Annotated in this window: 70 protein-coding genes, 1 tRNA gene and 1 pseudogene (1 of these 72 only partly in view); 34 read left to right on the top strand and 38 right to left on the bottom strand. The window is 44.8% G+C overall.

Going from position 1 to position 52,892, the window contains the following annotated elements:
- Window positions 1–211: 211 nt before the first annotated feature.
- Both P8X24_RS09740 and P8X24_RS09735 read right to left on the bottom strand, forming a co-directional pair.
- The gene (locus P8X24_RS09740; protein WP_372915746.1) at window positions 212–619 is read right to left on the bottom strand and encodes a GIY-YIG nuclease family protein; all 408 of its coding nucleotides are present in this window, start codon (window positions 617–619) and stop codon (window positions 212–214) included.
- Complete coding sequence (locus P8X24_RS09735) at window positions 616–1,371, bottom strand: geranylgeranylglyceryl/heptaprenylglyceryl phosphate synthase (protein ID WP_372915805.1); 756 nt, start codon at window positions 1,369–1,371, stop codon at window positions 616–618. Before P8X24_RS09735 ends, P8X24_RS09740 begins: the two co-directional genes overlap by 4 nt.
- A gap of 74 nt (window positions 1,372–1,445) precedes the next feature.
- Here P8X24_RS09735 and P8X24_RS09730 point away from each other — a divergent pair, with 74 nt between their 5' ends.
- Window positions 1,446–2,060, top strand: a complete 615-nt coding sequence (locus P8X24_RS09730; RefSeq protein WP_372915803.1) for a hypothetical protein — start codon at window positions 1,446–1,448, stop codon at window positions 2,058–2,060.
- On the opposite strand, the gene P8X24_RS09725 is transcribed toward P8X24_RS09730, so the two are convergent.
- The 4 genes from P8X24_RS09725 to P8X24_RS09710 all read right to left on the bottom strand — a co-directional run bounded on the left by P8X24_RS09725 (window position 2,049) and on the right by P8X24_RS09710 (window position 3,122).
- Window positions 2,049–2,270 carry a hypothetical protein gene (locus P8X24_RS09725; protein ID WP_372915744.1) on the bottom strand — a complete coding sequence of 74 codons (222 nt, stop codon included), beginning with the start codon at window positions 2,268–2,270 and terminating at the stop codon, window positions 2,049–2,051. The two genes, P8X24_RS09730 and P8X24_RS09725, sit on opposite strands and share 12 nt — an antisense overlap.
- A gap of 97 nt (window positions 2,271–2,367) precedes the next feature.
- Entirely contained in the window at window positions 2,368–2,730 is a 363-nt protein-coding gene (locus P8X24_RS09720) for an RNA polymerase Rpb4 family protein (protein WP_372915742.1), read from the bottom strand.
- Between the two features lie 6 nt (window positions 2,731–2,736).
- Window positions 2,737–3,030, bottom strand: coding sequence for a 50S ribosomal protein L21e (locus P8X24_RS09715; protein WP_010868223.1), 294 nt, complete (start codon window positions 3,028–3,030; stop codon window positions 2,737–2,739).
- The gene (locus P8X24_RS09710) at window positions 2,982–3,122 is read right to left on the bottom strand and encodes a hypothetical protein (protein WP_372915740.1); all 141 of its coding nucleotides are present in this window, start codon (window positions 3,120–3,122) and stop codon (window positions 2,982–2,984) included. Before P8X24_RS09710 ends, P8X24_RS09715 begins: the two co-directional genes overlap by 49 nt.
- 58 nt (window positions 3,123–3,180) lie before the next feature.
- On the opposite strand from P8X24_RS09710, the gene pyrE reads away from it, so the two are divergent.
- The 3 genes from pyrE (at window position 3,181) to P8X24_RS09695 (ending at window position 4,387) form a co-directional block, all read left to right on the top strand.
- On the top strand, window positions 3,181–3,729 hold the full coding sequence (gene pyrE, locus P8X24_RS09705; RefSeq protein ID WP_372915738.1) for an orotate phosphoribosyltransferase: 549 nt from the start codon (window positions 3,181–3,183) through the stop codon (window positions 3,727–3,729).
- A gap of 90 nt (window positions 3,730–3,819) precedes the next feature.
- A complete protein-coding gene (locus tag P8X24_RS09700; RefSeq protein ID WP_372915736.1) occupies window positions 3,820–4,026 on the top strand; it encodes a hypothetical protein in 207 nt (68 codons plus the stop codon).
- Between the two features lie 88 nt (window positions 4,027–4,114).
- On the top strand, window positions 4,115–4,387 hold the full coding sequence (locus P8X24_RS09695) for a hypothetical protein (RefSeq protein WP_372915735.1): 273 nt from the start codon (window positions 4,115–4,117) through the stop codon (window positions 4,385–4,387).
- Here the strand turns inward: P8X24_RS09695 and P8X24_RS09690 are convergent.
- Genes P8X24_RS09690 through P8X24_RS09680 form a run of 3 tightly spaced genes read right to left on the bottom strand, consistent with a single transcriptional unit; the run spans window position 4,362 to window position 6,613 of the window.
- A complete protein-coding gene (locus P8X24_RS09690) occupies window positions 4,362–5,015 on the bottom strand; it encodes a TraB domain-containing protein (protein ID WP_372915733.1) in 654 nt (217 codons plus the stop codon). The genes P8X24_RS09695 and P8X24_RS09690 overlap by 26 nt on opposite strands.
- Complete coding sequence (gene rnz / locus P8X24_RS09685; protein ID WP_372915732.1) at window positions 4,993–5,901, bottom strand: ribonuclease Z; 909 nt, start codon at window positions 5,899–5,901, stop codon at window positions 4,993–4,995. Before rnz ends, P8X24_RS09690 begins: the two co-directional genes overlap by 23 nt.
- A 1-nt stretch (window position 5,902) precedes the next feature.
- Complete coding sequence (locus tag P8X24_RS09680) at window positions 5,903–6,613, bottom strand: maleate cis-trans isomerase family protein (RefSeq protein ID WP_372915730.1); 711 nt, start codon at window positions 6,611–6,613, stop codon at window positions 5,903–5,905.
- A gap of 101 nt (window positions 6,614–6,714) precedes the next feature.
- Between P8X24_RS09680 and pepQ the strand changes: the two genes are divergently transcribed.
- Complete coding sequence (pepQ, locus tag P8X24_RS09675; RefSeq protein WP_372915728.1) at window positions 6,715–7,761, top strand: Xaa-Pro dipeptidase PepQ; 1,047 nt, start codon at window positions 6,715–6,717, stop codon at window positions 7,759–7,761.
- Here the strand turns inward: pepQ and P8X24_RS09670 are convergent.
- Window positions 7,754–8,293: a hypothetical protein gene (locus P8X24_RS09670; protein WP_372915726.1), complete on the bottom strand. Its 540-nt coding sequence runs from the start codon at window positions 8,291–8,293 to the stop codon at window positions 7,754–7,756. The genes pepQ and P8X24_RS09670 overlap by 8 nt on opposite strands.
- Window positions 8,294–8,448: 155 nt before the next feature.
- Here P8X24_RS09670 and gcvT point away from each other — a divergent pair, with 155 nt between their 5' ends.
- The 10 genes from gcvT (at window position 8,449) to P8X24_RS09620 (ending at window position 17,071) form a co-directional block, all read left to right on the top strand.
- Complete coding sequence (gcvT, locus tag P8X24_RS09665) at window positions 8,449–9,645, top strand: glycine cleavage system aminomethyltransferase GcvT (protein ID WP_372915725.1); 1,197 nt, start codon at window positions 8,449–8,451, stop codon at window positions 9,643–9,645.
- Between the two features lie 230 nt (window positions 9,646–9,875).
- A complete protein-coding gene (locus P8X24_RS09660; RefSeq protein ID WP_372915801.1) occupies window positions 9,876–10,526 on the top strand; it encodes a DUF257 family protein in 651 nt (216 codons plus the stop codon).
- Window positions 10,523–11,191, top strand: coding sequence for a DUF257 family protein (locus P8X24_RS09655; protein ID WP_372915723.1), 669 nt, complete (start codon window positions 10,523–10,525; stop codon window positions 11,189–11,191). The genes P8X24_RS09660 and P8X24_RS09655 overlap by 4 nt, the downstream gene beginning before the upstream one ends.
- 3 nt (window positions 11,192–11,194) lie before the next feature.
- Window positions 11,195–11,734: a YbhB/YbcL family Raf kinase inhibitor-like protein gene (locus P8X24_RS09650; protein WP_372915721.1), complete on the top strand. Its 540-nt coding sequence runs from the start codon at window positions 11,195–11,197 to the stop codon at window positions 11,732–11,734.
- Window positions 11,735–11,822: 88 nt separating this feature from the next.
- On the top strand, window positions 11,823–12,467 hold the full coding sequence (tenA, locus tag P8X24_RS09645) for a thiaminase II (RefSeq protein ID WP_372915799.1): 645 nt from the start codon (window positions 11,823–11,825) through the stop codon (window positions 12,465–12,467).
- Window positions 12,457–13,095, top strand: a complete 639-nt coding sequence (locus tag P8X24_RS09640; protein ID WP_372915720.1) for a TenA family protein — start codon at window positions 12,457–12,459, stop codon at window positions 13,093–13,095. Before tenA ends, P8X24_RS09640 begins: the two co-directional genes overlap by 11 nt.
- Complete coding sequence (cytX, locus tag P8X24_RS09635) at window positions 13,083–14,333, top strand: putative hydroxymethylpyrimidine transporter CytX (protein ID WP_372915718.1); 1,251 nt, start codon at window positions 13,083–13,085, stop codon at window positions 14,331–14,333. Before P8X24_RS09640 ends, cytX begins: the two co-directional genes overlap by 13 nt.
- Entirely contained in the window at window positions 14,330–15,121 is a 792-nt protein-coding gene (thiM, locus tag P8X24_RS09630) for a hydroxyethylthiazole kinase (protein WP_372915716.1), read from the top strand. Before cytX ends, thiM begins: the two co-directional genes overlap by 4 nt.
- Window positions 15,111–15,734, top strand: coding sequence for a thiamine phosphate synthase (thiE, locus tag P8X24_RS09625; protein ID WP_372915714.1), 624 nt, complete (start codon window positions 15,111–15,113; stop codon window positions 15,732–15,734). The genes thiM and thiE overlap by 11 nt, the downstream gene beginning before the upstream one ends.
- A complete protein-coding gene (locus P8X24_RS09620) occupies window positions 15,731–17,071 on the top strand; it encodes a bifunctional hydroxymethylpyrimidine kinase/phosphomethylpyrimidine kinase (protein WP_372915712.1) in 1,341 nt (446 codons plus the stop codon). Before thiE ends, P8X24_RS09620 begins: the two co-directional genes overlap by 4 nt.
- Before the next feature lie 627 nt (window positions 17,072–17,698).
- Here the strand turns inward: P8X24_RS09620 and P8X24_RS09615 are convergent.
- The 3 genes from P8X24_RS09615 to P8X24_RS09605 are packed head-to-tail and all read right to left on the bottom strand — an operon-like array spanning window position 17,699 to window position 20,221.
- Window positions 17,699–17,911 carry a hypothetical protein gene (locus P8X24_RS09615; RefSeq protein ID WP_372915710.1) on the bottom strand — a complete coding sequence of 71 codons (213 nt, stop codon included), beginning with the start codon at window positions 17,909–17,911 and terminating at the stop codon, window positions 17,699–17,701.
- Complete coding sequence (locus tag P8X24_RS09610) at window positions 17,877–19,130, bottom strand: hypothetical protein (RefSeq protein WP_372915708.1); 1,254 nt, start codon at window positions 19,128–19,130, stop codon at window positions 17,877–17,879. Before P8X24_RS09610 ends, P8X24_RS09615 begins: the two co-directional genes overlap by 35 nt.
- 38 nt (window positions 19,131–19,168) lie before the next feature.
- Window positions 19,169–20,221 carry a M20/M25/M40 family metallo-hydrolase gene (locus tag P8X24_RS09605; RefSeq protein WP_372915797.1) on the bottom strand — a complete coding sequence of 351 codons (1,053 nt, stop codon included), beginning with the start codon at window positions 20,219–20,221 and terminating at the stop codon, window positions 19,169–19,171.
- 157 nt (window positions 20,222–20,378) lie between these two features.
- On the opposite strand from P8X24_RS09605, the gene P8X24_RS09600 reads away from it, so the two are divergent.
- Complete coding sequence (locus P8X24_RS09600) at window positions 20,379–21,125, top strand: DUF72 domain-containing protein (protein WP_372915706.1); 747 nt, start codon at window positions 20,379–20,381, stop codon at window positions 21,123–21,125.
- A gap of 20 nt (window positions 21,126–21,145) precedes the next feature.
- On the opposite strand, the pseudogene P8X24_RS09595 reads toward P8X24_RS09600, so the two are convergent.
- Window positions 21,146–22,548, bottom strand: a pseudogene (locus tag P8X24_RS09595) (pyruvate carboxylase subunit B); the annotation flags it as partial.
- A gap of 155 nt (window positions 22,549–22,703) precedes the next feature.
- On the opposite strand from P8X24_RS09595, the gene P8X24_RS09590 reads away from it, so the two are divergent.
- From P8X24_RS09590 to P8X24_RS09570, 5 genes are all read left to right on the top strand, one after another.
- Window positions 22,704–23,450, top strand: a complete 747-nt coding sequence (locus P8X24_RS09590; protein ID WP_372915705.1) for a hypothetical protein — start codon at window positions 22,704–22,706, stop codon at window positions 23,448–23,450.
- Between the two features lie 17 nt (window positions 23,451–23,467).
- Window positions 23,468–23,842 carry a hypothetical protein gene (locus tag P8X24_RS09585; protein ID WP_372915703.1) on the top strand — a complete coding sequence of 125 codons (375 nt, stop codon included), beginning with the start codon at window positions 23,468–23,470 and terminating at the stop codon, window positions 23,840–23,842.
- Window positions 23,843–23,882: 40 nt separating this feature from the next.
- Window positions 23,883–24,512, top strand: coding sequence for a glutaredoxin (locus tag P8X24_RS09580; protein ID WP_372915701.1), 630 nt, complete (start codon window positions 23,883–23,885; stop codon window positions 24,510–24,512).
- A 61-nt stretch (window positions 24,513–24,573) separates the two neighbouring features.
- On the top strand, window positions 24,574–24,777 hold the full coding sequence (locus P8X24_RS09575) for an ArsR family transcriptional regulator (protein ID WP_372915699.1): 204 nt from the start codon (window positions 24,574–24,576) through the stop codon (window positions 24,775–24,777).
- Between the two features lie 76 nt (window positions 24,778–24,853).
- The gene (locus P8X24_RS09570) at window positions 24,854–25,807 is read left to right on the top strand and encodes an inorganic phosphate transporter (RefSeq protein WP_372915697.1); all 954 of its coding nucleotides are present in this window, start codon (window positions 24,854–24,856) and stop codon (window positions 25,805–25,807) included.
- Here the strand turns inward: P8X24_RS09570 and hflX are convergent.
- The 4 genes from hflX to P8X24_RS09550 are packed head-to-tail and all read right to left on the bottom strand — an operon-like array spanning window position 25,791 to window position 28,434.
- Window positions 25,791–27,062, bottom strand: coding sequence for a GTPase HflX (gene hflX, locus P8X24_RS09565; RefSeq protein ID WP_372915695.1), 1,272 nt, complete (start codon window positions 27,060–27,062; stop codon window positions 25,791–25,793). The two genes, P8X24_RS09570 and hflX, sit on opposite strands and share 17 nt — an antisense overlap.
- A gap of 36 nt (window positions 27,063–27,098) precedes the next feature.
- Entirely contained in the window at window positions 27,099–27,380 is a 282-nt protein-coding gene (locus P8X24_RS09560) for a DUF3216 domain-containing protein (protein ID WP_372915693.1), read from the bottom strand.
- Between the two features lies 1 nt (window position 27,381).
- Window positions 27,382–28,014, bottom strand: coding sequence for a class I SAM-dependent methyltransferase (locus P8X24_RS09555; RefSeq protein ID WP_372915691.1), 633 nt, complete (start codon window positions 28,012–28,014; stop codon window positions 27,382–27,384).
- A gap of 3 nt (window positions 28,015–28,017) precedes the next feature.
- On the bottom strand, window positions 28,018–28,434 hold the full coding sequence (locus P8X24_RS09550; RefSeq protein ID WP_372915689.1) for a DUF2240 family protein: 417 nt from the start codon (window positions 28,432–28,434) through the stop codon (window positions 28,018–28,020).
- A gap of 54 nt (window positions 28,435–28,488) precedes the next feature.
- On the opposite strand from P8X24_RS09550, the gene P8X24_RS09545 reads away from it, so the two are divergent.
- Window positions 28,489–28,875 carry a hotdog domain-containing protein gene (locus tag P8X24_RS09545; protein ID WP_372915795.1) on the top strand — a complete coding sequence of 129 codons (387 nt, stop codon included), beginning with the start codon at window positions 28,489–28,491 and terminating at the stop codon, window positions 28,873–28,875.
- On the opposite strand, the gene rlmD is transcribed toward P8X24_RS09545, so the two are convergent.
- From rlmD to P8X24_RS09505, 8 genes are all read right to left on the bottom strand, one after another.
- Window positions 28,864–30,090: a 23S rRNA (uracil(1939)-C(5))-methyltransferase RlmD gene (rlmD, locus tag P8X24_RS09540; RefSeq protein ID WP_372915687.1), complete on the bottom strand. Its 1,227-nt coding sequence runs from the start codon at window positions 30,088–30,090 to the stop codon at window positions 28,864–28,866. The two genes, P8X24_RS09545 and rlmD, sit on opposite strands and share 12 nt — an antisense overlap.
- Before the next feature lie 20 nt (window positions 30,091–30,110).
- Window positions 30,111–30,188: transfer RNA gene (locus P8X24_RS09535), tRNA-Gly, on the bottom strand.
- Window positions 30,189–30,385: 197 nt separating this feature from the next.
- Window positions 30,386–31,729, bottom strand: coding sequence for a DNA double-strand break repair nuclease NurA (gene nurA / locus P8X24_RS09530; protein WP_372915685.1), 1,344 nt, complete (start codon window positions 31,727–31,729; stop codon window positions 30,386–30,388).
- Between the two features lie 5 nt (window positions 31,730–31,734).
- Window positions 31,735–34,371 (bottom strand): DNA double-strand break repair ATPase Rad50, encoded by a 2,637-nt coding sequence (rad50, locus tag P8X24_RS09525; RefSeq protein WP_372915683.1) that lies wholly within the window; start codon window positions 34,369–34,371, stop codon window positions 31,735–31,737.
- Window positions 34,372–34,376: 5 nt separating this feature from the next.
- Entirely contained in the window at window positions 34,377–35,606 is a 1,230-nt protein-coding gene (mre11, locus tag P8X24_RS09520; RefSeq protein WP_372915681.1) for a DNA double-strand break repair protein Mre11, read from the bottom strand.
- Between the two features lie 10 nt (window positions 35,607–35,616).
- The gene (herA, locus tag P8X24_RS09515; protein WP_372915680.1) at window positions 35,617–37,266 is read right to left on the bottom strand and encodes a DNA double-strand break repair helicase HerA; all 1,650 of its coding nucleotides are present in this window, start codon (window positions 37,264–37,266) and stop codon (window positions 35,617–35,619) included.
- Window positions 37,267–37,300: 34 nt separating this feature from the next.
- Window positions 37,301–38,473 carry a cation:proton antiporter gene (locus P8X24_RS09510; protein WP_372915678.1) on the bottom strand — a complete coding sequence of 391 codons (1,173 nt, stop codon included), beginning with the start codon at window positions 38,471–38,473 and terminating at the stop codon, window positions 37,301–37,303.
- 1 nt (window position 38,474) lies between these two features.
- Window positions 38,475–38,723, bottom strand: coding sequence for a TIGR00304 family membrane protein (locus tag P8X24_RS09505; protein WP_372915676.1), 249 nt, complete (start codon window positions 38,721–38,723; stop codon window positions 38,475–38,477).
- A gap of 52 nt (window positions 38,724–38,775) precedes the next feature.
- Here P8X24_RS09505 and P8X24_RS09500 point away from each other — a divergent pair, with 52 nt between their 5' ends.
- The 7 genes from P8X24_RS09500 to P8X24_RS09470 are packed head-to-tail and all read left to right on the top strand — an operon-like array spanning window position 38,776 to window position 44,706.
- Window positions 38,776–39,462, top strand: coding sequence for an HAD family hydrolase (locus P8X24_RS09500; protein ID WP_372915674.1), 687 nt, complete (start codon window positions 38,776–38,778; stop codon window positions 39,460–39,462).
- The gene (locus P8X24_RS09495) at window positions 39,446–40,057 is read left to right on the top strand and encodes a diacylglycerol/polyprenol kinase family protein (RefSeq protein ID WP_372915672.1); all 612 of its coding nucleotides are present in this window, start codon (window positions 39,446–39,448) and stop codon (window positions 40,055–40,057) included. Before P8X24_RS09500 ends, P8X24_RS09495 begins: the two co-directional genes overlap by 17 nt.
- Complete coding sequence (mfnA, locus tag P8X24_RS09490) at window positions 40,054–41,202, top strand: tyrosine decarboxylase MfnA (protein WP_372915670.1); 1,149 nt, start codon at window positions 40,054–40,056, stop codon at window positions 41,200–41,202. The genes P8X24_RS09495 and mfnA overlap by 4 nt, the downstream gene beginning before the upstream one ends.
- Window positions 41,199–42,026: a radical SAM protein gene (locus tag P8X24_RS09485; protein WP_372915668.1), complete on the top strand. Its 828-nt coding sequence runs from the start codon at window positions 41,199–41,201 to the stop codon at window positions 42,024–42,026. The genes mfnA and P8X24_RS09485 overlap by 4 nt, the downstream gene beginning before the upstream one ends.
- Window positions 42,011–43,168 (top strand): magnesium transporter, encoded by a 1,158-nt coding sequence (locus P8X24_RS09480; protein ID WP_372915666.1) that lies wholly within the window; start codon window positions 42,011–42,013, stop codon window positions 43,166–43,168. Before P8X24_RS09485 ends, P8X24_RS09480 begins: the two co-directional genes overlap by 16 nt.
- A gap of 36 nt (window positions 43,169–43,204) precedes the next feature.
- On the top strand, window positions 43,205–44,467 hold the full coding sequence (gene rbcL, locus P8X24_RS09475; protein ID WP_372915664.1) for a type III ribulose-bisphosphate carboxylase: 1,263 nt from the start codon (window positions 43,205–43,207) through the stop codon (window positions 44,465–44,467).
- A 47-nt stretch (window positions 44,468–44,514) separates the two neighbouring features.
- Window positions 44,515–44,706, top strand: a complete 192-nt coding sequence (locus P8X24_RS09470; protein WP_372915662.1) for a PCNA-inhibitor — start codon at window positions 44,515–44,517, stop codon at window positions 44,704–44,706.
- Here P8X24_RS09470 and P8X24_RS09465 read toward each other — a convergent pair.
- The 8 genes from P8X24_RS09465 to cobB are packed head-to-tail and all read right to left on the bottom strand — an operon-like array spanning window position 44,648 to window position 49,112.
- Window positions 44,648–46,117: a proton-conducting transporter transmembrane domain-containing protein gene (locus P8X24_RS09465; protein WP_372915660.1), complete on the bottom strand. Its 1,470-nt coding sequence runs from the start codon at window positions 46,115–46,117 to the stop codon at window positions 44,648–44,650. The genes P8X24_RS09470 and P8X24_RS09465 overlap by 59 nt on opposite strands.
- A complete protein-coding gene (locus tag P8X24_RS09460) occupies window positions 46,114–46,383 on the bottom strand; it encodes a cation:proton antiporter subunit C (RefSeq protein ID WP_372915658.1) in 270 nt (89 codons plus the stop codon). The genes P8X24_RS09465 and P8X24_RS09460 overlap by 4 nt, the downstream gene beginning before the upstream one ends.
- A 1-nt stretch (window position 46,384) precedes the next feature.
- A complete protein-coding gene (locus P8X24_RS09455) occupies window positions 46,385–46,768 on the bottom strand; it encodes an MnhB domain-containing protein (RefSeq protein WP_372915656.1) in 384 nt (127 codons plus the stop codon).
- Window positions 46,765–47,223 (bottom strand): hydrogenase subunit MbhD domain-containing protein, encoded by a 459-nt coding sequence (locus P8X24_RS09450; protein WP_372915654.1) that lies wholly within the window; start codon window positions 47,221–47,223, stop codon window positions 46,765–46,767. Before P8X24_RS09450 ends, P8X24_RS09455 begins: the two co-directional genes overlap by 4 nt.
- Complete coding sequence (gene mnhG, locus P8X24_RS09445; RefSeq protein WP_372915652.1) at window positions 47,204–47,518, bottom strand: monovalent cation/H(+) antiporter subunit G; 315 nt, start codon at window positions 47,516–47,518, stop codon at window positions 47,204–47,206. The genes P8X24_RS09450 and mnhG overlap by 20 nt, the downstream gene beginning before the upstream one ends.
- The gene (locus P8X24_RS09440; protein ID WP_372915650.1) at window positions 47,511–47,783 is read right to left on the bottom strand and encodes a monovalent cation/H+ antiporter complex subunit F; all 273 of its coding nucleotides are present in this window, start codon (window positions 47,781–47,783) and stop codon (window positions 47,511–47,513) included. Before P8X24_RS09440 ends, mnhG begins: the two co-directional genes overlap by 8 nt.
- Window positions 47,759–48,364, bottom strand: a complete 606-nt coding sequence (locus P8X24_RS09435; protein ID WP_372915648.1) for a monovalent cation/H+ antiporter subunit E — start codon at window positions 48,362–48,364, stop codon at window positions 47,759–47,761. Before P8X24_RS09435 ends, P8X24_RS09440 begins: the two co-directional genes overlap by 25 nt.
- Window positions 48,357–49,112 carry an NAD-dependent protein deacetylase gene (gene cobB, locus P8X24_RS09430; protein ID WP_372915646.1) on the bottom strand — a complete coding sequence of 252 codons (756 nt, stop codon included), beginning with the start codon at window positions 49,110–49,112 and terminating at the stop codon, window positions 48,357–48,359. The genes P8X24_RS09435 and cobB overlap by 8 nt, the downstream gene beginning before the upstream one ends.
- A 150-nt stretch (window positions 49,113–49,262) precedes the next feature.
- Here cobB and P8X24_RS09425 point away from each other — a divergent pair, with 150 nt between their 5' ends.
- Both P8X24_RS09425 and P8X24_RS09420 read left to right on the top strand, forming a co-directional pair.
- Window positions 49,263–49,838 carry a hypothetical protein gene (locus P8X24_RS09425; protein ID WP_372915644.1) on the top strand — a complete coding sequence of 192 codons (576 nt, stop codon included), beginning with the start codon at window positions 49,263–49,265 and terminating at the stop codon, window positions 49,836–49,838.
- Window positions 49,839–49,848: 10 nt separating this feature from the next.
- Entirely contained in the window at window positions 49,849–50,010 is a 162-nt protein-coding gene (locus P8X24_RS09420) for a hypothetical protein (RefSeq protein ID WP_372915642.1), read from the top strand.
- A 104-nt stretch (window positions 50,011–50,114) separates the two neighbouring features.
- On the opposite strand, the gene P8X24_RS09415 is transcribed toward P8X24_RS09420, so the two are convergent.
- Genes P8X24_RS09415 through P8X24_RS09405 form a run of 3 tightly spaced genes read right to left on the bottom strand, consistent with a single transcriptional unit; the run spans window position 50,115 to window position 50,775 of the window.
- Complete coding sequence (locus P8X24_RS09415) at window positions 50,115–50,423, bottom strand: nucleotidyltransferase domain-containing protein (RefSeq protein WP_372915640.1); 309 nt, start codon at window positions 50,421–50,423, stop codon at window positions 50,115–50,117.
- Window positions 50,399–50,545, bottom strand: coding sequence for a hypothetical protein (locus P8X24_RS09410; protein WP_372915638.1), 147 nt, complete (start codon window positions 50,543–50,545; stop codon window positions 50,399–50,401). The genes P8X24_RS09415 and P8X24_RS09410 overlap by 25 nt, the downstream gene beginning before the upstream one ends.
- 50 nt (window positions 50,546–50,595) lie before the next feature.
- Entirely contained in the window at window positions 50,596–50,775 is a 180-nt protein-coding gene (locus P8X24_RS09405; RefSeq protein ID WP_372915636.1) for a HEPN domain-containing protein, read from the bottom strand.
- A gap of 51 nt (window positions 50,776–50,826) precedes the next feature.
- Here P8X24_RS09405 and P8X24_RS09400 point away from each other — a divergent pair, with 51 nt between their 5' ends.
- A complete protein-coding gene (locus tag P8X24_RS09400) occupies window positions 50,827–51,354 on the top strand; it encodes a hypothetical protein (protein ID WP_372915634.1) in 528 nt (175 codons plus the stop codon).
- A gap of 58 nt (window positions 51,355–51,412) precedes the next feature.
- Here the strand turns inward: P8X24_RS09400 and P8X24_RS09395 are convergent, their stop codons facing one another.
- Window positions 51,413–51,580 (bottom strand): hypothetical protein, encoded by a 168-nt coding sequence (locus P8X24_RS09395; protein ID WP_372915632.1) that lies wholly within the window; start codon window positions 51,578–51,580, stop codon window positions 51,413–51,415.
- Window positions 51,581–51,712: 132 nt separating this feature from the next.
- Between P8X24_RS09395 and P8X24_RS09390 the strand changes: the two genes are divergently transcribed.
- Both P8X24_RS09390 and P8X24_RS09385 read left to right on the top strand, forming a co-directional pair.
- Window positions 51,713–52,600, top strand: a complete 888-nt coding sequence (locus P8X24_RS09390; RefSeq protein ID WP_372915630.1) for an Mrp/NBP35 family ATP-binding protein — start codon at window positions 51,713–51,715, stop codon at window positions 52,598–52,600.
- Window positions 52,584–52,892 carry the 5' portion of a DMT family transporter gene (locus P8X24_RS09385; protein ID WP_372915628.1) on the top strand. Its footprint extends 495 nt past the window's final position, so only the first 309 of its 804 coding nucleotides appear in the window; it begins with the start codon at window positions 52,584–52,586; the stop codon falls past the right edge of the window. Before P8X24_RS09390 ends, P8X24_RS09385 begins: the two co-directional genes overlap by 17 nt.

Below are 52,892 nucleotides of genomic sequence, written 5' to 3'. Positions count from 1 at the left end.
GTTGGCTCGGATCCCCTCATGGCAGGGACTCAACTCCCATACACACAATAAAACTAACAAAAGTTCTGCCCCTTTTCTCGATCTATCCTGTTTGTTTTTAGTCCTTGAAAACACATTAAATCTAGGCAGAGAGGTGTTCCTTGGAATATTATAGAACCAACATCGCTTTGGTTCTCTTAGGGTGATCCTTCGTTCTTTCAATTCCGATCTTCTAGGGAAATATTAGGTAAGTTAATCTTAGGTTCTTAAGAAGCTCCTCAACCAAATGCCTTGGATCGTAGCTAAAATAGAAAAGGTTTCCTGGGACGTTCAGATCTGAAGCTCCAAATCCCCTAACTATCCCTCCTATCTTTGCCATCTTCCTGGACAGCTCTTCTTCAAGTCTAACGTTTGAGGGTATTAGGTATGCCATTATGGGTTCAGCTTTAAGAGTTAGGTAGTCTATGTGCCAGTGAAGCTTCTTCTCTTTCTTAAAGTGCCTCCTAACTCTCTTTTCAAGTGAATTCATTGCCGAACCAACGTAGGCGTAGTATCCCTTTTTCAGGGCAAAGGTTCTTGCTTTAGTCTTTATCTTCGTGTCCTGGGGTAGGTATAATAATAGGATGTAGGAACCTTTCAAACTTTAATCCCCTCTCTAAGGTGCTTTAGCCTAACTTGGACCTCTTCAAGGGACTTAGCACTTTCAATAGCAGTTCCGGTAACTATAATGTCTGCCCCTGCCTTTACAAGTTCTCTTGCCTGATTCCCGTTTCTTATCCCTCCCCCGACGATTAGGGGAACATCGATAGCTGACTTTACCACCCTAACCATCTCTGGAGGGACGGGGTTAGGAGCCCCACTCCCCGCTTCAAGGTAAACTAATCTCATTCCTAGATACTGACCAGCCAGTGCATATGCTGCAGCTATCTTTGGCTTGTGCCTTGGGATAGGTTTCGCATCCCCAACCCATCCGGCTGTTTCCCCAGGTTCAACTATTATATATGCCATTGGAATTGGTTCTAATCCAAATTTCTTTACTGTGAACGCTCCAAGGGCTTGAGCACCTGTAATGAAGAATGGGTTCCTTGAGTTGAGGAGGCTCATGAAGAATATTGCGTCTGCATATTTGCTAATTCCTCCATGTGACCCTGGGAACAGAATAACTGGAAGGGAAGAGCTCTCCTTTATTGCCTTAACTACATTATCCAGAACGTTTCCTTCAGCTCCAGTTGATCCCCCGACCATTATTGCGTCAACTCCAACATTCTCACAAAGTTCCGCAATTTTTGAGGCTTCATCAGGAGAAGTATCGTCGGGGTCTATTAAAACAAAGTGCAATTTATTCTCTTCAAGCTTTTCATGAATGTATCTTTCCACTCTCCCTATTTTCACGAACACCACCGAACTTCATTCATTAGCAACGTTTTTAAATAATCTCCCCTCTCCTTCACTAGGTGATGCCCTTCATGAAATTCAGGGGAAGCACTTTTGGCAGAACCGTTAAGCTTGAATTTGAGATATTACGCCTTGGTGAGCTTAGGATAGATGATCTTTCTGAATTTAATACTAGCGAGATTGAGCTTGAAATAAGAGCTACAAGTTCTGGAATTAAACTTGTGGGTATTTGGGAGGGAGACATAGAGGAAGTTGGTGAGGCTATTAAGAGAGCCGTTGAGGAGAGCACTAAGCTTAGGGAGAGGATTTTAAGGAGAATGAAGAGTAAAATGGAGAGGATTAGGAGAGCTCTCAGTGAGATGGGCTTCAATGAAGAGACAATTGGATATGGAGAAGCTGTAAAGTTCACGAAAAAAATTGGGGATTACGAGGTTGCCGTCATAGTATCATCCCGTGACAGCCTCGTTAGGGTTGAGGTTTATGGCAGTAACAGAAAGATACTTACCCCCGAATTAGAGGCCTTCTTTGAGAGTGTTGACATAGAGGAGCCAGAGATCTACGAGATAGAAGAGGAAGGAAACGAAGAAAGGGTAGTGATAAACCTAGAGTTACCAGGAAGTGACGAGAAACCAGAAAAGAAAATCGCTGAAGCAGTAAAGATCATCGAGAACTTGTTAATGACTTAAGAACTCCACCTTCCCTACTTTTGAGATTTCCACTATAACTTTTCTTGGGTTCTTTGTTTCAAGGTTTATTATTATCTCATTATATCCAAACTTGTCTGGGGGAAGCAATTTTGCTTTCCTAATCTTCCCTTCAATTACATCCGCAAGCTTCTTTAGGAGGAGACCTTTTTTGTCGAACGGAACTTTAAGGCTAATTGTCATAATTTCCATCAATCTCACCCATTCATAACTAGAAACTAAGGAAGTATAAAACGCTTTTCATTCACGGGAAGAATAAAGAAGGGAATAGAGAAAGAACCCGTAGGAATTATCTTCTGTACTTGTCAAGTATCTCAAGGATCTTCTTCATGTCATCTTGGGTTGGTTGATGTTCCTCCTTGGCAAAGATGACTCTTAGGTCAAATGTGTCCTCGGGCATTATGTCCACTATCTTGGCCGCAAGCCAGTCACTCATCCATTCGAACTCTTTCATGAGCTCTTTAACAGCTTCCCTGGCTTTCTCAGCCGGTAACTTGGCAAACTTTTCTGCATGTTCGAGAGCAAGTCTTGCCTCATAGTATAGGGGCTCCTCTATTCCAGCTTTTAACCCCTCTTCGTGCCTTTTTAGGAGTATTTCCTTGGCCTCAGCTATTGTAATATACCTCTGGCCAAGCTTTTTCCTCCCTATCATGGCCCTTCACTTCTGGGGCCTAAGGTGAACTGGATGAATGAAGAGAGTCTTTACTTTGTTGCCATCCGGGACCTCAACTATGTAAGCATCTCCCCTCTTGCCAACTACAGTGCCAGTCCTGCCATGGAACCTTGGATCTGGCATACCCTTGTGATAACTAGGCTCAATTACTATGTGAACCCTCTGTCCCACTTCAAACTCCTGAAGGAACCTCGTAAGTGGAGGGAGCCCCCTCCTCCTAGGATGCTTCCTTAACTTTTTTCTAGTTTTTCTTCTAAAGCTATGAGCCTTCTGAACCATACTAACCCCCTCCTCATATTATAGGTGTGTACAAGCCCAAATATGCCCCTTTTTACTCCCAAAATCTTGGGGGTCTTTACCCCCAGTTTCAAGCTTGGTTGAAATGGAGCATTTATAAAATTTTTCTGATGACTAAATTGCGGTGATGGTATGAAAGGGGAGCTAATAAAAATGATAATCAAAGAGGAATGCATAAAGTTTGGACATTTCATATTGACATCTGGAAAAGAAAGCAACTACTACATAGACATTAAGAAGCTAATAACGAATCCCAAAGCACTGAAAATTATAGCAAGGCTAATAGCTGAGAAGGCTAAAGAACTTGGATTACAATATGAGAAAATTGCAGGGCCAGAGCTTGGAGCCGTTCCAATAGCCACTGCCCTCGCACTTGAGACCGAGAAGCCTCTTTTAATTGTGAGAAAAAAGAAAAAAGAACACGGAACCGGAAAACAAATTGAAGGAGAAGTAAAGCCAGGAGATAAAGTTCTGTTAGTAGAAGATGTCACAACAACAGGAGGGAGCGTTCTTAGGGCTGCAAAGGTTCTTAAAGAGAATGGGGCAGAAGTTGTTGGGATCTTCGTTGTAGTTGATAGGGAAGAAGGAGCTATGGAAAACATAAGCAAAGAGGGATATAAGCTATACCCACTTGTTGTTGTAAGTGAGCTCTTTAAGGCGGCTGGTGTTTCGAGAGATTAATTCTTCGTTGATTGTCTAACATATTTTTAACAAATGGCTATGGAAACTTTTTTATACTATAAAGTAGTAGATAATAATGGAGGTGGGAAGATGGTTGTTATTAAGAAGAACCCGGAAATCTTCTTGAAGGAACTCAAAAGGCATTATGACGTTGTAATGAGGATCCCATCAAGCGAGTACCTTAAGAAGCCCGACTTCGTTATTGTTGATCCCAAGAGTGGCAAAAAGATAAAAGTCAGCTTTGTGACCATGGACGATGGTCAGTTTGCTGGAGTAGTTTATGATGAAACAAGTTAATTTTGTCATTTTTCTAAACATTTTTCGAAAATTCTTATATCATACCTTGCTCTGGAGCACCTTTTGGTGACTCACATGGCAAGGAGGGGTGGAGAAACCGAACGTTGAGATACTAGAAGCGGTTCTCAGAGAAGGACTTTATTGGGCATATCTCGGTAGACCAAAAGAAGTCATGGCTTTTCTGAGGGGCAAATTAAAGAAAATCGCCAATGACTCCTTTGATAGTATTGAGGAAATTCTTAAGGAGCTGGAAGAGTTTTATGAGGAAGTTAGCAGGATGGACACAATTAGCAAAAAAGAGTTCAAAAAGATCAACCTATACAGGGACATGCTACTCAGCGCTTTGGAGTATAGCGACTAAGTAGCCGTTCTATCCCCTTTTTGTGTCCTAAACCAACAACCGCCACAACTTTGGCTTTCCTTTTTTTCACTAATAAAGAGTCAACGATCATCATAATATTTTTAGCCATTATCTCATTTCTTTCCTCAACGAGAACCTTATAGAAGTATGGATATTTCCTCATAAATTCTTGTTCTAGGATTGTATAGCTTTCTATTTTCACATCCCTTCCTAGGAGGGGTAGTGCAAGAACCTCCGTGACTAATCTCAGTTTTTCAATTCTTGGTGCAGAAAGTAATTTTTTGAGAGTAACTTCAACTGGTTGATCTATTAGGTAAACTGGTATCCCTATAGACCTTGCAAGTTCATACGCTTCTATCATTTCCTCCCCCGGTAAAGTTCCAAAATCCTTACTCAAGAACTTTTCAATTTCTTGAAGTGCATAACCCAACATTCCAATTCTTCCAAGCTTTAATGCCTGGGTTAACCTTAATTTTTCCCCCCGAAGGAGAGCAACTAATCTACCATAATCAAGCTCTATCGCAACGGCATCTGGATTTTCCCTCAGTATAACTTCCCTTACCTCACTAATACTCTCAGGTAAGACGTGGACTGTGCCGACAACTTTAACGTACCTTAAATATGACATTTCCACTACCCACCAACAACCTATCAAAATCTCGCGGAACATAGGCTTTTGGACAAATTTTCAAGGCTTCTCTTTTGTATTCAACGTACTTATACCTTGGAGCCCTATGGAAAAGGACAAGAACTCCACTCTCCCAAACCTCACATGCTTCTTTAACCGTTGAATGATAGCTCTCTTTCCTATCCTCACTATTGATGTAAGTTGCGTCGTGAATGAGGAGATCTACGTCTTTGGCGATATCCCCTAAGGGAATCGGCTCAGTGTCCCCGGTGTATACTATCTTTGCCCCCTTTTTCTTGGGTCCCGTGATGTCCTCGAGCTTTATTTCAACTCCATTTATGGTAATTCTGCCCCTTTTTTCAACCTCTCTCATCCAGGGACCAGGCCTTAATCCTAACGCTTTTATCTTTTCCATATCAAAGTTCCCTCTTCTGTCCCTTTCCTTGAATACATAACCAAATGCAGGAATTCCATGGGAAACTTGGAAAGGCTTTATTCTATACTCTTTCTCCCTAACCTCTTCTCCTTCCATTAACTCTATGGTAACTACGTCAAAACTTGGCCTAAAATATCCACTAGAGAGAAGGTTGTCTATAAAGGATATAGCTCCTGGGGGCCCGTATATATAAAGGGGTTCCCGTCTATGCCAAAGGTTCATCGTCTGGATCATGGAAGGTATCCCTAGATAATGATCCCCGTGAAAGTGGCTTATAAATATCTTCTTTATTTTCATTGGGCTTAAGCCTGCAATTTCCATTTGCCTTAATGTCCCCTCCCCGGCATCAAAAAGAATTATTTCCCTTCCCACCTTAATAGCTATCCCAGGAACGTTTCTTTCAGGGGTAGGTTTAATCCCCCCGGTTCCTAAAAATATTACCTCGATCATTTTAGTATTCCCTGAGTAATCGTCCAAGCGGCAATTTATCCCCTACATCTAGAGCCCTTAATGCCATCCATAGCGTCGCCTGGTTGCTTGTTACTACAGGAACCCCGAGATCACTTTCAAGTTTTTCGATTATTTCGAAGGTTCTCCAATTAGTGCAACTGATAAAGATTCCATCTGCCTCATCTATAAACGTAGCTTTTGCAAGCCTATATGCGGTGTATGGCTCTAACTTTCCTATTTCAAGGTTGTTCTCTATTCCAAGGCCTCTTATGTCAAGAACTTCAAAACCATTGGCCTCTAGAAACTCTTTCTCCTTTTGATTTATCTCATCGACGTAGGGAGTTATTACCAGCAAGGACTGGAGATCTAGAACATTAAGTGCTTCAAGAACCGCCGTGCTTGTTGTAAAGGTTTCAATATTAACTTCTTCCTCGATCTTCATCTCGATTTCCTTTTCAAAATCCTTCCCTCCGATAAAAGATCCACTCGTGCATCCAAACGCTATCAACTCGACCCCGGCATCGGCGAGTAATTTTGCAGCATCAATGGCAAACGTTGCCATCTTAGTTAACTCTTCCTCATTTACATTCCTCAGAGGCATTCTAGCTGTATGGAGGGAGACTCCTTCCGGGATGTACTTGTGGAACTCCATCTCCATAGTAGTGTTCGAAGATGGCACTATGAGTCCAAATCTTCCCCTCCATCCAAACATTGCGACACCTGTATGAAGTTTTTGAGTTAGGTATTAAAAGTTTAGGAAAAGACAAAAACATTTTTATGAACTATGATATATGCCACAGGGGGGAATACGAAATGGAGGAAAGGGTTGAAAAGTTGATTGAATCTATGGAAAAGAACAACCTTGATGCAATATTCCTTACAAAAGCTCCAAATGTTTACTACTTTTCTGGGGCTTCACCACTTGCTGGAGGGTACCTCTTAGTGACTAAATCGGGAGCAACTCTATATGTTCCTGAGTTAGAGTACGAAATGGCAAAAGAAGAAAGTATAGTGGAGGTCGAGAAGTTTAAGAAAATGGACGAGCTGTATGAGAAGCTAAAAGGCATTGAAGTTCTTGGAATTGAAGGAGCAAGCTCATACTCCTTCATTCTTGATCTCAGAGAAAAAGCAGGAATAAAAGAATTTAAAAAAATTGATGATACTATAAAGGAACTCAGAATAGTGAAAGGCAAAGAAGAACTAAAAATAATAGAAAAAGCTTGCGAAATCGCGGACAGGGCTGTTATGGCAGCAATTGAGGAAGTTTCTGAAGGAAAAAGGGAAAGAGAGATAGCGGCAAAAGTTGAATATCTTATGAAAATGAATGGAGCCGAGAAACCGGCATTTGATACGATTATCGCCAGCGGTTATAGATCGGCACTACCACATGGGATTGCAAGTGATAAAAGGATTGAAAAGGGTGACCTTGTAGTTATAGATCTTGGGGCCTTATATAACCACTACAACTCAGATATAACAAGAACCATAGTAGTGGGGTCTCCTAGCGATAAGCAGAAGGAGATATATGAAATAGTTCTTGAAGCTCAAAAGAAAGCCATTGAGGCAGCTAAGCCAGGAATGACTGCCAAAGAATTAGATTCAATAGCGAGAGATGTCATCAAGGAATATGGATACGGAGAATACTTTATCCATTCACTTGGTCATGGTGTTGGTCTTGAAATCCACGAATGGCCAAGAATAAGTCAATATGACGAGACAATTCTTAAAGAAGGAATGGTGATAACAATTGAACCTGGTATTTATATTCCAAAATTTGGAGGTGTAAGGATAGAGGACACAATCGTTATAACAAAGAGTGGAGCAAAAAGACTTACAAAAACGGAAAGAGAACTTATCTAACAAGTTCAAGAAGAGCCATCGCTGCTCTCATATCCCTTTTTATTAGCTCAGTATAAACAGGATCCACCCTACCATTAATGTAAACTTCCTTACCTTTTATTTCAATTTCAGCCACTCCATATCCAACGACTTTAATGTCCCCTTTTATAACGTTCTCTAATATGCTCAAGGCAAGAAGAGCTTCTCGATTATCTCTAGCAAGTCTTTCTTCTTCTGAGACGTGTCTTGAGTGCCCAGTTGGAATGCCAAGGAGTCTAAATATATTCCATCGCCGCATCTTGCCAAGTCTCTTGTTAATAATTTTTCCTGACCTAACCCTAGCTATTTCAAGAAGCCACTTGAGAAAGTCTTTAACTTCTTCTTCCCATCCCCCCACTTCTTTTGGGACAAACGAAGCTTGCTTGATATTTTCAGCCCTTCTAATTAACGTTGCTATCCTCTCTAACTTTTCCACCCTATTTATAAGGTATAGGTCTATTGCAAACATACCCTTCTTTGTTTTGAAGATTATAAAAGGGAGTTCCCCTCTCATCTTCAAACTATTGTCCTGGGAACCTTTATGAGCTTATTGGTTGTACATTTGACGGAAACTTTTGGGATATCTTCGGCTCACTACTATTATAACCACGAAATTTTGGACACAAAAATTATATTATCCAACTGAAATAGCTTAAAGGGGTGGTCGAAATGGCAAAGAGAGTTCATCTCTTTGACTGGCATAAAGAACATGCAAAGAAAATTGAAGAATTTGCAGGTTGGGAGATGCCAATATGGTATTCTAGCATAAAAGAAGAACACTTAGCTGTGAGGAATGCAGTTGGCGTGTTTGACGTTTCTCATATGGGAGAGATAGTATTCAAAGGAAAGGATGCCCTTAAGTTCCTGCAGTACGTAACCACTAATGATATAAGCAAGCCTCCGGCCATAAGTGGAACTTACACATTGGTTCTGAATGAAAGGGGAGCAATAAAGGACGAAACTCTTGTATTCAACATGGGCAATAACGAGTACTTCATGGTATGCGACTCCGATGCATTTGAAAAGCTGTACGCTTGGTTCACGTACCTAAAGAAGACGATAGAGCAGTTCACAAAGCTTGACCTTGAGATTGAACTAAAAACTTATGATATTGCGATGTTCGCTGTTCAGGGGCCAAAAGCAAGAGACTTAGCTCAAGACTTGTTTGGGATAGATATAAACGAGATGTGGTGGTTCCAGGCTAGATGGGTTGAACTCGATGGAATAAAGATGCTCCTCTCGAGGAGCGGCTACACCGGCGAGAATGGCTTTGAGGTCTACATAGAGGACGCGAACCCCTACCACCCAGATGAAAGCAAGAGAGGAGAACCTGAGAAAGCCCTTCACGTGTGGGAGAGAATTCTCGAAGAGGGAAAGAAGTACGGGATAAAGCCCGCTGGCCTAGGTGCAAGGGATACGCTCAGACTAGAGGCTGGTTACACCCTCTATGGAAATGAAACCAAGGAGCTCCAGTTATTGAGTACTGACATTGACGAGGTAACACCCCTCCAAGCAAACCTTGAGTTCGCGATCTACTGGGACAAAGACTTCATAGGAAAGGATGCCCTCCTTAAGCAGAAGGAGCGTGGCCTAGGCAGGAAGATGATCCACTTCAAGATGATTGAGAAGGGAATTCCAAGGGAAGGCTACAAGGTTTACGCAAACGGCGAGCTCATAGGTGAAGTCACAAGCGGAACACTGTCCCCACTCCTCGGCATAGGAATCGGAATAGCATTCGTTAAAGAGGAATATGCAAAGCCGGGAATTGAAATTGAAGTTGATATTAGAGGGCGGAAGAAGAGGGCCATCACAGTAACCCCACCATTCTATGACCCGAAGAAGTACGGCTTGTTCAGGGAGACATGAAGGATACTCCTTTCCATTTTACTTTTGGTGATTTCATGAAGTCGTGCAGAACGTGCAGGTGTTGAGTACATAGATTCTTCCATTCTACAAGAAGCATACGAAAACCGTCAGAACCTCTGATCATTATGAGGGCTGGAAAGCCTTTATATGAACTCGGAAACCATAGAAAAGGTGGTGCAATAAATTTTATACCTTCTTTTCCAATATACATTCGGTGGTATCTATTGGACATGGTGGAGGGGCTTTTAGATGGGGTGAAATATGGAGAGGTTGTCCTAATAAAGTACCCACCTTCCTACGTTCCTGAGTTTACAATTCTTCATATAGCTGAGTACGCGAAATCAAGGGGAATTCCAGTGATTATAGATGACAATTTTGATGCATTTCCTATCGTAGTTTCTCACCTTGAAGCCCTTGGAATAAGCTTTGACCTTAACAGCATCTACGTTGTAAAAACCGGCGGGAATATAAACGTCGGGAACCTCATCGCAAAAATAAAATACCATCCAGATCCGAGAGTTTACCTTAAGGAATACAGGGAAACCATGAAGAGAGTTTCCTTAAAATTTAAGGAGTGCATAACAATATCCATAGGTATAGAGTCAGTCCTCAGCAGACTAACGACCCCTCAGGAACTCTACCTAGCAATATTTGAAATCCAAAAGGCCCTGGAGAATAAAAATAGAAAATCAGTATACCTGGTCAATGGGAAGATATTCAACGCACTCCCAAGCATAGCAAGGGTAGAGCTGAGCAGAATAGCAAGTACAATAGTAAATACGAAGCCCTATCCCACAGGAGCCCACCTGTACATACTCAAGAGCTCAAATCCTGAACTAGTCGGTAAGGAGATAACTGTTGAAGTTGGTGGCAAACAATGAAGTTCGGGTTACTTTGGGAGGTCATCAGAGATAAGAAATTCGGAGAAACCGTGATAGTTGAAAACCAAGCATCTTTAGGGATTGAAGCCCTTCTACTCTCCCTAATTGAGTACTCGAGGGCTAACAATACTCCTTTATTAATAGAAGATATACTGGATACATTCCCTATATACGCCAGGCACCTCGAGCTAATCTTAGGTAACCTCAACCTTGGGAATTCAAGGATATTGAAGATAGGGGGTTCAGATGACATTGGAAAGATAGCCGAAAAGCTGAAGTTCGAAACTGATCTAAGGGTATACCTGAGCAGATACAAGAAGGCGTTTTATTCCATCTCTCCCAACGAAAACTTCATAGATTTAGTGTTTGGCCTAGATAGGCTTTTTGCTTTAAATGATACTCCAATGGGAACCTCCGAACTCATAAATTCTATAAAAACGTATATAACCAACAAAAACAGGCTTGCCTTCTACTTCTTTGAGCTTGATCTCATGGAAAGCCTTTCAACGAGGCCCATGCCTCTGATAGAGGAGCTAGCAACATCAGTTATTAGGATAACACAGGACAGGGACACGATAGTTTTCACGATGATAAAGGATTCCTGGGCACCAAAGGCCAAGATGAAGGAAGTTAGAATTTCCATAAGGGATATCCTAGGGGGATGAAACATGAAGAAGGCAGTTTTTCTGATTTTATTATTGCCTATTATACTCTTGTCTGGTTGTTTGGAGGAGAAAAGTAGCTTAAAGTTTTCGATTTCCTCTGTCTTCCAGGAAGATAGCCCAATTCCGAAGAAGTATACATGTGATGGTATAAATATTAATCCTCCACTCTATATCTCAAATATCCCAGAGAACGCAAAATCCCTTGCCATAATTGTCGATGATCCTGATGCTCCTGGGGGAACTTTTACTCATTGGATCGCCTGGAACATTCCTCCCGTTAAGGAGATCCCTGAGGGTATCCCCAAGAAGGGTAAGGTAGAGTCCCCAGTAAAGATGATTCAAGGCATTAATGACTTTGGAAGGATCGGATATGATGGCCCATGTCCTCCCCCAGGGCATGGAGTTCACCACTATCATTTCAAGGTCTACGCCCTTGACATAACGCTGAATTTGACCCCAAGATCTACAAGAAGGGATCTTGAAGAGGCGATGAAGGGGCATATTATAGCTGAAGCCGAGCTAGTTGGAACTTATGAGCGCTGATCATTATTCCCGCTCCTTTTATAACTAAGTTTTAGAATTCAACAAAAAGGTTATAAAATCCCAAAGTTAGGGATTTTTGGTGAGCCTAATGATAACCGAGAGGCTCAGGAAGGAAGCCGATGTTATATGGGGAAGGATTTTTGAGCATCCCTTTGTCGTTCACCTTTATAGAGGAGATTTGCCAATCGAGAAATTCAAGTTCTATGTTCTTCAGGACTTCAACTATCTCGTGGGCCTAACAAGAGCTCTCTCAGTTATAGCATCCAAAGCTGAATACCCAATAATGGCCGAGATCATTGAACTGGCAAGGGAGGAGATAACTACGGAAATGAAGAACTATGAGGGGTTGCTTAACAGACTAGGATTCACGCTTGAAGATGCCATAAAAACCGAACCAACCTTAGTAAACTCCGCCTACATGGACTTTATGCTCTCTACAGCGTACAGGGGGAACTGGGTGGAAGGGTTGACTGCGTTGTTGCCGTGCTTCTGGAGCTACGCCGAGATAGCGGAGTACCACAAGGATGCTCTTGAGAACAACGAAAACGAAATTTACAGAGAGTGGGCCCAGGTTTATCTTAGCGACGAATACTTGGGACTAGTTAAAAGGCTGAGGAACCTCATAGATGATAATCCTGGGGACTACGAGAGGATGAGGAGGATATTCATGACGGGAAGCAAGTTTGAGCTGGCATTCTGGGAAATGGCATGGAGGGGTGGAGATGTTTTCTGAGGAACTTCTAAGGGAGGCAAGATCCATTTGGAACGAATTCTTACCACACGATTTCCTCGTTAAGATGGCAGAAAATAGGCTTCCCCAGGAAAACTTTGCTAGATGGCTCGTAAACGACTACTACTTCGTTAAGAACGCGTTGAGGTTCATGGCCCTATTAATGGCCAAAGCCCCCGACGATCTCCTCCAATTTTTCGCAGAGTCAATCTACTACATCTCAAAGGAGCTTGAGATGTTCGAATCAAAGGCTAGTGAACTTGGCATCTCCCTAAAAGGAGAAATCGACTGGAGGGCAAAGGCCTACGTAAATTACCTCCTGAACGTTGCAAGCTTGAGAAGCTTCTTGGAGGGATTTACGGCATTTTACTGCGAAGAGAAGGCTTATTATGAGGCGTGGTCCTGGGTTAAGAGCCATCAAAAAGACAAGAGCCCATACCAGGAGTTTATAGACCATTGGAGCTCTGAGGAATTCGGGGAATATGTAAAGAGACTTGAATCGATACTTAACAAGCTTGCCGAGGAGCATGGGGAGCTCGAGAAAAGGAGAGCTAGGGAGGTATTTCTTGAGGTTTCAAAGTTTGAATTACTGTTCTGGGACATTGGAGGTGAGTTAGAATGGAGGAGATAAAGCCAGTTAAGGATAAAATATTTGATTTTTGGAGTAACTTCTCAATATGGTTTGGGGCGGATTTTGGAATAGCGGTGATATGGGCTGGAGCACTGTTAACCCCTTACCTTTCGCTTAAGCAGGCCCTTCTCGTGATAATAATTGGACATCTCTTAGGTAACGCCGTTATGAGCTTAATAGCTGTGGAGGGTCAGGAAACTGGACTGCCTACCATGGTTTTATCAAGGGGCCCCCTTGGGGGAAGAGGCTCAGTGTTACCATCGATTCTCAACTACCTCCAGCTCATGGGTTGGACCGCTATAATGTTACTCGTAGGTGCTAAAGCCCTAGATACTATATTCCCAGGAACGTACTCCGCCTGGGTGCTCATCCTGGGCGTTCTTGTCACAGTATGGACGCTCGTTGGGCCAGAGAACTGGAGGTGGCTGGAAAAGATATCAGTGGTGCTCTTGGGGGTTCTCAGCGTCTGGCTACTGTACGTGATATTCTCCCGATACTCCTTTTCAGAGCTCTGGAATAAGCCCGGAGAAGGGGGTTTACCTCTCCTCATAGCTTTAGACTTGGTAATCGCAATGCCCCTGAGCTGGGCTCCAACGATAGCTGACTATGCAAGATTCGCGAGGACGAAGGAAGATGCCGCCTGGGGGACTTACTTAGGCCACTTGGCAGGTTCAGCGTTCTGTTACTTCCTAGGTGCATTGAGCAACGTCGCAATTAAACAGCCAGATCCCATAAGCATAATAGCTGCATACGGCCTTGGAATACCGGCGATGCTAATAGTCCTAGTTTCAACGCTCAACACAACATTCATGGACATTTATTCTGCCTCAATAACGTGGAAGAACATCAATCCAAGGGCGAATGCCAAGCTACATGTCGTGCTTGTTGGGGCCGTGGGAACGGTTTTAGCCTTGATATTCCCGGTAGATAAGTATGAGGCGTTCCTACTGCTAATAGGCGGAGCCTTCGTGCCACTAGCCGCGATAATGATAACAGACTACTTCTTAATCAAGAAGAAGTACGATGCAGATAAGCTTCTCTCCGACGAATCGGTAAAGACTTCAGGCGTTATTGCATGGATTATTGGATTCTTCCTGTACCTAGGCCTGACAATAGAGAGCTCAATGGGAATTCACGTTCCTGGGCTTAGCTCAATTGGAAACCAAGTCGGAGCGAGCATTCCCGTATTCGTAACCTCGGCAGTTCTCTACTACATCCTTGAGAGGTGGTTGAGGTGATAGGGGAAGCATTAAAGCTCGTGAGGGAGAAGAGGCCCCTAGTTCATAACATAACTAACTTCGTTGTCATGAACTCAACTGCGAATGCACTTTTGGCCATAGGAGCATCTCCCGTAATGGCTCATGCCCAGGAAGAGCTCGAGGAAATTATTAGAATTGCAGATTCCATAGTTATAAACATAGGAACCCTTGACAGGTTCTGGATAGACTCGATGGTCAAGGCCACCAAAGTAGCTAATGACCTCGATAAGCCTATAGTTTTAGATCCCGTGGGGGCTGGGGCAACAAGGCTGAGGACGGAAACTGCCCTAAAGATACTCGAGTTGGGTGTTACCGTTCTAAGGGGAAATTTTGGCGAAGTATCAGCACTCCTTGGAGAGCACGGCAAGACTAGAGGAGTTGATTCTGCCGAGTACAGCGAGGAGAAGGCTAAGGAACTGGCACTTAAAGCGGCAGAGGAGTTTTCAACGGTAGTTGCCATAACTGGAAAAGTTGACTACATAAGTGACGGAAAAAGGGTGTATGCTGTTTACAACGGTCACGAAATGCTAAGCAGAGTCACGGGAACAGGTTGCATGGTGTCGGCAATTACGGGGGCATTCATAGCTGTCGTTGAGCCTCTTGTTGGGGCTGTAAGTGCTCTAGCAACTTTTGGAATTGCAGCCGAGAAAGCTTATGAAGAAGCCAAGGCCCCAGGAAGCTTCCATATAAAGCTTTACGACTGGCTCTATCTATTGAGGCCTGAAGATGCGGATAAGCTAGCAAAGGTGAGGGAAGTTGAGCTTTAAGAGGTACCTCAAGCTCTACGTTATAACGGACAGAAGGCTTAAGCCCGAAGTTGAATCAGTCAGGCAGGCATTGGAGGGAGGGGCCACCGCTATCCAGATGAGGATAAAGGATGCTTCAACGAGGGAGATGTACGAAATAGGGAGAGAGCTCAGGAAGTTGACGAACGAATACGATGCCCTATTCTTCGTCGATGATAGGATTGACGTTGCCTTAGCTGTAAACGCTGATGGAGTTCAGCTTGGCCCTAAGGATATGCCAATTGAAGTTGCCAAGGAGATTGCCCCTAACCTTCTAATTGGGGCCTCCGTGTATTCCTTAGAGGAGGCCCTAGATGCCGAGGCTAAAGGGGCGGACTACCTGGGGGCTGGCTCGGTTTTTCCGACTAAGACTAAAAGTGATGCGAGAGTCATTGGACTTGAGGGCCTGAGAAGAATTGTGGAGAGTGTTTCCATTCCAGTAGTGGCTATCGGTGGGATAAACAGGGAGAACGCACGTAAAGTCTTGAAAACCGGGGTGGATGGAATAGCGGTTATATCGGCCGTTATGGAGGCTGATGATGTTAAGAGGGCAACTGAGGAGTTAAGAAAAATCGTAGAGGAGGTGTTAGGATGAGGTTCGTTAAGACCGCGTTAACAATTGCCGGTAGCGACAGCGGGGGAGGGGCAGGAATCGAAGCCGATCTGAAGACATTCACGGCATTCGGCGTTCACGGATTGGTTGCAATAACCTCAGTCACCGCCCAGAACACAACCTCGGTAACAGCCATCCACGACATACCTCCCGAGGTCGTTGCGGAGCAGATAAAAGCGGTTGCGGAAGATATAGGGGTTGACGCTGCAAAGACTGGAATGTTAAGCAATGCGGAGATAATAAAGGCCGTTGCAAAGACCGTGGAAAAGTACGAGTTTCCATTAGTTGTTGATCCTGTGATGATAGCCAAGAGCGGAGCTCCTCTCCTGAGGGAAGATGCCATTGATGCCTTGGTCAAGTATATCCTTCCGCTGGCTACCCTAGTAACGCCAAACAGGTTCGAAGCTGAGAAGCTCAGTGAAATGGAGATAAAAACCGTGGAGGATGCGAGAAAGGCAGCAAAGAAAATAGCAGAAGAAACTGGAGCGAAAGCGGTAATTGTAAAGGGTGGCCACTTGTCTGGAGACTATGCGGTAGACGTTCTGTACCACAACGGCACCTTTAAGGAGTACAGAGCCCCCAGGGTAGAAGGTTGTACACACGGGACCGGCTGCTCCTTCTCGGCCGCAATAACAGCCAATCTCGCCAAGGGGCTTGGGCTGGAGGATGCGATAGGAGTGGCAAAGAAATTCATAACCCTAGGAATTGCCACCGGTCATAGAATAGGCCACGGTCACTGTCCCGTAAACCAGTCCGCGTGGATAGAGATTCCCGCTGAAAAGTGGAGAATTTACGAGGAATTAAGCAGTGCCGTGAGGAAGTTTGAGAGCATGAACCCTGTTCATCTTGTCCCAGAGGTTGGCACGAACTTCGTCTACTCCCTACCGCTTCCCTACGCTAGAACCACCGAAGATGTTGCCGGGGTCAAAGGCAGGATAGTGAGGTACGGAAACTCGGTTAAGGCGGTAGGCCCAGTAGAATTCGGGGCAAGTGATCACCTAGCTAGAGCCGTTCTCACGTACATGAAGTTCTACCCAGAGTACAGGAGTGCGATAAATGTGAAGTACAGCGAGGAGACAATTGAGATCGCCAAGGAGCAGGGGCTTGAGGTTTCCTTCTACGACAGAAGGGAGGAGCCAATAGAGGTTAAAGAGAAGGAAGGAGCCACGATACCCTGGGGCATTGAAACTGCGATAAAGAGGGCAAAGAGTAGGCCAGATGTAATATACCACTTAGGCGACATAGGAAAGGAGCCAATGATTATTATCTTTGGAAGGAACCCCTGGGAAGTTCTCGAAAAAATCAGACTTATTATTTGATAAATTTTTTGATTAATTCTTCTGCTACGGGGGATCTAGGGATGATCTTTCATACCTTAAGTCTTTAACCCTATACAGAGTAACTTCAAGTAGCACCATCAGCCCCATATAAGGTAGGTAAATAGAGAAAGACAGTTTTAATATGTATAGTAAGAGAAAATTCCAGAAGAGGAATACTGCTGTAGTGGTAGTTTTCATCTTATATAGACTGAACATGGCAATTAAAACCGGTATTCCAAGCGCTACCACTAGGATATCTCTTCCAAACAATTGAATAGCAGACAAATATAATCTCATTTTTCTGCACTTTACCTTATCTTTGAAAGATAGGATGGATATAATTGAGAAAATTAGGAAAAAAATAGAACAGAGACTAAAAATCACTCATCATCCCCTTAGGAGATCCAAAAAGATAAAATACAAGGGTAGCTACAAAGAGCGTAAAATTTGCAAAAAATAGTGAGCTAGATATAACAAGGCCTCTGACAAAACTTTTCTTTTCAAGTACTCCATTTATAATGCTCCTAGAATTAAGAGGAGAATAAATAGAAGGGCCATGAATAGGAGTTTAAGATACGTTATTCCTGAACTTCTAACGTATATGCTAAATGTGAAATAGTTTACTTATTACCATACATTGAAATGAAGAAGGTCATCCCAGGCTAATCTGTCATCTTTAGACTTAACTATGACAATATTTTCCATTTTTCTTCCATTAACTGCAAAGAGTTCTATAACTGCTTCTCCACTTCCTTCAACTAGGCATTCTATCTGCTCGCCCTCATTTCTACTTGGACACACAATCTTAAATTCTTCTCCTAAAACGGGAATTAATGCCATCTGGAGTATTAAAATTATAATTAGAACTCCAATTCTCCTCATCTAGTCTCATCTCCTTAATTATTTTGTCAAATCTTTCAATAAGCTCTTGAGCTGTAGGAGGAGGCCCCAAAACAGAACTCCTACTACTATCCTGAATATTGGCGATTAAGTCTTCGGTTAAATTTTCAAAGCTAAGTTCAATTTCATTCCTACTATTCACTTCAGATAAAAGTAGGGCATAGTAAAATGCAACCAAAACTAAGAGAAGGAATATAGGAGGATCTCCTGGAAACATTGCATATAAAATAAAAGGCCACGCAAGGGTTGATATTATCCCTCCTATTGCTACTTCCCGATTAATGCTCTCCAGCTTGTCAAGTATGTACGCCAGAATGAATCCAAGGAGGGAGAGTATGAAAAGAGGAGTGCTCTCCAAAATTAAGCTAGGTAAGAATAATGAAGCTGGCAACCACTCTATTCCAGTAATTTCTGCAAGCTTTCTTTTCTTGAGTTCTTTTTTGTTCGGATAAAGGTTAAAAATTGAGACTAAAAGGAGAACTATTGATATAGAAAGAGCAAAATCTTCATCTTCTCTCCCAGGAGTGCCCATAAGGTAAAAAAGAAAGGCACTAAATGGGAAAGACAGCCATATGTACCCAATTATGGAAGAAAAATATTGAAGCCTATTATGCCTCCCCGTTAAATGTTTGTCTCCTTTATTATTGCCTTTTATTGTGCCTATTAGCACTATGAGGCCATAGATTAATCCAACTACTAAAATAATAACAATTGCTTCCTTCAAATATGGCTCGACACTTCCCTTAATGATTATGTTAACGCTTGCTGTTTCATTATTTATCCTGAAAGTTAATCTGAAATTCTTATTGTAAAACGCCCATTTGTAACCTTCAAATACAGTCGATGAAGCGTATGAGTATATTAAATTATTAGGACTTATTTCTACCAGAAGGGGAGGCTCAAGCTTGATATCCCTCTCCCCAATTATTGACGCTAGAACTTCTTTGTTCTCTTTTTTTAAGAATATTGGAATATACCTAACTGGCACTTCATTTATCCTAATTAGCTCAAACCTTTCGATTTTACCTTCACCCTGTATAGTGCACACGATATCTTTACCTATATCAACTTCCTTAGGGCATACTACTTTATATCCTGCTACTATATTTGAGGATAGTAAAATTGTAAATACAAGGGCTACTACTATTATATCTCTCATCAGGATAATATTAAAATCATAGAAAAATATAAGCTTTACTAATGTGATCCATAAATATCGTTTATTGCCATAAGGAATTCGCTGGCCTTGACGACGTCTCTAACATCAATCCTTTCAAATTTAGTGTGCGAAATATCTAGGTTTCCTGGGCCAAACACTATCGTCTTAGTCCCGTTGTACGTGAAGTTTATCGCATCGGTCCAGCTCCTCATTGCCCCGAACTCATCGAGGCCAACGACATCCATCGCCTGCTTTGCTATCTGAACTATTTCCTCGTCCTCGCTAAGCTCATAACCATCCCATATCTCCGTGTACTCGTACTTCAGCGTGTACTCATCGAGAATAGGATCAATTAGGTCTAGGACATCCTCAACTTCCTGATCCGGCAGAAGCCTCGCCTCGAGCCTTCCCCTACATAACGCGGGGATTAAGTAGTAGGGGTTCTCACATATCAGCTCCTGTATCCCTATGTGTGGATCGAAGTACTTCCCCTTCACCTTAAAGGGTTCGAGTTCCTTAAGCTTCTGCAACATCTCGAATACCTGCTCAATAGCGTTCACGCCGCTCTCGGGGCACGCTCCATGCGCTTCCTTTCCATCAACTTCAAAGTACGCCTCTATGTTCCCTGCATGGGCTATGTGAACCTCAAGATCTGTAGGCTCAAGGACTACAGCCATCTTTGGCTTGTAGCGCTCCATGAATAAAGCAGAGCCCCTTCCTCCTTTCTCCTCGTCGCTAACGAAAACTATTCCAACGTTCAAATCCCTGCCTTCCTTTTTTAGTTGCTCAAGCATTAGGAGAATTGAGGCTATTCCACCCTTTATGTCGCTCGCTCCCGTTCCGTAGACTATGTTCCCCCTCACGAATGGCTCCACCCTGGGTTCTATTGTGTCCATGTGAACTTCGAAGAATAACTCTGCTTCTGGGTTAACGACCAGATCAATTATCTCGCCGTCGCTCTCTATATGAACGTCATAGTCAAGCTTGTGAAGGAATTCCATTATGTAGAGGGCTATCCTGTCCTCTCTCCCCGAAGGAGAGGGTATCTTGAGGAGTTGGAGAAGTATCTCCTTCGCTCTTTCCGTCTTCATTAGGCTCACCTAACTCTCCTTTACCCTATCGTTTAATAATCTTTGGGAGGGCCTCTGGCTCCTCCCCCCACAACCTCATCAAATCGGGGAGTGCCCACCTTCGTCATCGGCCCGGAAAGTGATATTAAGGAAAGTTCAAAATCCTTTTGGGATGGTTATGATATTCGTTGGAACGTGTGGCTTTTGCGAGAGGCAGGAAAAGTACTTCCAAGACTTCAAAACTGTGGAGATACAGCAAACCTTTTACAGGATACTCCAAGACAAGACGCTCGAGAGGTGGAGGAAGAAGGCCCCGGAGGATTTTGTATTCTCGATTAAGGCATTTCAGGGGATCACGCATCCCCCTAATAGTCCGACTTGGAGGAGGAGCAACGTTAGACCTAGTAAGAACGTTGGCCTGCTTAGGCCCACTTCCGAAGTCCTGCACTACTGGAGGATAACACTACATGAAGCAAAGCTACTTAACGCCAGATTCATCTTAATTCAGCTCCCCAGGAGCTTTAAAGAGAGTGATGAGAGCTTTGCCAACGCCGAGAAGTTCTTCTCAAAGATAGAAAGGGATGTTGAGATAGCGGTCGAGCTGAGGGGATGGAGCGAAACGGGGAGGAAGAGGTTCGTTAGGGAGTTTGGTGTTATTGACGTTGTAGATCCCCTAGTTGCCGTCCCCCTCCACCGCAGGGATGTAAACTATTATAGGCTCCACGGTAGGTACGAGAACGGCAGGATAATTTATTCGCATAGGTACAGCGATGAAGAGCTTAGGAAAATAAGGGACAAAGTTCTTGCTTTCCATGTTGAGGAAAGCTTCGTGTACTTCAACAATTCAAATATGTGTGAGGATGCAATGAGGTTTAAGAGGGAGCTCGGCGATGGGCCAGCCTCATCACCACCTCAGCGGGGCTAATCCCTTCATCACTGCTCCAATATACCCACGTCGAATTCAACTCCATTGATGAACAATTTAAACTTTTTAGCCTCCCTGGGGATGGCATTTCCATTAATTCCCTTTCTCCTCGCCTTGAAGAGCTCGATGGCAACCTGAGGGAAGAGGCAGTAAGTTAGCACATCCTCCTCACACTCGCTCTCCCTTATGAACCCCATTTTGATCAGCTTCCTCTTGCACTCTTCCAACCCCTTATCCTCCTCCCTAACTCCTTCATCTTTAACCCTTTCCAGTAGATCTTTCCTGATCTCGGCCGGAGGCTTGCCGTACTTACCCAGGAGGTATGCCTTGACCTCCTTGGTTAGCATTCTGTACCTCCCAAAGAGAACGTTTAACACCGCCTGGGTTCCAACTATCTGGCTTGCGGGAGTAACCAGCGGAGGCCATCCTAAGTCTTCCCTAACCCTGGGTATCTCTTCCAGCACTTCATTTAGCTTGTCTAGAGCATTCATTTCCCTGAGCTGGGCAATCAAATTTGACATCATGCCCCCAGGAACTTGATAGGTCAGAACTTCGGGATTTACTTGTAAAACTTTCTTGCTCAGCAGACACGAATACTTCTCCTCCAGGATTTTCTCTAGATACTTTGAAACGCTCCTAATGATGTCAAGATTCAAGTTTGGCCTGTCTTTTTCTGGAAGGACGTGATAGATTGTTTGAATCCCAGGTTGGGCGGTTCCAAACGCTAGGGGACTTATTGAAGTATCGATAAAATCGGCCCCTGCCTCCACCGCCTTGAGGTACGTTGCCACTGCCATGCCGGTAGTTGAGTGGGTGTGAACGTTCACTGGAACTCCATAGCTCAGCTCAGCTTTATTCCCCTAACGAGATTGTATGCCATCTGGGGAGCTAAGAGGCCCGCCATGTCCTTTATGGTTATTACATCAACATCTAGCCCTATAAGCTCCTCGGCCTTCTGCAGATAGTATTCGAGAGTGAATACGGGCCCAGTAGTATAGGCTATAACTCCCTGAACCTCTGCACCGACACTTTTGGCGGTCTTTATGGCAAGCTCCATGTTCCTCACGTCGTTAAGTGCATCAAAAATCCTGAAGATATCTATCCCATTTTCGTACGCCTTCTCGATGAACTTCATGATAACTTCATCTGGATAGTGTTTGTAGCCGACGAGGTTCTTTCCCCTAAGTAGCATCTGTAACTTTGTCTTCCTTATCCTCTCCCTTAAAGCCCTGAGCCTCTCCCAGGGATCCTCCTTTAAATAGCGAATACAAACATCGAAAGTCGCCCCTCCCCAGACCTCCATCGAGTAGAAGCCTATCTTATCCATATCTTCGGCGATTAGAAGCATGTCCTCAGTTTTCAATCTAGTTGCAAGAAGGGACTGGTGGGCATCCCTAAACGTTGTGTCGATTATTTGAACCATCGACGATCACCGTTAGTAGCTTCGTCAAATGCTTAAAAAATTATGGGCTAACAGAATAGGACAGTGATCAAATGTATACCCTTATTCAGGCAGGATAATTGTCAGGACTTCGATATCCTTTTAAGAGGTAACTTTAATTAACTCCAGGTGGTTGTATGGTGGAATTCCTCAGGTTGTTAAATGAGGGATGGGAGTATACATTGAGAAATCCTGGGATAATGGTGATCCCAGTCATTGCCAGCATTATTTCCCTTGATAGTGTTGTTAGGGTTGTGAATTTTCATGGAAATTATGTGGGAATTAGGATAACGCTCCCCGAGGCCCTTCCAACGCTTTGGTCATTCGTTTCTCCTCCAGGAGGTGGTCTTTCTACTCCCCTTTCCCTCCTTTTTGGACTACTCGTTGCGGTAATCTCAGCTTACCTCTCGGCCGGATTCTTGGGATCGATAAACGGGAATGAGTTTTCATGGGATGGCTTCCTTAACACGGCTAACAGATATTTCCTGGAGTTCTTGAAGTTTGGCCTCCTCCTCTTTCTGGTCTCGCTTGGAGTCGGAACCTTGGTATTCCTCGGTCCCCCAGGGCTTATATTTGCATTTGCCGTTGTCATTGGCATTGGCTATTTCCTTTATGCCACGCCGTACCTTATTATTCTGCAGGGTGTAAAGGCCGAGGAGGCCATTGGAAAAAGCCTGAACTTGGCCCTGAGTGGAGGAGAGTATCTAGAGTACGCCGTGAAATATGGAGGCTTAACTTTACTCCTCTCAATTCCGATGACACTAATAACGGTCAACCTAAAGGTCGTGGGACTGCTCCTTGGACTCCTAATCGTTGCACCGCTGGCCGTCATGCTTTCTCGTGCGACCTTGGTTTTCTTTAAAGATTTAAGTCCCCAGGGTTAGTGATACCCGGTGGTGGGATGATAGAGAGGATAAGGTTAAGAGAGGAACTCTCAGAGGAGGATCTCGCTAAAGTAGTAAGGGCAATTGAAAAGTTAAAGCGAAAGTTCTCTGGGGCCCTAACTCGAAAAACTAAAACCGGGGAAAAGGTGAGCTTTATAGATGTCGACATATGTGGGGGTATTAATTTTGATGTGATTTATGGGAGAAGAAACGGAGTTCCCTTCGTTGCCGTTGAGATGGAGGGCAGAAAAGCTGTCATGGCCTTTGGAATTATGAGGTTCCTTCTAGAAGAGGCAGGGCTCTCCTATGCTCCAGAATGCGATGGTAGTAGTGCATATAAAGAACTTAAGAGGAAAATGAAAGCAAAGAACCTCTTGGACTTTTTGGGATAGGTATATTAAAGGGATTACATGATTTTGGTGGGGGTTAAAAATGGGAAAGGCTGAAGCAATCATGCTGGCGTTCTTACTTATATTTTCTTCGTTAGGCTGTATATCCTCAACGCAAACATCTTTTAACTCGCATGTACCGACATCCGCATCTCCCCAAAACTCCAACACAACAACCCCATCAACAGATTCTTCCCTTCAAAGTACAACCCCATCCCAAACTTCAGGGACAATTACAAGTACTTCAGAAAGTTGGCTTGAAGGCCTAGACAAGTCAAAGTTCCACTTCTACATCTACGGTCTAGACACCTGCCCCCATTGTCAGAGGATGAAAAAGTTACTGCCTGAGTACTTTGGTGATAATAGTGTGACATTTTATGAAGTTCGTAGTAGTGAAAAGAACCTTCAGCTCTATTACAACTTCTCTCGCTTGATTGGTGTTCAGGGGGTTCCTTTAGTCGGAATATTCTATGATGGCAAGCTGTACGCGATAATTGAGGGGGAGATAGAGCCAAGGCTAATTCCAAAGCTTGTAAAGGAGGCTATGAAAAATAAAGGCGTAATCTTGATAATAAGTGCTGGCCAGTACATCCTGCCATTTAATAATACAAAGGCCGTTAACGCCATTAACAACTTGACTCAATGGTTCAAAGAGGGAGTTCCTGAGTCATGATGGACATAGTTGTCCAAAAATATTAATTAACCCCTTTTCAAATTATTATTTGGTGTTCTGCATGCATCCAAAGGAGTTTGTGTATAAAGTTTTGGCCACAAAGAAGAAGGCCGTAAGCTTAAAGAAACTGAGTTCTGAACTTGAAACTTCTATGCCAAAACTTCTTCAAACCCTTAAACAGCTCGAAGATGATGGTCTCGTTGAAATCTCATACAAAAGTGAGATCATAGTTAAGGCTAAAACCCTTGAGGATTACACAAGTTGACCTTAAGTCTTATTAATTTATTTCCCTTTTCTTAACTTGGGCTCTATAAACTATATAGAATATATAGGTGAAGCTGATGGGGCTACTAGTTTCGCTGATAGCAGTGACGTTCTATCTCGCATGGAACATAGGAGCAAATGGTTCGGCAAATGTAATGGGGACTTCAGTAGGTTCGGGGGTCTTGAGCTTTAGACAGGCAACACTAGTAATCATAATTTTCACAACCTTGGGAGCATATCTTAGAGGAGATAAGGTTATGGAAACCGTCAGAAGAGGAATAGTTCAATTAACTCCCGAAATCGCCCTTATAGTTTTATTAACCGCGGGCCTAATTATGACGCTTGCAACTATCAGGGGATTACCAGTATCCACGGCCCAAGCAGTAATTGGTAGCTCCATTGGGATTGCTATCCCCCTAGGCTTATCAATCAACTGGCAAACCCTTTTAAAGGTCATTGTAGCATGGGTAGCATCACCAATATTGGCGGGAGTTTTCGGTTTTCTATTATTTAAAATGTACTCAAGGGTTTTTAGAAGAATAAAGAGCATCAGGAAGCTTGAAATTGTATACAAGTGGGTGGCCATAACTGGAGGGGCCTATATGGCATTCAACCTGGGAGCTAATGAAGTTGCTAATGCTGTCGGCCCTCTTTTAGTAGTAGATTTATTCAACCCTAGGATAGCTGGAGTTTTTGGAGCACTGAGTCTCTCCTTAGGCACGATTACTTTCAGTTATGGAGTTATGAATACTGTAGGTAAAAAGATAGCAAGTCTAGACCCAGTTACCGCATTCTCTGCTCAATTTGGTTCTGCAATGTCTGTGAGCCTCGCCAACTTCTTTGGGCTTCCGGTGAGTTCAGGCCAAGCAATAATTGGTGGAATAATTGGGGTTAGTCTGAGTGCTAAAGAGAAAATCAAAAAGGATACTGCTATTGATATCCTTATCGGCTGGACTCTTACACCCATCCTGGGTATTGTCCTCGCATATGCCCTGACCCTTCTGTTCCTCCATTTCAAGCTAATCTCTTGACCTCAACTCCCAACTTAGTTAGATGCCTTATCATCCCAGTCTGGATATAGGCCTTTATTCTCGCTCCCTCACTGTAGTCTATATCAAGTAGCTCCCCAACGGAGTGAATTATTGCTATAACCCTGCCGATTTTCTCTGGATCTTTGACGGTGATCTCAAACTCCTGAAACTTTGGAGAAAGCGCTATTGCCTTTTCTATTGCACTGTACAGCTCTTTAAGCTTTTTCTCTTTTGCAGAGATCTTGACAACATCTATTAAGTTTGTCCTCCCATTTACGATCTCTCTAAGCAGGAGAGCTTTTTCTTCGGCGTCTTTCTCTGGAATTAAATCCGTCTTATTCAACGCAACTATCATGGGTCTGTCTAGTGCTTTAAGCTCCCTGAGGACGTCAAGGGAAGCAAAGAACTTCCTCCTAATTTCGGGCCACGGCTCGCTTGCGTCGAGAACCAGGACTATTATGTCAGCCTTAACTATCTCCTCAAGTGTTGAGTGAAATGCTTCAACGATGAAAGGTGGAAGGTTGTCAATAAAACCAACGGTGTCAGTTATAAGCAACGTCTTTCCGTTGACCTTAAACCTCCTCGTTGTCGTGTCTAGGGTGGTGAACATTTGGTTTTTGGCCTCTATGTTCTCTCCAGTTAGGGCATTTAAGAGTGTTGACTTTCCAGCATTCGTGTAACCGGCTAAGGCAACAAGGATGAATCCTTCTTCCTCTCTCTTCTTTCTTCTAATCTCTCTTTCGGCTCTTATCTTCTCGAGCTCCTCCCTTATCTTGCCCATTCTGTATCTGAGATGCTTGAGGTACTGATGAACCTGATACTCACCCATACCTCTGAATCCCGCTCTATCTCCCATCTTTATCCTTCTAATTGCCTCCTTTACAAGGGGAAGCTCGTACTGGAGATTCGCGAGCTCAATCTGGAGTTTTGCCTCCTTTGAATGGGCTCTCTTCTCAAATATCTCAAGAACGAGTTGCCACTTGTCAATTATATCCACTTTCAGTTCCTTCCAGAGATTGTAAGCTTGAGAAGGCGTTAATCGGTTAGCGAACACCACTTTGTCTGGCTTTAACTTCTCAATGAGCCTTTTTATCTCCTCAAGCTTACCCGGCCCAATATTGTAGCGTGGATGCTCCTCCCGTACCTGTTCAACTATCGTAAGAACTTCGTAACCAGCACTCCTTAAAAGCTCCTCGAACTCCTCTCTACTAACCCTCTCTCGCCTTGATTTCCTTACCACGCCGATAACTCTCATCAAAATTTAGGAGGATTTTAAGGTTTAAAGGTATTTCTACTCAGCTATTGGAGGTCTAGCTCTTCTAAGGAAAATCTCCTCCTTTTCCCTGGCCTCTTTAACTCTTATAAGTAGCTCCTCGATTTCCTGATCTTCATGCTTAATCTTTAATGTTGTAAGAATCCCCTCAAGAAACCCGTAAATTCCAGCCCTGGCGAAGTGTTCTCCCCTTGTCTTTTCCAGTCCTTGGTTCAATAACATGAACTTATCTATCGCCTCCACTAAATTCTCTTCTCCCAACCTCTCGCACAGGGATTTTACTTCTTTAACTAACTCCATCTCAACTCACCTTTCTGGCCCTTATAACAACGAAGCTACCCTCTCCATACCCCTCTTTTATCGGCTCCACCTCCCCTATCTCATCCAACTTGTGGAATAAAGTCTGAACAATCCTGTCAATGACGAATCCCTGTTTCTTCAATAGCTCAATTAGTTCCTGGGTTGAAAAGAACCTAGCTTCCCTATAGAATAAACTTTTATTCTTCTTCTCCTCGTATTCCTTGCCTATTGGACTTTCCCTGTCCACGAACCCTATGATAAGGTAGCCTCCAGGTTTCAGAACCCTATAAGCTTCTTCTATCGCCTTTTCAGGATCATCGACGAAGCATATCGTTGTGACCATGAGAATGCAGTCGAGGGAGGAATCTTCAAACGGCAAATCTTCAGCAACCCCAGGGATTATTTTTATTCCCCTCTTCTCCGCTACCTCTGCCATTTTCCTAGAGGGTTCAACACCCACCTTTATCCCCAGGGGAGCGGCAAACCTTCCCGTTCCCACCCCAACTTCAATGCATTCCCCTTCAGGAAGAACCTCTTTTACGGCATTGAGCTCGCTCAAATATGCTAACCTATTCCTCTCGAACCAGCTCTCGTACTTGTCCCTGTGTTTCTCAAATGGCTGAATCTTTGGCATGACTCAACCCTCCAGCTCGTCTTTAAACCTGTCCATATCAATCCCCTTTTCTAGGCCATAGATGTAAGCCAGAATCTTATTGTCAAGATTCCCATACCTCTCTCTCAACTTTTTCACTTCCTCGAGAACCTCAAGCTCGGTGACTCCTAGCTGTTTGGCTATATATTCCACCATCTCTCCAAAAACATCCCTCTTCCCTTCTTCCTCCTCAATTAAGTCGGTGTGAACGATAAGCCCTTCTGAGGTCTCCTCTACAACTCCCTCTTCTATGGCCTCGCTTATAAGTTGCTTAGCTTCACTAACCCCCATAATGCCAAGTTTAAACGTCAAGATGCCAACTAGCTCACTCTTGCTTTGGAATACTTCATCGCCCTTAAGCTTCACGGCCTCCAAAAGTGGCCTGTACTTGCCCAACCCCATCCCCAGGGATAAATCTCTTTTAAGGCAAAAAAGCTTTCTCTATCGGTGAGGTCTATGGAGCAGAGAACTCACAAACTCACGTCGAAGAGGCTAGTTGGGAAGCCTGTAAAGCTTGAGGAAGGCTACGCAGAGGTTGAGCTCGTGACGATAGATGAGATGAAGGTCGATGAGAAGGGCCTCGTGCATGGAGGCTTTACCTTCGGCCTAGCTGACTACGCTGCGATGTTGGCTGTAAATGAGCCTACGGTAGTCCTGGGGAAAGCGGAGGTCAGGTTCACGAAGCCGGTTAAGGTTGGTGATAAACTTCTCGCAAAGGCAAAAGTTGTTGAGGATCATGGAAGGAAGAAGATCGTCGAGGTGAAAGTTTACAGGGGAGACGAGATTGTGTTAGAAGGTAGATTTTATTGCTACGTCTTGGAGAAGCACGTGTTAGACCTTTGAAAGCTTCGAAACGAGCTCCACGTGAGGTGTGTGCGGAAACATGTCAAGCCCAATTATTTCCTCAATTCTGTAATTCTTTAATTGTTTTATATTTTGATTGAATGTTTTCGGGTTGCACGAGACGTAAATGAGCGTCTCAGGGCCCTCCCTGTCTAGCCTTTTTATCAGTTTTGGATGTAGGCCTGCCCTAGGAGGATCAACTATGACAGTGTCAAAGCCCTTAACTTCAACTTCCCTGTCCGTCGCGACGAAGAACTTTGCCTCAACACCGTTAATCTCTGCATTCTCCCTCGCCATCTCTATAGCGAACTCATTAGAGTCGAATCCCTTGACTTTAAAGCCCTTCCTTGCCAAGTATATTCCAAACGTTCCAACTCCAGAGTACATGTCCAGTATCTTTTCTCCATTAGCGAACTTAGCCACAATTTTGACGAGGTTAACTGCCTGATAGCTATTCGTCTGGAAGAAGGAGTTAGGATGGATCAGATACTTAACTCCATCAAGCTCCTCCGTAATAAACTTCTCCCCCCAGAACTCCTTAACGTCCCCATGGGATATATCACTCTTTGTCCTATTTACGCTCCAGTATATTGATGTTGCGAAGTCAAAATAGGGAGAAGGGTCGGGCAGTTTGCCTTCCTTGGTGACGAGGTTGACCATTACTTCTCCCGTAAACTTTCCCTCCCTAAGAACCATGTACCTCAAGAACCCCTTGTCCTCTCTGATTTTCCAAGTCTCTATCTTCTCTTCTTCAATGAACTCCTTCAGTCTCTTGATCGCTTTTTTCGATGTAGGGCCAAACACTGGACACTTCTCAATGTTCACTACACTCCACCACTTTCCTCTCTCCCTAAATCCTATCCCCTCAACAGTAACTGCCAGGTCTATTCTGTTCCTGTGTCCAAATATCCTTGGGGAAGGTATCACGTTAACTTCGAACCCGAGGATCTTCCTTAGCTTTTCCTCCTTGAATTCGACCTGATAATTATAGTCAATATGCTGAAGGATACAACCTCCACATCTCCCAAAGGCCTCACACCTAGCTCCCACTCGAAGGGGGGATGATCTTAAGAGCCTCCATTTCGTCGCCATCCTCTTCTTCTTAATTTTTTTAACCTCTTCTATTTCAATTTCATCCCCTGGGACAGAATAGGGGACTAAAATCCCTTTAATAATACCAAAACCATCATCATTGAGCTTCCTAACTATCGGCATTTTCCTCCCTCAAAAAAGTGTGGTGCGGTGGCCGGGATTTGAACCCGGGTCGCCGGCTTGGGAGGCCGGCGTCCTAGACCAGGCTAGACTACCACCGCACGTCCAGAACCACCTATTTTTTAGAGGGTATATAAGCTTTGCGGAGAGTGCGAACCTACCTGTATCTCCAAAATAGCATTTCCTAAATTATTACGACAGGAAATGATAGTTGAACTAGTTATCAAGCTCAAACCAGTTTGTGCTGTTGCCTTGAGGCACTAGAGACCTATTCGCTGACTGCCAACTTGGAGGTCGACTACTCAAGCGGTGCCCTTCCGTACTTTACGAATATCTTCAAATTAGGATCCTTGGCCCTCAGCATGTTTATTAGTATTGCAAGGTTTGCTTTAGCCTCCTTGTATGAGATCTTAACACCGTGATGGGCAAGTTGTAGAGGTCTTAAGTAGCCTCCGGCCTTGTGATAGAGCATCTCTGGTAGGATTTCCTCGATCTTCCTGTTCGACTGAACCATGTAGATCACATCCCCCCTCTCGAACCTCACGTAGGCTACGTTTATTCCCTGGGAGAGGATATCCTCGATGTTCTTGAAGTGCTTGAGAAGGTAATTGGGAATTTCATGCTTTGGCCTTATTGGCTCAAGATCAAGGTACCCCTCCCTTTCACTTCCCAGGATATTTCTCATGATTATATCGAGTAGTGCAGTATCAACGACCTCAAGCCCAAGTCTCTCAGCTAAGCTCCTCGTGTAGAAGCTCTTGGCAACATAGGCTACCTTATTGAGACTGAGCAACTTGTCAAGCGAATACAAGTACTCAAGGTAGGTAAGGAGAACGTGTAGGGCATCAAGCAAGTCCTCTCTGCTCACATATATTTCAACTTCTCCCCTCTTTATCTCTTCAACTAACTTTTCTAAAGGCTTTCCTTTTTCAACAGCTTTCTCTAGAACTGTAACGGGAATGCTCTTCCTCTTGATGTCCTCCATTCTAACCTTTACCCTGACCTTTCCCTCTAGGTAGCCAAATATCGTCTTCTGGAGGTACTCCTTCTCAAACTTCTTTACAGACTCATCAGCCTTAAGGGGGGAATCGCTCTGCCCACTTGAGTTTAACTCCTCTTCGATCTTGGAATAGTGCTCAGCTAAATCCCCCAAAAATTCTGCAACCAATTCGTCGAATATTTCCTCTTCAAGTATCGATCTGAGTATGCTCATGCTTTCTATATCTTTGGGATACACAGGAGGTCTTATTACAGAGCCAGTAAGGGTTCCGTCCATGAGGATTATCCCTTCCCTCCCGAGCTTTTTACCTGCCAGATAGCCGAGCATGTTCTCGAGAGTCTCCATCTGCATCCTTATTATCTGATCAGAAACTCCATAGTTGTACCTCATGGCATTGGCGTACACAAGCCTGTACTGCTTTCCTGTTCCAACAGCAAAGGATGAGAGAAAGTATATTACAGTCCCGCTTAGCCTTGAAACGCTTCTACTCCCATCTATGGCGTAAACTTTAGACTTGATAGGGGATGGCAAGTCTTTCCAAGATCTGAGCAACTCACCTTTGTTTATTGAACTCAGAGTATTTTCCAGTTGCTCAAGAAGGGTATCGGCAATCCTATTAACTCTGCCGTTTGTGAGGAGCATCAGCATCACCCCATGATGGTAAGGACGGAAACGCCATTCTCCAAGTTTAGCTTTATGACGTAATCAGCCGCATCTCTGAGTTCTTCGTCGTGTGACACTATTATAACTTGGGATATCTTTCTCAGGTGCCTTTCCATTATCTCCACGAGCTTTCTCCTCCTTTCCTCATCAAGATAGGGGGTTGGCTCGTCAAGGATTAGGAGACTCATCTTTCCGATTAGATACATAGACATCGCGAGCCTAAAGGCAAGACCTAGAGCTATCTTCTCTCCCCCGCTGAGGAACGTTAGGGGCATCTCCTTTCCATCATAGACAACAAAAAGCTTCACTTTATTTTCTTCGGCCTTAACGATGACCTGCGAGTACTTTCCTTCCGTGAATTCAGCAAATATTTCACTTGCTATTTCTCCTATCCTCCTCAGAGCTTCTTCCTTGATGATGGTTTTGTACATCTTTATCTTATCCCTCAGGGACTCTGCACGCTTTAAAGCATTCTTTAACACCCTGACTTCTTCTTCGGCCTTTTCTCTCTCTCCTCTCTGCTTCTTCAGCTCCTCAAGTGATCTCTTTGTCTCCTCCTCTCTCTTCTTCAGCTCCTCAAGCTTCGCATTCATGGCGCTAATGATCTCCTTTTTCCTTTGAAGCTCTTCCTTTACTTTCAAGTGCTCTCCTTGACTGTATTTGTTCTTGAGGTCTCTTATCCTTCTCTCAAGCCCCTCTATATCCTCCTCAACTTCTGCAAGCTCCTCAAACGCAACATCGAGTTCCTTTCTGTCCATTCTCAGCAGGTTTAACTCTCTCTTAAGATCCTCCTCAGCTTTCTTTGCCCTAATGTACTCAGCATGGAATTTCTCAAGTTCTCTAATCTCCCCTTCCAGTTCTTCTAGGGTGGAGAACCCCAGGGATCTTAAATCCTCTTCCAAGGTCCCTAGTCTTGATATAACCTCATCCCTAATAGTTTTCAGTCTCTCAAGCTTCCTTTCAAAGGCCTCTTTAAGTCTGAGCTCCTTTTCGAGCTCTGAGAGCTTGCCCTTTATGCTACTTATCCTCTGCCTGATCTCTTCATACTCCTTCTTCTTTTCCTCGAGCTCATCAATGCTTACTTCCTTGAGACTCTCCTCAAGGACTATCAAGTCCTCAGCAATGCTCTTTAATCCCCTGAGCTCTTTTAGATCCCTCTCAATCCGCTCAAATTCCCTATTCAGCTCTTCTTCTCTTTTGGAAAGGCTTACGAGTTCTTCTCCGATCTTCCTGACCTCGAGGGAGTACCGCTGGAGTAGCTCCCTTTTATGCTCCTCCGTAAGCTCCCTTCCACAAACTGGGCACTTCCCCCTTGCTTTTTTGAGCTCTTCAATGGCCTTTTCCCTATCTCTTCTCCTCTGGAAGAGCTCTCCCTTTCTTGACTTGAGCTCGCTGAGTTCTTCAATGATATTTTCCCTCTCCTTTTCGAGCTTCTCTATTTTAGCTGGTATCTCCCTTGGATCGATGCCTTTCAGCTTAGCTTTCAGTCGTTTCAGTTGAAGTAGCTTTGATTTCATTTCCTCATATTCCTTAACAACCTTTTCAAACTCTTCTTTAGCCTGCTCAAGTTTCCTTAGCTCTTCTCTTAGTCTCTTAGCCTCCTCTTCTTTCTCGGCAATGTCCTCCAACCTGCCTTCAATGTTTTCTATTTGGCTCTCAACTCTTTCGAGCTCCTTCTCTCCCTGGGACTTCTCCTTTATGTAGATCTCCCTGAACTCCTTGAGTTTTTGGAATCTTTTCTCCTTCTCTTCGAGCTCTCCAAGCGCTTTCGTCACCTCTTCAAGCTCCTTGATTCTTTTGTTTCTCTCCTCAATTTTCTTTTCCAATGCTTTTATCTTCTCCTCGAGTCCCCTCCTCTTCGAATTGAGCTTTTCTAGGTTCAGCTCACTCCTCACAATTTCTTCCTTTAGGGCATCCAACTCCTTATCTTTCTTCTCAAGCTCACGAGCTTCTCTCTTCAATTCCGGCAGTTTGGATTCAACATCCTTTATCTCCTTTAAAACTTCAACGAGGCTCTTCTCGAGTGAATTAATTGAAGAATCTATCGTTTTAGTTCTCTCTATGAATGCCTCCCTATCCTGTATCCTCCTCTTGATGTACTTTATTAATCCTCTGAGGTTTTCATATGCCATTTCCACCTTGTCCAAGTTCAGAATCTTCTTGACGATCCTGTCTCTGGCATCATCGCTCTCAAGAATGGCTTCTATCTCCCCTTGCCTAACGTAAATCGCGTTTCTGAATATCTCGAGGGGAACTAATCTCTCCATGAAGTTAGCAACACTTTCCATTGTCGGTTCTGTCACGTGCTTCCACTCCCCGTTCTCAAGCCTCTTGAGGTAGGCAACGTTCCTTGCCATGTCCCTTAGCAACCAGTACTTTATCCCATCGTGTTCGAAGAATATTTCTATCTTCGCCCCCCTCGTCCCTACCCTCGTAAAGTCCTTCTTTTGAAGGCCTTTCTTGCTGGCCTTTGGCCAGTACAAGCCCACGAGAATTGCGTCAAGAAGGGAACTTTTTCCAGAACCGTTTTGGCCTATTATCAGGTTTATCCCATCTTTGAAGATGACTTCGGTTTCCCTATGTGAGCGGAAGTTCTGAACTTTAACCCTCTCAATCTTCATAATTCTCACCCTTTAATCCAAGAAAGCAGATCCCCAGGATTTTTCGGCCTGCTAATTTTCTTAATCTCCTTCTTTTCTTCTTTCCTCTCTTCCCTCTTGGGAATGCCCGAGAGGAGCATAATGACTTCGTCTTCGTTAAAGTCCCTCTCGCTGAGGGCTTCTATTATCCTCCACTCCTCCTCACTAAAGAACTCGCTTATGTTCCCATCTTTTATATCATCAATAACTCTTCCTCCTTCTAGAATGGTGTGTATCTTCACGTACTCCGCTTTCACAATATCCTTTATCCACTCGACATCGAAGGGCCTCCTCCACTTTATGTGAAATCTAACGTACGCGTTCTTAGGAATGAGGGGGACTGCGAGTTTTATTGCCTTCTTAATCTCGGTATCGCTACCCTTAATTTGAACGTCTATGAATGGTCTCGCCTCTATTTTCATGAATCTGGGCCTGAAGTTCTCGACGATGTAGAAGCCCTTCTCCCATCCCACAGTTTCCCTGAACTTGACTCCATCCCAAGTGTACCTTCTCTCGAAATCTCCAAAGTCCCACCTCTCGAGGGATCCCGGGTAAACTACCGGGGAACCCTCGTACGTAGTTTCGTACCTCTTGTGGATGTGACCCAGGGCATAGTAGGAGTAGCCCTTAGGTAGATCCGAGAGGATTATCTCTCCGCCCTGACCGTAAAATGTGCTCTCAGCTATCTCCTTTATTCCCTGATGCAACATTAGTATCGCGTTCTTTGAACCCTGGAAAATCCTCTTAAACATGTTTAGGTTTGCCTCGAACCATGCAGGGCTCATGTACTTCATCCCATGTATTTCGACACCGCAACACTCACCCTTGACGAGCCATTGACTTCCCAATCTCTCACTCTTCAAGTAACCATTATTGACCCTCTCCCCTCTTATTCCAACTACGTTTAACAGAGCGAGATCCTCAAGAAGGTGGAGAATTGAAGGACCCCTCTGGGTTCTATCGTGGTTTCCCTCTATCGCAAATACTGGGATATCATTCTGCTTTGGAATTTGCAGGAGCTCTATAGCTTTCTTTATCGTTCCTGGGGAAGGCCTGCTTGAGTGAAAGAGGTCTCCAGCAATGAGTATAAAGTCTACATCCTCCTCAACGCATATTTCCAGGGCTCTCCTAAATGCATCTGCGAATTCCCCAGCTCTTTGAGGCCTGTTAAACTGCTCATATCCAAGGTGAACATCGGCAATGTGAGCAAACTTCATGCTTTCACCCTCAGAAGTCAACTGTATAGTCTATTTCCTCAACCTTCATCTCCGCCCACCTGTCAACGACTCCAATGTCCTCTCCACCGTACTCTCCCTTTCCAGCTTTTCCTTTAAGCTCCTTGAAGTTGTATATCTTAACGAGGGCTGGAACCTTTATTGCTTGTCCAACAATCACGGCCTCTCCCTTCCCTAATCCAGCTATATCGTCCATTAGATCCCTGCTTAGTTGCTCACTAGCCCTCAGCACGTACTCCTGATCCCTCGGGTTGACTATCTTAAGGATTATCTTCGTGTTCATCTGGCTGAGTATGTCCTCATTCAGCTTGCTTGGCCTCTGGGAAACAACTCCCAAACCAACTCCAAATTTTCTCCCCTCCCTTGCTATTCTCCCCATGATCCTTGCAGCATCATTTTCCTCCCCCTGGGGTGCGAATATGTGGGCTTCTTCAACTATTATCAGAATTGGGTAGGCCAAGGCCGGGTACTTCTGCCTTATCTCGTCCATTATCTTTTCGTATTCTCTGTCTCCCGTTCTCATGAAGTTCTTCCTTGCTTTTTCATACTCAACTCTCGCCTCGAAAACCTCCTGAAGGAACTTTCCAACTATAACCTTCATCTGTAGCTCATCCAAGGGCCCGAGGTCTATTACATTCACCATCCCGGGCCTTATTGCCGCAACTAAATTTTCGCTCGTCACGAAAGCTCCATAGTTCCTCAGGAACCTCCTTATCCTGAATATTATCCCCCTTATCGTCTCTATCCTGTCGCTCTTTAGTTCCTCTGTAACGTACCTCTGTTTCTTTTCATCCCAGTACTTGATCATCCTTTTGGTTATCCACTCCCTCAGCGTTTTCTCGAGCTCTTCAAGGAGAAGAGCGCCACCAAGCTCCTTGTTCTCATGCTGGATCGTCTCCCAAGCTCTCGCCAAGAATTCCCTCTGAATTGAGGCCGTTGATCTTACCTCCAGCAAATCCGCTAATTCTTCTGAGTCTAGCTCATCTACCTTTATCTTCCCCTCTATGATGTTCACCAATGAATTCCCCGTTTCTGGTAGCTTCAAGTTCACATAATCACCGTGGGGATCGAGAACAACAACAGTTCCTCCTATGTCTTCCACTAGCCCCTTTATCATGACCGCCACGGCGTTGCTCTTACCTGCACCTGTTACCGCAAGAACCGCGAAGTGCCTCGAGACTAGCTCATTAACGTCGAGCTTTATAGGGACGTTTTCCCTTAAGAGGAGAGTTCCAACTTCAATGCTAGCTCCGTTAGGCTCGTAGAGTTGCTTGAGTATCTCATCTGAGGCCTTGTAAACGCTCTCACCATTCTTAACTGGAACCCTGTTTGGAGCGAGCTCCCCTCCGTTAACCTTGCCCAGGATTCTCACGGTGGCAACAACTTCCTCATTTTCGTGAATGCTCTCTCCATAGTCTTCAACGTCCAATATAAGGGAGTTGAAATTACTCTTCGCGCTGGAAAGAAGCCAGTTGACATTTTTTATGTTCCTAACCGTGCCGAGAACCCACTCTCCAGCTCTGTTCTTTGTAACCACGAATTCGCCAAATGATATGTCAGCCCTAGGATCAACGGAGAACTCGTACATTGTAAAGCTTGCCTCTCCCTTAACGATACCTATTCTATCTCCCTCGCTTATCATATTGAAACCCCTCTATCCCTTACCATCTAGGATCTTAAGAAAGTTTCCTCACAGCGTGCCTGAAGAATATCGGGGTCGTTAAGGCGGTAAGCATGGAAACTATAACTACCATGGCAAATAATCCTTCATCAATTAGACCGTTCTCAAGGCCAAACTTTAGTATGGCGAGCTCCAGGCTACCTCTACCACCCATTCCAATTCCAACTAATATTGAATCCCTCCATGAAGCTCCAAATACCTTCATACCCAAGCCACAGCCAATTAACTTTCCAAGGACAGCTGAGACATAGAGTAGGATAATCATGGGGATGCTTATTTCAGATACGTCTGGGTTGAACATTAGGCCTACAAATATGAAGAAGAGAGGAATGAAGAACTCCGTAAGGACTATCTCAAGGTCGTTTATCAGCTCATTAAGCTTTATTCTGCTGATTATCAGTGGGTCCTTTCTCTCCCTAAGTCTACTTATTGTTAATCCTGCTAAATACGCTCCAATTATCTGATTTAGCCCTATATTCTCAGCTATAACGGCCAGCGCAAAGGTCAACACGATTGTAAATGTGAAGAACACATGCAAGTCTTTTATCAGCTGGTAAAACTTCCTAGATCTCTTAAATACTAACTCAGAAAGCAGTAGAATGGAGAGCATGAACACAACGATCTTAACAGTAAGCAGGATGAACGAAATTAGGGAGAACTCCCCCTTAGTTAATCCCGTTAGGAGGCCTATAAGGTAAACTGCTATTATATCATCGGCGAACGCGGCTCCCATTAACACCGAAGATATTTCCCTCTTAACCCTCTCCTTAACCAGGACACCGCTCGTAACTTCTATTGCCGTGTTTCCGAGGGTTACTCCAACAAACAAAGCTGCAGTAATGCCCTTTCCGAATAGGCAAACGGTTGAAAACCCCAAGATGAAGGAAAATGCAACTCCAAGGGAAGCAACTACGGTCGCTTTTAGCTTGTTCTGGGCTATAGCCGAGAAGTTGCTCGTTAACCCCATGTAGAGCATCATCATTATAAGGCCAAACTCCGCGAGAACCCTAAGGTCTTCCGTAGGCTCTACTATTCCAAGGACGAAGGGACCTAGAACTATTCCAGTGAGTATATGGGCTATTATTGGGTGTACATTCTTCCTTTCGAACACCCATTCGAGTAGCTTAGCCACGACAAGAAGAATCGAAAGGTGAAGAACATAACTCATGTCATATCCTCCTCAACAGTGCAAGGATTACCCACAGGGCCATTAGAACTACGGCGAGTATCATAGCCATTGTGACCCCTTTCCTAGTCCCAAATGCTATTGGAATTGGGCCAATCATTATTACTCCTCCCGCCTCTACATTACCCTCTTGAGGCTGAGAAAACGCCGAAATGAGTGTGCCCAGGAACACGAGCATGAAGCCTATCATAATTAGGACGATTCCGGTAACTATGAGGAGCTCTCCCCTCATGGTAGGAAGTTAGGGACAGGCTTTATAATACTTTATCCCCCTCCAACTATCGATGCTAGTAATCCTCGACCTTGATGATACCCTATGTAACACCTGGGATGCCGCGAGGATAGCGATAATTAGGCTTATTCCCACCATGTTGAGGCTTAGGAAGTTTAAGATGTTCGCTTACATAATCACGCAGAGGTATAAGGAGCTTGAGGAATTAAGGGAGTTGCACGTGCTTGATTTTGAGGAGATATTCAACAGGGTAATGGATAAGATCTATAAAAAGATAGATAAGGAAGAAGTCAGGAAGATGATGGAGCTGTTTGATAGGACTTTTTTTGCGAACTTAAGGCTGTACGACGATGTCATTCCTTTCCTGAACGAGCTAAAAAAGATGAATGCAAAGATAGTTCTAGTTACCGACTCATCTTCAACTTGGCAGAGAAGGAAGCTTGAAGTTCTTGGGATAATGGAGTATTTCGACAAGGTGATTATAAGTGGTGAGACAGGCCACAGTAAGCACGAGCCCTACAACTTCATGCTCGCGAGAAAGGCCTTCCCAAAGGAAGAGCCGGTTTTCGTTATAGGAGATAGGGACGATACAGACATGAAGGGAGGAAAGGCAATTCACGCAACGACGATCCTAGTGAGGAGAGGGTACTTCAAGGGGAGGAGAGCTAAGCACGCGGACTATGTCGTTAATAGTTTGCGTGAAGCATTAGAGGTGATAAAGAATGAGCTTAAAAGTTGAGATAAAGAGGAAAGCCCTTCACATGACTGGCCTCTCGGTTCCGATAATCTACTACCTCTTTGGGCGAGTAGTTACTCTGAGCTTTGTCATAACTTTTCTCATCATATTCTTGGCACTAGAACCTTTTAGGGTAATCGAAGAGCTTAGAGACAGGATAAAAAGAAAACTTGGTCTGCCAAATGGCGTTATTAACATGATTGAAAAGGAAGTGGACAGCATAGCAAGGGAGCACGAGAGGAGGGGAATTGGGGCACATATATACTTTACGGTAGCCGCGCTGATAATAGTTTACTTCTTCCCGAGGGAGGTCGCGATAGGTAGCATAGCTGTTGCAACCCTCGGAGATGCAATGGCCGCCATAATTGGAAAGCCCTTTGGAAGGCATAGATTTAAGAACGGGAAGAGCGTTGAGGGAAGCTTAGCATATTTCCTTACAGGTTTGCTTATCTTAACTCCATTAGTAGGACTTAAAATGGCACTCCTGGGTGCCCTCGTTGGAACCCTAGCTGAGCTTTACGAGTTACCTCCTGATGACAACTTCTCGAACCAGCTTGCAATAGCCATTGCCCTTTATATAGCGGGGGTGAGAGCTTGAAGTTCCCCAAAAAGGGTTTGCCCAAGGAAACGATCCTCGAAGAGTTGGAGAGGGTAACTTCTCAAGATCTTTCCTTCTCCTCAGGAAGAATTCTAGGGTCAATGTGTACGATGCCTCACGAACTTGCAATTGAAGTTTTCTGTAGGTACATTGACAGAAACCTGGGAGATCCGGGGCTACATCCTGGAACTAGGAGAATAGAAGAAGAAGTAATAGGAATGCTTTCAGATCTGCTCCACCTTGAGAGAGGCTATGGGCATATAGTTTCCGGCGGGACTGAAGCTAATGTACTCGCTGTAAGGGCATTCCGCAACCTCTCGGACACTGAAAAACCAGAGCTTATACTCCCAAAGTCAGCCCATTTCTCCTTTATAAAAGCGGGGGAGATGCTTGGTGTTAAGCTGGTCTGGGCAGAGCTAAAGCCGGATTACACGGTGGACGTTAAGGATGTAGAGGCGAAGATAAATGACAACACAATTGGCATAGTTGGCATCGCGGGGACAACGGGATTGGGGGTTGTAGATGATATACCCGCCTTAAGCGACTTGGCCCAGGATTACGGGATACCCCTTCACGTTGATGCAGCGTTTGGAGGCTTCGTAATACCCTTCGCGAAGGCTTTGGGTTATGAAATACCCGACTTCGACTTCAAGCTTAGAGGAGTAAAGAGCATCACTATAGATCCCCACAAGATGGGGATGGCTCCAATTCCAGCGGGAGGGATAATATTCAGGAGGAAGAAGTACCTTAAAGCGATAAGCGTTTTAGCCCCTTACTTAGCCGGAGGAAAAGTTTGGCAGGCAACCATTACGGGAACGAGGCCCGGAGCAAGCGTTCTTGCCGTGTGGGCGCTGATAAAGCACCTCGGGTTTGAGGGATATATGGAGATAGTTGACAGGGCGATGAAGCTTTCGAGATGGTTCGCCGAGGAGATAAAGAAAACTCCAAGCACATGGCTCGTAAGGGAACCCGTTCTCAACATAGTCTCTTTCAAAACGAAGAACCTCCATGGAGTTGAAAGAAAGCTTAAGGAGAGGGGCTGGGGAATAAGCGCCCACAGAGGCTACATAAGGGTAGTGTTCATGCCCCACGTGACCAAGGAAATGATTGAGAAATTCCTTAAGGATTTGAGGGAAGTCCTATGAGAAAGCTGAAGGTTTACATCCCAGGAATAAAGTTCCCCTCAATATCTGTGACCGGCAACTACTGCTACCTCAACTGTGCCCACTGCGGAAGGCACTACCTTAAAGGAATGATGAAGGTTACAAGGAAGAGTTTAGTCGAGAGATGTATCGAGATGGAGAGAGAAGGGTACGCGGGTTGCCTTCTTAGTGGTGGAATGGATGAAAGGCTAAAGGTTCCTCTAGACAAATTTAAAGAGGAGATAAAGGAGATAAAGGAAAGAACAAAGCTTAAGATAAACGCTCACGTTGGCTTTGTTGATGAGTCCGACCTAGACTGGCTTAAGTACGTTGATGTTGTCTCATTGGACTTCGTTGGGAATGATGATGTGATCAGGAGGGTATATAAGGTAAATAAAAGCGTTGAAGACTACCTCAGGATTCTTGATATTCTAACATCAAACGGAATTGAAGTTGCCCCCCACATTACTATCGGGCTAGACTTTGGAAGAGTTCACTGGGAGTTTAAGGCCATAGATATGCTTATAAATTATCCCATTAAGGTTCTCGTCCTCGATGTCCTAATTCCAACCCCAGGAACGGAGATGGCCAACGTTGAGAAGGTTCCAGTGGACGTCGCAATAGAAGTGGTTAAGTACGCTAGGGAGAGGTTCGAGGGCGAGCTGAGCATTGGGTGCATGAGGCCCTTTGGAAGGTGGAGGGAGGAATTCGACAAAAAGGCTATCATCGTCGGTATTGATAGGATAACGAACCCCCCAAGGAAGGTAATCGAGTGGGCCAAGAGCATTAGGGATGTTGAGGTGCATTATGAATGTTGCGTAATGTAAGCAGGTGCGAGATCAAGGGGATAATCAAGGAGGTCAGCCTAGTTTCACTTCCTGGGTTAGTCTTCGCCATGTTCATAGATTTCTTTGCTGGCATTTTCATGAGGAGGTACTTTCACGATCTCATGAGGTATGGGGTTCTATTGGTTATACTCCCTGGACTGATGGGACTCAGAGGGAACATATTCGGTGCCTTAGCCTCGAGGTTCACGACGATGCTTCACCTTGGTGAGATGGAGCCAAGCATAAGAGATAGAAACGTCAGGAAAAACGTGATTATTTCGATAGTTCTCTCCATGATACCGCTGTTTGTGCTGTGGCTGATAGGGGCCCTGAAGGTTAGAGTAAACGTGTTCTCATCCCTGGGAATAGTCGTCGCTTCAACGATATTTGCCACGCTCATCCTTGCCTACACCACGGCCCTAGCAACGATAGTTCCCTTTAAGAGAGGCATTGATCCAGACGCAATAGCAGTTCCCATAGTCACGGCCACCGCGGATCTAATAACGATACCCCTCTTAGTGACGTTTCTTTACTTATATGAGCATGACACGTCAATATTCACTGCCCTCTTCGTCATTGGAGTTCTCATCTCAATTCTAGTTGGAAGGGGAGTTAGATACGAGCGTGAGGATGTTACATTAATCAGGGAGATCCTGGGGATTATAGGGATATTAGCAATCGTTTCCAGTATTACAGGTTCAATACTGCAAACGTACAGCGAAGAAATAGGGAGAACGGTGTTCAGTATAATGTACCCAGTAGTCCTTGCGAGCCTTGGAAACATAGGATCAATAATAGGCTCAAAAACCTCAACCAGGGTTCACCTTGGGGAGATTGAGGGTCTAATTGACGTTAAAACGCTCCTTGAAATGCTCCTGTACGTTGCGATAGCATACCCTTTCTCGGCCTTCATGATGATCGTTGGAGTTTTTCTGTACTCGATAGTTAAGGGAGTTAGAGTCGGAATCTATGGAAAGTTCATAGCCCTGTATCCTCTTGTAGCGCTGGGAGTAATGACCCTCGCCTATTTCCTAACTAGGGCTTTCGAAAGGATAGGTCTCGATCCCGACAACGTTACCGTTCCCACGATAACTACTCTTTCGGATGTCATCTCAACCCTATTCATAGTCGCGATAATCTAATTAGCGTGGCCGAAGCAATAATATATGGTGCTCCCCATGAAGGTTGAGTGGTACCTCGATTTTGTTGACCTTGACTACACCCCAGGAAAGGACGAGCTTATAGTTGAGTACTACTTTGAGCCGAACGGCGTTTCTCCTGAAGAGGCAGCTGGAAGGATAGCGAGCGAAAGCTCTATTGGAACATGGACGACCCTCTGGAAGCTTCCAGAGATGGCAAGGAGGAGTATGGCAAAGGTATTTTATTTAGAGAAGAGCGGTGAAGGTTATATAGCTAAGATAGCTTACCCCCTAACCCTGTTTGAGGAGGGGAGCTTAGTCCAGCTCTTCAGCGCTATAGCCGGTAACGTGTTCGGAATGAAAGCGTTGAAGAATCTAAGATTGCTAGACTTCCATCCCCCATACGAGTACCTGAGGCACTTCAGAGGGCCCCAGTACGGAGTTAAGGGGATTAGGGAATTCATGGGGATTAAGGACAGGCCTTTAACAGCAACGGTTCCAAAGCCAAAGATGGGGTGGAGCGTTGAGGAATATGCTGAGATTGCTTACGAGCTCTGGAGCGGAGGCATTGACCTGCTTAAGGATGACGAGAACTTCACGAGCTTTCCCTTTAACAGGTTCGAAGAGAGGGTGAGAAAGCTCTACAGGGTGAGGGACAGGGTCGAGGCAGAAACTGGGGAGACAAAGGAGTACCTGATCAACATCACCGGCCCAGTAGATGTAATGGAGAAGAGGGCCGAATTAGTCGCCAATGAAGGCGGGCAGTACGTGATGATTGATATAGTCGTTGCGGGATGGAGTGCACTTCAGTACATGAGGGAGGTTACCGAAGACTTGGGATTGGCAATCCATGCTCATAGGGCAATGCACGCGGCATTCACTAGGAACCCAAAGCACGGCATAACAATGTTTGCTTTAGCTAAGGCCGCAAGAATGATTGGGATTGATCAGATCCACACCGGAACAGCTGTAGGAAAGATGGCCGGGAATTATGAGGAAATAAAGAGAATTAACGACTTCCTCTTGAGCAAGTGGGAGCACATAAGACCGGTGTTCCCAGTAGCAAGCGGGGGTCTTCACCCTGGCTTAATGCCCGAGCTGATAAGGCTGTTCGGAAAAGATCTCGTTGTTCAAGCTGGAGGAGGCGTCATGGGCCATCCAGATGGGCCGAAGGCTGGAGCTAAAGCATTGAGGGATGCCATTGAGGCTGCAGTTGATGGAATAGACCTTGAGGAGAAAGCGAAATCAAGTCCTGAACTGAAGAAGGCCTTAGAGAAGTGGGGCTATCTCAAGCCAAAGTAGTCGAAATTTCTTTAAATTTTCCTTTCAATAAGGAATGGGAGTTGCTCATGGACAGGAAGATAGATGATTTCATAAACCCTGGGGTCAAGGTGAGCAGACCTAAGAACAATGAAAAGAAAAAGAAGAGGCTTAAAGCAACTAAGCTTGATAACTTCCTTCCTGAGGAGCATATAAACTTCTTTAAGAGCCTTCGAATAGGCTCAAAGAAGATAGCAAGGAAGAAGATAGAAGAGCTGTGAGTAGAATTATTCCCTCGCTTATTCCCACATTAATCAGGAAGTCCCTTCTCGGTATCTTGGTTCTTAACGCGAAGAACAGGGCTATCCCCAGGATTATCATGGAGTCGTAAACACTGATTTTTCCTCCCAAGATTATTCCGGCCAAAAAGGCAATGACTGCTGGAACCGCCCCCGGTATTACAGTTTTCATGTTAGGCTCAACTCCATGTCCCCTCCACAGGTAATAGTTGACCTTCGTAAAGGACATCGCGGTGCCGACTGAGGCTAGATAAACGAAGAGCTTTGCATCGGTAAGTGCAGACTTGGCAACCCCACCGACCGTCAAACCAAACCCAGCTATTGCAAGGCTTAAGCTTAGGACTATCGCTAGCAGAATTGGCATATCTCGAGCTCCCAAGAACTCCAACTCCTTTTTCCTTCTAACATCAACCAGTGAACCCAAAGAGAGAAAGAGGCCCGACTTAAACGTGGCATGGGCGAAGGAGTAGAGAGCTGCAGCCATTGGGCTTATCGTGACCCCTAGGAGGACGTAGCCCATCTGGCTGACCGTGTGATAAGCCAATAATCTCTTCACGTTCCCCTGCATTAATGCTAAGACAACTCCAAAGATCATTGAGGCCAAGGCGAAGGGCTTTAGGAAGTCGAGGGTAGAGAGGTTTGAGAGGAGGACTAAACCATATATCGGCGCCTTAACGGCTATGCCCGAGAGTATCGCACTGACGTGAGTTTTTGCCTTAGAGTGGGCATCTGGAAGCCAGATGTGGAGGGGAAATACTCCCGCTTTAAGCATCAAAGCCACTGAGGCTATTTTAACGGGCAGATCATCCTTTAGATCTCTGGCGAGGTTAACATTGAGGTATCCCGTCTGGAAGTATATCATGCCAAGCGCTAGAATAAGCAGGTAGGATGAGGTCATAGATAGCATTAAGTACTTAAATGCGGCCTCTTTGCTTCCCTCCTCCTTGGAGCTCGCTATCAGGGCGAAGGATGATATCGCCGAAAGCTCCATGAAAACGTAGTAGTTGAAGAAGTCCTTCGAGATGAATGCACCAATTAGCCCCGAGTGAACAAGCAACAGGAGAGACAGCTCTTTCCAGTCGGTGACCTTGGAGAGCACATATAGTGAGGCAGAGCCGAAAGCCACGAACTCTCCCAGGAGGAAGAGCAATGAAACCCTATCAATTCCAACCTCTATTCCCATCGCCCTGGGGTATCCTCCGACAACTCCTGAGGAAACAAAGGGAAGTAAGAGCATTGGGGTGAAGGCACCGAGGATGTAGAGAGCCTTAACCTCAAGGCCTAGGGGTAGCCTGAACTTCGCCCTTATCGTGCCCTCTATCCTAAGGGCCCCCACGAGGTATATTAAGATCGCTGAGATTAGAGGTGCTATGACCATTACAACTGCATTCACCTTCTCTTCCCTCCCATTATTAGAGCTAAGGCCAAGCCAGTGACGGCAACGTCAACTACAAGTGTTGTAAGCATTAAAACTGCGGGAATTGGATCCACGGGATTGCCTCCCTTCAGCGGCGGGGCACTTCCTACCTTGGCCCCTTCCTCTATTAGGAACAGAACGACTCCCAGGGCCATGATGTTTAGGGATAGCAACTGCTTAAGCTTTGACTGATTTACTATTATCCCGAAGAGCCCTATTATCGTGATTATCAATCCTATCATCTTAATCCCTCTCCATGAAGGTCGTTATCGTGTAGAATATCATGGTAAAGGCCGCTCCAACCTTAATTCCAACGAAAACGTTGAAGGGAATTACAGTTTCCTCCAGCGGAGGTAAGTATAACAAAGCAGTTAACAGCAGAAGAAGTATGAGGATTATGCCCGATACCCCCTCCATTGAGCTTACGAGCTTCTTCTTGAACTTCTTCCTTACCCTCCTGTATCCATGTGAGGTTATGAGAAGGATTATTGCCACCCCCAGGATTACTCCCGCCTGAAACCCTCCCCCTGGGGACTGGGAGGAGTACAGCATGAGGTAAGCTGCATAGGTAACGAGGAAGGGGCTCACAAGCTTTGTCGTGGTTCTCGCAACTATGCTCATCTTCACTTCCTGTCCCTCCTGAGAACCAAGCTAAATCCCAATGCCGCCGAGAAGAGTATCATCGCTTCACCTATACTGTCGTAAAGCCTCCACCCAGCCAAGATCTCGGTAACGAGATTCCCCATAGACCAGTGTGAGATATAGGCATCGTACGTAAAAGTTCTTGGTTCAACCTCGCACTTTAAGAGCAGGACCAGGAGAGGGAGAACGAAAATGCCCTTCCAAATTTCAATCTTTCCATCCTCTTCCGTGCTCTCATAAGCGAATATGAATAACCCGGTAACCAAGGCTCCGACAACTATAGCTGATAAGGCAACGTCTGGGGCCTTAAGCAAGAGGAGGAGTAGAATGAAGGCTAAGCTTACAAGTCCGTAAGTTATCAGGGAGGCGAGGAAGTCCCTGTGCAGGACGACAACGAGGGCGAGTCCTATAAGGATTAAGCTAAGGATTGTCCCAAGCATACATGTCCACCTTTACCTCCGGTTTTATGCCCATCTTGTACGCTCCCCTAGCGATCGCGTGGCTTACCATCGGGTTTATCAGGGCTATAAGAACCAAGAGGAAGAGGAGTTTAACCTTAACTACGAACGGGCCGTCCATGATCATCATCAACCCAAAGACTATCCCCATTATACCACCGGTGTCGCACTTCGTTGCGGCATGCAACCTAGTGTACACATCGGGAAACCTTATCACACCAAGCGAGCCGAAGAACATAATTGAATAACCGAATAATAATGGAATTATTTCAAGCATTCCTCCCCCTCCTCTCCATGTACTTGGCCAGTATAAGACCACTGACGGAGTTGACCATCAGTAGGACTATTGCGGCGTCTATCAGATACCACTCCCTCCAGAGCACAGCGAGTATCGCTATAATTCCAACTACCTTGGTCGTTACCGTGTTAAGTCCGACTATCCTATCGGCCAGCGTAGGGCCCGCTATGACTCTGTACATAGCCATTAGTGCCGTGAACAATAACATTCCAATGCCCGCTACCAGAAGATTTTCTTTAGCCATTCCTCAATGTCCCCCTTGATGATCTCTCCAGCCTTCTCAACGTTCAGGGTTTCAACGTCTATCCAGTGAACGTAAAGATATGTCCCATCGAGCTTCTTCACGACATCCAGGGTTAAAGTTCCTGGGGTCAGCGTAATTGAGTTGGCGAGGATCGTTACCCCAGTGTTTGAGTGTAGACTTGTTTTAATCCTTACTATTCCTGGGTTTATGTCCATCAATATGGCATGCTTCGCAACCTTTATGTTGCTCTCAAGGAGCCTGAAGGCCATAATTATTAAGTACTGGGGCAGGTAAAGGAAGGCGAAGTACAGGATCTTCCAGACTAGATGCTTCGAGTGTCTTATATCGTCGGTGAGGAGGTCTCTCATGTAGAATGCTATTATTCCAGTCGTTGGTAGGCCCAGAGAAAGTCCTTGAGGTGTAATGTCGCCTGTAATGCCAAGCCAGAAGGCGAAGAGGACTATCCAAGTAAGCAGGAATCTCTCCCAGGGAGGAAGCTTCTGCCTCTCGTAGATTTCGTAAATGTACCTGTCCCTTATCTCTTCGAGCCTCTTCCTGAGGTACAAATGAACCCTACTCATTGAGGAGCCTCCTGACCTCTTCCACGATCCTTGGAAGTATTTCCCCAGCTTTGCCCCTACAGAAGAAGTCCGCTATCGGAGTTATACCTGACTCCTGAACGTTCACCTCTATAACCGTTCCGCCATTCTCCTTCACTATGAAGGGTATGTAGGCTGCGGGGTAGACAACGCCGCTAGTCCCAACAACTATCACAGCATCGGCAGTCTCAGCAAGCCTGAAGGCCTTTCTTAAGGCTTCCTCCGGTAATGGTTCACCGAACCAGACTACATCAGGCCTTAACAGCGAGTTGCACTTGGGACACCTAGGGAGCTCCTGACTGAGGATTTCATTTACCCTGCCGGTTTCCTTGAGGTACTCTCCGTAGTCGCAGGAGGTGCACTTAACCCTGAAGATGTTGCCGTGGAGTTCGATCAAGTTCTTGGTTCCGGCCTCCCTGTGAAGGTCATCGACGTTCTGGGTTATCACGGCTTTTAATATTCCCATCCTCTCGAGTTCAACGAGGGCGTAGTGGGCTGGATTTGGCTTTGCCTGAAGGATCTTCCGAATTCTCCACTTGTAAAACTCCCACACGAGCTTTGGATCCCTTGCAAAGGCCTCGGGCGTTGCGAGCTCTTCTGGCCTGTACTTCTTCCACAGTCCATCCTTACCCCTAAAAGTTGGAACCCCGCTCTCGGCGCTAATCCCGGCACCCGTGAAAGCTATTACATTCTTGGAGGAAGCTAAAACTCCCGCAACCTCGACTATCATCGAAGAAATTTTAGGCGATAGTCCTTAAAAACTGTTCCTTTATTTTTTTAATAAAGTTTTAAAAGCAAATACACAAAATTACGTTATGGGTGAGTAATATTGAAGCTTTTCACAATATCCCCTCATACTATGAGTAGGTGTGAATACTACATGATGAAAGCATTGTTCGGGAGATCGAGGCTTATAGTTACCAGGGAGGAGCTGGAGTATATCATTAGTTATTGTAAACCTCCGATAGGCCTTGTTTGGAGCTGGACTACAATAGGGGCACCCCCAGGATATTATAAGCTATATTTGAAAAAAGATACCCCACCTCGTTTTTCCGATACAAATCTTGAGAAGGCTATTGATAACATCTTAAAGAGCCTTGGCTACAGGGAGGGTGTTGATTATTTCAGGCAATACTCTATATCAGGGTACTATCTCGATTTTGCGTTTCCTAGTATTAAACTAGCTATAGAACCTGGAGCCACATACTGGCATACTCCCAAGTGGGTAAAGGGGGAACCTCTTAGACCAGTTGGATATGCTCCAGAAGATGTATACTATCCACCATTGGAAAAGGATATCAAAAAGAACGAAGTATTGAATAATCAAGGTTGGGTAATACTATGGATGAATGAGAACATTTTAAGTGCAACAATGAGGGGACGGATAAAAGGAATAATTAAGAGGGTCATCGAGAGTAGACAAGAGGAATTAGAGGAATTTTCAGAATCACAATAGGGCGCTCAGGATGCTAAAGCTCCACCAAATAATCCCAATGGAAGTTATAAGGATACTTGCAAAGCACAACTTCAGGTTAGTTGGCCCTTGGCGTGAATTCTACCCCCTAAAGGGCAATGCCCTCTTAATAAAGGAGCTTCCCTTGAAGATAACCTTTGTAAGGAAAAAATAGAGAGGTCATAGAAGAGCTGAAGCCCTACTGTAGCAGGACAGTTAAGGGGAAGAACAAAGTTTCCATGAAGATAAAGGGAGATAGGCATTGGATCGTTCTCCAATTCAAAGAATAATTCCCTCTTTTAGGGCTTCCCTAACTATCCCTATCATTCTCTTCTTCCTTTCAAACTCTTTGGGAGTATAGCAGAGGATTTCAAAATCTCCAACTATGCCCTCTTTAAACAACAACTTCAGAACTTCAGTAGATCTGTCCGTGAACTGCTTTTCTTCAAATGCTTTGGAAACCACTATCAAATCGTAGTCACTGTCCTTTAGAAAATCTCCCCTAGCTCTAGAGCCAAAGAGAATAACAGTAGCATCTGGATAGGCCTTCTTTATGATTTTAACTAAACTTTCAATCTTCTCCTGCAAAACTCCACCACCTTCTTAGCTTTTTCAAAGTGCTCTACTGCGGATCTCCTGTTGTATATTCTCGCTGGAACTTCGTTTGCAGCATCAGGATCTCGTAACGGTGTTGAGGTCAAGAACGGCATCGATGATTTCCTCATCTTTAATGTTTAATTCTTGGGATAACCTAATTAAGCTATGAGTTTTCGGGGGAAATTCTTTTTTTGATCTCGATGTACAGGGCCTTAAGGGCTTTTTCAGCGGCCTGCTGGGAAAAGAATACACTAGCATAGTACCTATCGGCATCTATTAAAACTTCCACAGTTTTTAGATCCTCCAGTGCCTGCTCCCAGAGCAACCTCGCTTCTTCCCTCATACAGAGTTCCTAGGCAGATAATATTTTTAATCCTTCTCACTATCGAAGACCATGCAACACGTAATTGCGCTCCATCAAGTCTACGGCGAGCTGATATTTAGAGGGTTAAAGTGGCATGAAATAAGGAGAAGTAGGATCTTCGAGGAAGGTGATATCGTCTTCCTCTACATAGCGAGAGGGGACTTGTACACGCTGAAGAAGACCCTCCGAAGGCTGGGCCTGACCGAAGAACAAACCCTTACGAAGAGGGGAACCATAGCTGGGGGATTTGAAGTTGGAGAAATCATAAAGGCTGATTTTGAAACCCTTTGGGAGCTCACGAAGGATACAAGCGGGTTAACATTCGTTCACGGCGAGAGCGAGGGGAAGAGGTGGCTTAAGGGGTATATAAACGAGTTCGGCTACGCCTTCACGATAGAGAGGCCCTTCCTCTTCAAGGAGCCCGTGACCAAAGAGGAGCTCAAAGAGAAGTACGGGGTTCACGTCGAGGGCATAATACACTTATCCCTCAGAACGAGGAGGCCCTGGGTTAAGGAGTTGCTCGAGGATCTAATGACGAGGGATTTCGAGTACATCTAGAGTCTGCTGTTTAATAGTTACCTCTTGCTGGGAGATAACAATTCTCCCACTATGCTCCTCAAGTAGCTCTCTCCTTACTATTAGCACATGCTTTCTCAAGTTCTTCCCTTAGAAGTCTCTCCGTTTCTTTCTCAATTAGCTTATCAATCTCCTCTGGACTAAGATCCTCTCGCCTGAAAATTCCATGATATCTTGCCAATTTTTTGCGTGGAATATTCCGGTCCATAGCTAATAGGAACATCTTGAGAAAAATTAAGTTTTGCCAAAATGATTTTAATTATACACTTTTGACCCAAAAGCTACACAAAAGGGCAAAGGTTTTTAACCCGACCTAACAACTCATGACGGGTGGAATGGAATGACGATAAAGGCTCCAACCCTAAACTTGCCCGGACTTGGCGTTGATCCCCTAACGCAGAGGATAAAGGAGAAAGAGAAGAAGTGGAAGTACAAGATCGCGGTTTTGAGCGGAAAGGGGGGAGTAGGGAAGAGTACCGTCGCCGTTAACTTGACTGCGGCTTTAGCCAAGATGGGCTACTTCGTCGGAATACTCGATGCAGACATACATGGCCCAAACGTTGCCAAAATGCTCGGCGTTGACAAGGCCGAAGTTTTTGCTGAGAAGTTCGACGATGGACACTTCGAGATGATACCTCCAATGGCGGACTTCATGGGTCAGGTTACTCCAATAAAGGTAATGAGCATGGGAATGATGGTTCCCGAGGATCAGCCAATAATCTGGAGGGGCGCCCTTGTTACAAAGGCAATAAAGCAACTCTTAGGGGACGTGAAGTGGGGCGAGCTTGACTTCATGATAATCGACTTTCCCCCAGGAACTGGAGATGAAATCCTAACCGTAGTTCAGTCGATACAGCTCGATGCCGCCATAATCGTTACCACCCCCCAGGAAGTTGCCCTTCTTGACACTGGAAAGGCGGTAAATATGATGAAGAAGATGGAAGTCCCATATATAGCGGTAGTGGAGAATATGAGCTATTTGATCTGCCCGCACTGTGGAAACAAGATAGACATCTTCGGAGAGGGGGGAGGAGAAAAGCTCGCGGAGAAGGAAGGCGTTGACTTCCTGGGCAAAATACCAATAGATCTTAAAGCAAGGGAAGCAAGCGACCTCGGCATTCCGATAGTGCTTTATGGCGATACCCCAGCTGCAAAGGCCTTCATGGAGATAGCAGAAAAGCTTGTAAACAAGCTGAAGGAAATGAAGGGAGATGAGAAGGAAGAGTGAAGGAGTCCTACTCGCGCTCAGTGGAATGTTACTTTATGGTCTAGAGCCAGTGGTTATAAAAGCCAATCCTGCCAATCCCATAAGCTTTGCCTTTTTCTCTGCTTTCATTGCCTCCCTGATCCTTTTCCCCACCATTAACCTGCAAGAGGCAAAAGCTACGTGGAAGAGAGGGGCGCTAATAGGCTTCTTTGGAACCTTCCTTGCCTACATTTCGTACTCAATTGGAGCGAGGCTCTCCACGGCGGTAAATGCTGCATTAATAACTAGAGCTGAAGTCCTCTTCTCCTTTATC

Origin of the sequence: Pyrococcus kukulkanii, assembly GCF_041647995.1 — an archaeon.
Taxonomy (GTDB): Archaea; Methanobacteriota_B; Thermococci; order Thermococcales; family Thermococcaceae; genus Pyrococcus.
The sequence above is the reverse complement of the archived record's forward strand: the minus strand, read 5'-3'. Positions and strand labels throughout refer to the sequence as shown.

Coding starts and splice junctions, on each gene's coding strand:
- P8X24_RS09720 (WP_372915742.1), bottom strand. CDS start 2,730: ATGATAGGGAGGAAAAAGCTTGGCCAGAGGTATATTACAATAGCTGAG.
- P8X24_RS09405 (WP_372915636.1), bottom strand. CDS start 50,775: ATGAGGGAAGAAGCGAGGTTGCTCTGGGAGCAGGCACTGGAGGATCTA.
- mnhG (WP_372915652.1), bottom strand. CDS start 47,518: ATGCTTGAAATAATTCCATTATTATTCGGTTATTCAATTATGTTCTTC.
- P8X24_RS09580 (WP_372915701.1), top strand. CDS start 23,883: ATGGGAAAGGCTGAAGCAATCATGCTGGCGTTCTTACTTATATTTTCT.
- P8X24_RS09395 (WP_372915632.1), bottom strand. CDS start 51,580: ATGGACCGGAATATTCCACGCAAAAAATTGGCAAGATATCATGGAATT.
- P8X24_RS09555 (WP_372915691.1), bottom strand. CDS start 28,014: ATGCCAAAGATTCAGCCATTTGAGAAACACAGGGACAAGTACGAGAGC.
- P8X24_RS09650 (WP_372915721.1), top strand. CDS start 11,195: ATGAAGAAGGCAGTTTTTCTGATTTTATTATTGCCTATTATACTCTTG.
- P8X24_RS09590 (WP_372915705.1), top strand. CDS start 22,704: ATGGTGGAATTCCTCAGGTTGTTAAATGAGGGATGGGAGTATACATTG.
- P8X24_RS09730 (WP_372915803.1), top strand. CDS start 1,446: ATGAAATTCAGGGGAAGCACTTTTGGCAGAACCGTTAAGCTTGAATTT.
- P8X24_RS09500 (WP_372915674.1), top strand. CDS start 38,776: ATGCTAGTAATCCTCGACCTTGATGATACCCTATGTAACACCTGGGAT.
- P8X24_RS09570 (WP_372915697.1), top strand. CDS start 24,854: ATGGGGCTACTAGTTTCGCTGATAGCAGTGACGTTCTATCTCGCATGG.
- P8X24_RS09510 (WP_372915678.1), bottom strand. CDS start 38,473: ATGAGTTATGTTCTTCACCTTTCGATTCTTCTTGTCGTGGCTAAGCTA.
- P8X24_RS09690 (WP_372915733.1), bottom strand. CDS start 5,015: ATGTCATATTTAAGGTACGTTAAAGTTGTCGGCACAGTCCACGTCTTA.
- mre11 (WP_372915681.1), bottom strand. CDS start 35,606: ATGAAGTTTGCTCACATTGCCGATGTTCACCTTGGATATGAGCAGTTT.
- P8X24_RS09585 (WP_372915703.1), top strand. CDS start 23,468: ATGATAGAGAGGATAAGGTTAAGAGAGGAACTCTCAGAGGAGGATCTC.
- P8X24_RS09470 (WP_372915662.1), top strand. CDS start 44,515: ATGGACAGGAAGATAGATGATTTCATAAACCCTGGGGTCAAGGTGAGC.
- pyrE (WP_372915738.1), top strand. CDS start 3,181: ATGAAAGGGGAGCTAATAAAAATGATAATCAAAGAGGAATGCATAAAG.
- P8X24_RS09390 (WP_372915630.1), top strand. CDS start 51,713: ATGACGATAAAGGCTCCAACCCTAAACTTGCCCGGACTTGGCGTTGAT.
- P8X24_RS09600 (WP_372915706.1), top strand. CDS start 20,379: ATGATATTCGTTGGAACGTGTGGCTTTTGCGAGAGGCAGGAAAAGTAC.
- P8X24_RS09425 (WP_372915644.1), top strand. CDS start 49,263: ATGATGAAAGCATTGTTCGGGAGATCGAGGCTTATAGTTACCAGGGAG.
- P8X24_RS09440 (WP_372915650.1), bottom strand. CDS start 47,783: ATGGCTAAAGAAAATCTTCTGGTAGCGGGCATTGGAATGTTATTGTTC.
- P8X24_RS09670 (WP_372915726.1), bottom strand. CDS start 8,293: ATGAGAGGGGAACTCCCTTTTATAATCTTCAAAACAAAGAAGGGTATG.
- hflX (WP_372915695.1), bottom strand. CDS start 27,062: ATGAGAGTTATCGGCGTGGTAAGGAAATCAAGGCGAGAGAGGGTTAGT.
- rad50 (WP_372915683.1), bottom strand. CDS start 34,371: ATGAAGATTGAGAGGGTTAAAGTTCAGAACTTCCGCTCACATAGGGAA.
- P8X24_RS09640 (WP_372915720.1), top strand. CDS start 12,457: ATGTTTTCTGAGGAACTTCTAAGGGAGGCAAGATCCATTTGGAACGAA.
- P8X24_RS09495 (WP_372915672.1), top strand. CDS start 39,446: ATGAGCTTAAAAGTTGAGATAAAGAGGAAAGCCCTTCACATGACTGGC.
- P8X24_RS09605 (WP_372915797.1), bottom strand. CDS start 20,221: ATGAAGACGGAAAGAGCGAAGGAGATACTTCTCCAACTCCTCAAGATA.
- P8X24_RS09700 (WP_372915736.1), top strand. CDS start 3,820: ATGGTTGTTATTAAGAAGAACCCGGAAATCTTCTTGAAGGAACTCAAA.
- P8X24_RS09485 (WP_372915668.1), top strand. CDS start 41,199: ATGAGAAAGCTGAAGGTTTACATCCCAGGAATAAAGTTCCCCTCAATA.
- rnz (WP_372915732.1), bottom strand. CDS start 5,901: ATGATCGAGGTAATATTTTTAGGAACCGGGGGGATTAAACCTACCCCT.
- P8X24_RS09610 (WP_372915708.1), bottom strand. CDS start 19,130: ATGAGAGATATAATAGTAGTAGCCCTTGTATTTACAATTTTACTATCC.
- cobB (WP_372915646.1), bottom strand. CDS start 49,112: ATGATAGTCGAGGTTGCGGGAGTTTTAGCTTCCTCCAAGAATGTAATA.
- herA (WP_372915680.1), bottom strand. CDS start 37,266: ATGATAAGCGAGGGAGATAGAATAGGTATCGTTAAGGGAGAGGCAAGC.
- P8X24_RS09400 (WP_372915634.1), top strand. CDS start 50,827: ATGCAACACGTAATTGCGCTCCATCAAGTCTACGGCGAGCTGATATTT.
- P8X24_RS09435 (WP_372915648.1), bottom strand. CDS start 48,364: ATGAGTAGGGTTCATTTGTACCTCAGGAAGAGGCTCGAAGAGATAAGG.
- gcvT (WP_372915725.1), top strand. CDS start 8,449: ATGGCAAAGAGAGTTCATCTCTTTGACTGGCATAAAGAACATGCAAAG.
- P8X24_RS09725 (WP_372915744.1), bottom strand. CDS start 2,270: ATGGAAATTATGACAATTAGCCTTAAAGTTCCGTTCGACAAAAAAGGT.
- P8X24_RS09460 (WP_372915658.1), bottom strand. CDS start 46,383: ATGATAGGATTGATAATCACGATAATAGGGCTCTTCGGGATAATAGTA.
- P8X24_RS09575 (WP_372915699.1), top strand. CDS start 24,574: ATGCATCCAAAGGAGTTTGTGTATAAAGTTTTGGCCACAAAGAAGAAG.
- P8X24_RS09620 (WP_372915712.1), top strand. CDS start 15,731: ATGAGGTTCGTTAAGACCGCGTTAACAATTGCCGGTAGCGACAGCGGG.
- P8X24_RS09655 (WP_372915723.1), top strand. CDS start 10,523: ATGAAGTTCGGGTTACTTTGGGAGGTCATCAGAGATAAGAAATTCGGA.
- P8X24_RS09615 (WP_372915710.1), bottom strand. CDS start 17,911: ATGGCATTAATTCCCGTTTTAGGAGAAGAATTTAAGATTGTGTGTCCA.
- rlmD (WP_372915687.1), bottom strand. CDS start 30,090: ATGCCGATAGTTAGGAAGCTCAATGATGATGGTTTTGGTATTATTAAA.
- nurA (WP_372915685.1), bottom strand. CDS start 31,729: ATGCTCCTCACAAACGGCAGAGTTAATAGGATTGCCGATACCCTTCTT.
- rbcL (WP_372915664.1), top strand. CDS start 43,205: ATGAAGGTTGAGTGGTACCTCGATTTTGTTGACCTTGACTACACCCCA.
- pepQ (WP_372915728.1), top strand. CDS start 6,715: ATGGAGGAAAGGGTTGAAAAGTTGATTGAATCTATGGAAAAGAACAAC.
- P8X24_RS09545 (WP_372915795.1), top strand. CDS start 28,489: ATGGAGCAGAGAACTCACAAACTCACGTCGAAGAGGCTAGTTGGGAAG.
- tenA (WP_372915799.1), top strand. CDS start 11,823: ATGATAACCGAGAGGCTCAGGAAGGAAGCCGATGTTATATGGGGAAGG.
- P8X24_RS09550 (WP_372915689.1), bottom strand. CDS start 28,434: ATGGGGTTGGGCAAGTACAGGCCACTTTTGGAGGCCGTGAAGCTTAAG.
- P8X24_RS09505 (WP_372915676.1), bottom strand. CDS start 38,723: ATGAGGGGAGAGCTCCTCATAGTTACCGGAATCGTCCTAATTATGATA.
- P8X24_RS09450 (WP_372915654.1), bottom strand. CDS start 47,223: ATGCTTGGGACAATCCTTAGCTTAATCCTTATAGGACTCGCCCTCGTT.
- P8X24_RS09410 (WP_372915638.1), bottom strand. CDS start 50,545: ATGCCGTTCTTGACCTCAACACCGTTACGAGATCCTGATGCTGCAAAC.
- P8X24_RS09660 (WP_372915801.1), top strand. CDS start 9,876: ATGGTGGAGGGGCTTTTAGATGGGGTGAAATATGGAGAGGTTGTCCTA.
- cytX (WP_372915718.1), top strand. CDS start 13,083: ATGGAGGAGATAAAGCCAGTTAAGGATAAAATATTTGATTTTTGGAGT.
- P8X24_RS09560 (WP_372915693.1), bottom strand. CDS start 27,380: ATGGAGTTAGTTAAAGAAGTAAAATCCCTGTGCGAGAGGTTGGGAGAA.
- P8X24_RS09420 (WP_372915642.1), top strand. CDS start 49,849: ATGCTAAAGCTCCACCAAATAATCCCAATGGAAGTTATAAGGATACTT.
- P8X24_RS09680 (WP_372915730.1), bottom strand. CDS start 6,613: ATGTTTGGATGGAGGGGAAGATTTGGACTCATAGTGCCATCTTCGAAC.
- P8X24_RS09715 (WP_010868223.1), bottom strand. CDS start 3,030: ATGGTTCAGAAGGCTCATAGCTTTAGAAGAAAAACTAGAAAAAAGTTA.
- P8X24_RS09480 (WP_372915666.1), top strand. CDS start 42,011: ATGTTGCGTAATGTAAGCAGGTGCGAGATCAAGGGGATAATCAAGGAG.